The organism is Shewanella sp. Isolate11 (assembly GCF_022398315.1).
Taxonomy (GTDB): domain Bacteria; phylum Pseudomonadota; class Gammaproteobacteria; order Enterobacterales; family Shewanellaceae; genus Shewanella.
In genome coordinates this window covers 173,015-230,685 of sequence record NZ_JAKEVF010000005.1, presented here as the reverse complement: position 1 = coordinate 230,685, position 57,671 = coordinate 173,015, and the positions used below count along the sequence as shown (strand labels likewise).

The window sequence follows — 57,671 nt, the reverse complement described above, 5'->3', positions numbered from 1 at the left end:
AACCGGGATCGACAGTGGATTGTTAAACGGTATGCTCATGTACACCTCTAAATTTAGTGGGCAATTGCCTCAGATAGCTGTTGTTTTTGTTCTGGGGTATTAACGTTGACGAAGGCATTTGGCTGGTCAGAAAATTCACATACCACACAATGATGTTTGGCATACCAAAAGTCGATTTTTCGCTCGCCAGCATCTAAAAAGGCCTTCATCGATGCACGTAATTCTGGCTTCATCAATAACACCACGGGTTGTTCGCGTTGACCATCACTTGCGACTGCCATTTCGGCATTATTTTGCTTGATTGCCTCTAGCATTCGAGTGACCAAGTCCAGTGGTAGCAAGGGGCAGTCACAAGGTACGACTAACAGATAATCAGCTAGGGTATGACCCATTGCGGTGATCATGCCAGCCAGTGGCCCGAGATAACCCGAATCTTCATCGCTTAATACTTTAAAGCCAAGCTCAGCATAATGGTTTTGATTACGATTTGCGTTGATCAGGATCTCCTTAACTTGAGGTTGTATCCTGTCAATGGCGTGTTGGATCATAGGTTTGCCATTAAGCTCGACTAAACCTTTATCGTTACCACCCATGCGCCTTGCCATTCCTCCGGCGAGGATCACCGCATCAACTTGCTGAGACATAATTTAATTCCTGTTGAGTTTGACCCACGACGGAGAGAGACTCTGTGGCTGAGTCAAAATGATCGATACCTTGGGCGTGAATCAGCCAAACCTGATCACACAGGCTGGTGAGCGAGCAGCTTTGGTGGCTACTGATCAGCATTCCCGTTCCTTGATCTTTTAAATTACTGATCATATTTAGCACCAGTTGTTGCGAGTATTTATCCATATTGGAAGTGGGTTCGTCCAGCATCAGTAGCTTAGGTTGCATTATCCAGGCTCTGGCAATGGCTAAGCGCTGGCGTTCACCACCAGAAAGGTCGGCACTTTGCTGTGACATTAACGAACCCAGCTGTGCCATCTCAATGGCGATTTGTGTACGCTGGTGGATCTCTTGATTAGAGAGCTGACAAAATGGCTGCACATAACCTAGGTTGTAGGCCACTGAACCATCAAATAGATAAGGATGTTGGTGTAAATAAACGGCTTTACCTAGTAGCGGATTTCGTCGCCACCAGTTATCAGCGCCAAAGCCTTCGGCCTTAATATTGCCTAGGCTAGGTTGCTGCAGACCGGCAAACAGCTTCATCAAGGTGGTTTTGCCTGAGCCATTATCGCCTTGAAGATGGATCGTTTGCTGCTGCGATAGGCACAGTTTATCGAAGCGATACAACAAGCGATCGCCGAAACGCATCTCTATCTGGTTGGCCGTCACTTTGACCATATGCTAGTGGCTCCTCGGCTCGGCTTTGCCTCTTAACGTACCCAAGGTAAAGTTAAGTATTAATGAGAGGATGAGTAATACAAGACCCAAGGCAATCGCTTGGGCAAAATCGCCTTTGCTGGTTTCCAATGCAATAGCGGTCGGAATATTACGGGTAACATCGGCTATGTTACCACCAATCATCATAGAGCAACCGACTTCGGTAACAATTCGACTAAATGCCGCCACAATCGCCATCAAAAGTGGCACCTTCAGTTCACGGCAGACAACCCAAATCGATCTTAACCAAGAGGCTCCGAGAGTACGCGAGGTTTCCCAGGCGCGTTTGTCGACGCTCGTAAATGCGGCTTGGCTCATGGCGACTAAGACGGGGGCACAGATCATCATCTGACCCAGTATCATGCCTTTTTGAGTAAATAACCATTTAAGATCGCCTAGCGGGCCCATGCGAGTAAGTAGCAGGTAACCTAATAAGCCGATGACAACGGTGGGAATAGATTGCAAAGTTTGTACTAAGTTAGTGACAAACCAACGGCCGGGAAAGCGGGCAAATGCCAGCATGAAACCCAGGATCAGCGATGGCAGCAAAGTGATAGCCAATGCTGCAAATGACACAAAAAAAGAAACGCTTACGATAGACCATACATCAGGGTCTAAAGAAAACAGCAGGCGCAATGCCTGCTGTATCAGGGCTAACCAGCCTTCACTCATTCTTTATAAGTTGCCTTAAATAGTTGCTCACCTTGAACGGTGTAGCTGTTAATCATGTTTTGTGCTTCATCACTGATTAACCAATCACTCAATGCTTTAGCACCTTTGTGGTTAAGATCAGGATATTTTTCTGGGTTGATTAGCATGATTTGGTATGGATTAGCTAATGCTGCGCCGCCATCATAATCTACTGCTAAATCTAACTTGGCTTTATAGGCTACAAAAGTACCACGATCAGATAGGGTATAGGCTTGCAGTTCGTTTGCCATTAACAGTGTTTTACCCATACCTTGACCTACGGAACGGTAACCACTGAAGCTTGGTTCTGTTTTCGCCGCTTTCCAAATAATCAATTCTTTCATGTTGGTGCCAGAGTTGTCACCACGAGAAACAAACCCTGAGCCTGAGCTGGCTATTTTAGCAAAGGCTTCTTCTGCTGTCTTACTACTACGGATCTTAGCTGGGTCATTTTTAGGGCCCAAGATCACAAAATCGTTCTCCATAATACCGCGAGGAGTCGTGCCATAACCTTCTGCAACAAACTTAGCTTCGGCGGCTGGAGCGTGAGTCATCACTACATCAACGTCACCTTGGCGTGCAAGTTTTAGCGCCTTACCTGTACCGGTAGCGATTACTTGAACGCTGTAGCCACTTTCGGCTTCAAACTTAGGTAACAGGTGCTTGAGTAGGCCCGAGTTTTCAGTGCTGGTGGTCGTCGCAAGTTTGATCACTTCCTGCGCTTGTGCTGAAAGACTTATTGCGCCAGCGATTAACGCTACGCTAAAAATGGTTTTAAGGTTTAACATTGTTGCTCCTTGGCATGATTAAGATAACGCGATTTGCCATATTCACGTCGGCTGGATTATTAATTGCAGCTTAAAAACAGCAAAAACAGTGCCAATAGACAATTCCACCTAAAAGCATCACAGCTTGATATCAAAATGTGAACTAGATCCCAAGCTAGGTAAAATTAGCCCAGACATAATGTCCCAGACTCTGATTCCTATGGTTCAGCATGACCAATTTGCTGAGCTTTGATGCTAGAATCAAACCAATATGAGTCAAAATGTCCAAACGAGACAATATGAGCCAATCGAATAAAGAGATGAAGCCGCTTCCTTCTGCCGTATCGGTATTGATCGTCGATGACGAACCAGGCATGCGCAGTTTTTTGAAGAAAGCCCTGTCGAAAAAGTTTGCCTTAGTCGAAACCGCTGGCAGCGTCGAAGACGCGGAACAATTGCGCAGCCGTTGTCACTTCGACTTGTTGATCGTCGATATTCGCCTGCCGGGACGCTCGGGGATCGAATGGGATGAGGCGCTTAATGATCAAGAGCGGCGCTCCGATATTATCTTTATGACTGGCTATGCCGATATGGATGTGGCGATTAAGGCATTAAGAGCCGGTGCCTCTGACTTTATTATGAAGCCATTCCATCTCGAGCAGATGATGAAGGCGGTAGATCGTTGTATCGAACGACGTCTGCTGAAGCGAGAAAACTTAATGCTGCGCCGCGAGATGTCCATTGGCCACTCTTCGACGATTATTGGCAGCAGTGATGCGATGACAGAAGTTAAGCAGGTTATCGAGCGCGTGGCTCCAACCAATGCGGTGATTTTAATCGAAGGTGAGTCTGGCACTGGTAAAGAGTTGGTGGCGCGCCAGCTACATTTATTAAGTGGCCGTCAGGGGCCATTTGTTCCTGTTAACTGTGGCGCTATTGCTCCTGAATTATTGGAGAGTGAACTGTTTGGTCATGCGGCGGGGTCATTTACTGGCGCTAAGAGTAATCGTGAAGGTTTATTCAGTTTTGCCTCTGGCGGCACCATTTTCCTCGATGAAATTGGTGAGATGCCGCTGAAGATGCAAACCGCACTACTGCGAGTGTTAGAGCAGCGCACGATTCGTCCTGTGGGCAGTGAGAAAGAGACTAACATCGATGTGCGTGTGTTAGCGGCAACTAACCGTAAGCTTGCCGATGAAGTGGAGGCGGGTAATTTCAGGCGCGACCTCTTCTATCGCCTCAATGTGTTGGATATTGTCATTCCACCGTTAAGGGAGCGCCCCGAAGATGTCGTAGAGTTAACTCATCACTTTACCCGCCAGTTGGCTTCTGAGTTGGGAGTGAAGGAAGTGGTGTGGAGCCATGAAGACATGCTTAAGCTGCAGCAACACGAGTGGCCGGGCAATATTCGTGAACTGCGAAATATGATTGAGCGCTGTATCTTGTTGGGTAAACCCCCTGCCGAATATTGGAAGCAGCAGCCTAAAGCCGATGCAATGACCGAGTCGGGCTACCCCTTAGATTGGCCTCTAAAAGAAGTTGAGAAACATCATGTTACTGCGGTGGTTGATCTGCATCAGGGCAATAAATCGGCAGCAGCGAGAGATTTAGGGGTGTCACGGAAAACCTTAGATCGTAAATATAAAGAGTGGTTTGACGTTCAACATAGCGAGGACGACTAAGTTGTCACTGTTCTCTGGACTATTTGGGCTAAGTTGGCAGCAGTTACAGGCGAAGGTGCGTTATCGCATTCTGATCCTTACTCTGTTGCCTATCTTACTGACTCTAGTCAGTTTAGTGTTTATCACCATTTATTGGAACATTAGCTACACAGGTAAGCAGCTGTTTATGAAAGTAAAAGCTGACCTTACTGTGGCGAGCAATACCTTGATTGCGGTGCAAGAAAGGCAGGAAAACCAGCTTGAATTAGTCATGGGTTCTTGGGAGTTTCAAAATCAGTTTCGCAATATTGATAGTGATACTGAGACCAGCCGAAAGCAGATTGAAAACTTACTGGAACAGAAAAAAGCCAAGCTAAATCTAGACTTTTTACGATTGATCAGCATTGCCGATGCCGCGGCCGACCCTGATTTGCGAGTGATGTTGCCTAAAATCGAAAATAAAGGCGCAGTCTCAGGATTAATGGTGTTACAACCACAACGTCTGAGCAGACTCTCTGCTGAATTAGAAAGCAAAGCGATTATCAAACTGGTGGACACGCCAAGATCGCAAAAGCCTGCCAAAGAGGTAGAGAAGCGTGGCATGTTAAGCCGTAGCCTGTTGCCTATCTACGGTGCCGATGGCAGTTTAGGCTGGTATCTTGATGGCGGTATTTTATTGAATCGCGACATGCGGATTGTCGATCATATTCGTGATCTGGTTTATGACAAAGGTACTCTGCCTGAACGCTCGATTGGCGCGGTAACCATCTTCCTCGATAACACTCGCATTAGTACCAATGTTCCCTTGAACCAATTTCCTCAAGGCACTGAAGCTCAAGGGCGTGCCTTAGGTAGCTTGGTGTCGGAAGAGGTCAGACAAAAGGTGTTGATCCAAGGTTTGCTATGGGTTGACAGAGCGTTTGTGTATAACGATTGGTTTATCTCGGCTTATGCGCCGCTAAAAGATATCCGTGGTGAGCGGATCGGTATGATTTATACCGGCTTCTCAGAGTCGCCTTTTATTCACAATTATCTGCTAAATATTATCGAGCTCGGCACGATTCTGATGCTGGTCTTACTGGTTTCTGGTTTGTTGGTTTACCGTGGCGCTTATAGTCTGCTGCAACCGATTGAACGGATCCATCATGTGGTCAAAGCAGTACAGTCGGGGCGTAATCTGCGTATCGGTTCGCTGGGGCTAGAGCAAGACAATGAGTTATCCAATCTGGCGGAACAATTCGACCGTATGTTGGATCTGTTGCAGAGACGCAATACTCAGATCCAGGCTGCGGCTGAGCAGCTTGAAGTCAAAGTGGAAGAGCGTACTCGCAGTCTGCAAGAAAAAACCGATGAACTGCAGCGTAATGTGGCCTTGCTGAATGAAACACGTCAGCAGTTGGTGACCAATGAAAAGTTAACCGCATTGGGTGAGCTCACTGCGGGTATAGCCCACGAAATCAATAATCCTACCGCAGTGATTCTGGGCAATATGGAGCTGCTGAAATTCGAGCTGGGTGACAAGGCAGAAGATGTCGAAGAGGAGATCGATATTGTTATTCAGCAGGTTGGCCGCATTAGCACCATTATTCGCAGCTTGTTGCAATACAGCCGGCCCGGTGAATTTAATGCCCCGTTGGAGATGCATCAACTGACTCCGATTATCGAAGAGATGCTGCTGTTAGTGCGCCATTCGGTACAGAAACAAGAAGTGATCCTTAATAAGCAACTCAATGCTAGTTACCCCATCGAAGTTAATCGACCTCAATTACTGCAAGTGTTGATCAATTTGGTGGTCAATGCGGCACATGCGATGGATGGTAAGGGACAAATTTGGATCCGCACCTATGATTGGCTACAAAGAGGTGAGCCCATTGGCGTTAAAATTGAGGTAGAAGATGAAGGTAAGGGGATACCGGAAGAGCAACTTGGGCGTATTTTCGATCCCTTCTATACCACTCGTAAAGATGGTACTGGCCTCGGACTTTCGCTGAGTTACGGCATTATCAAACGAATTGGCGGCACAATAGAAGTCAGCTCGACCGTGGGTAAAGGCACCTTGTTTACTGTGGGTCTGTATCACAAGGCCAAAGATGATCAGTTTAACCCCCCTTATGAAGGCCTGCATTTTTCCAGCGGGATAGATAAGAAGTCTTAATAGCCAATAACTAATTAATAAAAAACGAAAAAAAAGCCGGAATATTTCTATTCCGGCCACAAAGAGTGTGTGAGCAATGTTGTGCTTGCGAACTCAAGGAATTAAGCAGAGATGAAGTGCTTAATGAACTGAGCTTTGGAACGCATCTAAATAGTAATCATTATCATTCGCGTTGGCAAGTTATTAATCGATAAATATGTAAATATTTACTAGTTAATTTAAAACTTTGTTTAAAAACAACTTGTTATCATTAATTGTTTCACCCTCTTTTTGTAATCCTGCAATCTTATATCCCTGCTGAATCAACATCTGTAGCATGGCGGCGAAGCGGTTATAGGTCTTAACTTGCATTTGATTAAAGCCATTGGCTTTGGCCCAAGCTTCCTGATCGGCAAGGAGTTGGGTGGCTAATCCCAGCTGTCTAAACTCAGGTAAGACTGCGCCTAACCAGCTATAAAATTGACCTTGCTGTTCGCTGTAGCCAACCTTAAATCCCACTAACTCACCCTCAACACGGATAAATTGCAGCAGCATGGGCCTATCTTGTAGGCGCTGTTGGATATCTTCTACTTGGTAACGGTTTTCGAACTCAGGAATTTGCTTAGCGAGTTCAATGATGGTTTGTAACAGGCTATTGTCGAGTTGAGTGTGGCGTTCGATAGCTATGGTGTACATCTGATTTCTCCAAATAACGACGCCATCAAGGCGGCACTTGGCTAATTAAAAGTGCCGCGATGATAGTCTAAAACAACTGGTCAGGCCAGTGTGTTGTCGCGATTTGTTGAACTGACTCGCAGTAGTCTATCTTGCAATACGCGCAGTAAAACGCCGTAGGCTGGTAGGAATAGGCACAAACTCACCAGTAGCTTGAACCCGTAGTCAACAGTGGCTATTTCTGGCCAGTGGCTTGCCATAAAGGGATCGGTCGAAGCGTAAAAGGCGACACTGAAAAACACTAAGGTATCGACAAGATTACCAATTACCGTCGAGGCCGCTGGGGCAATCCACCAGGCTCTGGCACTTCTGAGTTTGGCGAATACTTTAATATCCATGAGTTGGCCGACCAGATAAGCGGCAAAGCTGGCAAAGGCGATACGAAATACAAAGTTGTTAAATTCGGCCAGTGATTGAGCGCCTTGAAAACCGCCTTGATGGAACAGTACGCCAATTAAGTAAGAGATCACCAGTGCGGGTAACATGGCTTTGAGGATGATTTTACGTGCGTTTTGCTGGCCAAATACTCTAACAGTGAGGTCGGTTGCCAAATAGACAAATGGAAAGCTAAATGCGCCCCAAGTGGTATGAAAACCAAACAGTTGAAAAGGAAGCTGAACTAAATAATTACTGGCTGAAATAATCAGAATATGAAAGCTGACTAATAGCCATAGTGCGCGCTGTATTTGCGCTTGAGATAACATTAACATCTTGTGGCCTTTTTGGTGGTTAATGCGGGGTGAGGGAACCCGCTAAAGTGAATCGTGACTATCGAGCCGTTTTTAGTATTAGTAAGCTTAGCCGTTTGGCGATGCTTTATGTCCGATAGCGATAATTAATTTGGGCGGCAGATTATAGAGAATTAGTTGAAATGAGCAAGGTATATTCGGCCAATTTTTGTATTAATCGATAAATAAACGGTCAAAGCTCGGGTAAGGCCTAGACTTCGGTCAGGATCGACATGATGGTGGTAAGCTTGTTTTCCAACTCATTCCACTCGGCATCGGCTTCAGAGCCAGAGACAATGCCCGCGCCTGCAAACAAGTTTATTCTACCTGGTTCAATCAAGGCACTACGAATGGCAACGGCGAATTCACTTTCATATTTATTAAAATAGCCACAGGCGCCAGCGTACCAACCTCGGGTATAACCTTCACGTTGGCGAATAAAGTTGATGGCGGCCTCTTTAGGTAAGCCCCCTACTGCCGGAGTGGGATGTAACGCTTGCAGGATTTGAAAATCGCTCACACCGGGTTTGAGTTCGGCGCGAATAGAGCGGTGTAGATGTTGAATATGACTAAGCTTGAAAATTTTAGCTAACTCATCGGCACCGACATAGTTACTTAAAGGCGTCAGTGCATCGACAATGTGTTGTCTAACAAGCTGGTTTTCATGGCTATTTTTACTATCGTCCAACAGTTGCTGCGCTAATAGAGCATCTTCATGCTCATTTAAACCGCGAGTCGTTGTTCCAGCCAAGGCCTCGGTAAACACTTCTCGCTGACAGCGACGGTAGAGTCGTTCTGGTGTGCAGGAGATAAAGGCACTATCGGCATTAAACTGGAAGCCAAATTGAAAGCTGTTGTGATTACGTCCTTGCCAGCTGGCCAGCAGCATCCAAGGATCGACTTTTTCGTTGATCTCTAATTGAGTTAAGCGTGACAACACCACTTTTGGGGTTTGCTTAATAAATTTCTCTTGAGTGATCTGCTCAATCAACTCACGCCAGCGATGATGGTCGGGGCGATCGCTTCGGCTTAACAGATTAATTTTATTCGGCGGAGATAATGGCGCCGGTGGTGCCAGTTGTTCTAGGGCATCGACAGCCAGTTGGCGTTCATGCTCAATCTCACTCATCTCAATATTTAAATTAACCAACAGCTTGTATTCATTACCACTTCTGCGGAGTTCTATTCGCGGTAGAATGAAGTGAGCTCGGCCATATTCAGGCCAACAATCTGTATGTCGATCGAAGGCGACACCGCCGTAGTAACGGATCTCTTGGTTAGTGGATAAGCTACGTTGCTGCTGATAAATGGCACTCAGCTGATTATCGTCGACGGCATCTTCGAAAATAAAATGTTTACATGAGCCGATGGCTGCCACTTCCTCTTGGGTATCACGGCCACTCCAATAGACTCTTGGATAACTGGGTTGACTGGCTAACCAAGCGATAGACGGCAAGGGGCATACAGGCTCGGATAGCTGTATGATCGGCTCTCCATGCTGGTGGATGTCCAGTTTTTTAAGCTTGCTGATTAAGGTTTGTATAGCCTGATGCAGCGAGGGAACGCTCAAATAAAACTCCAACGTTATCGACAATTTCGTGTTTTGATGGCGAGTAAGCTTATAGCTCTCAACACTGAGACTTATTCATATTGGTATTAAGAATCTTTAGCACAAACTAATGTGCCAGCAAAAATGTGTCAAGTTACAGCCTAATAAGGTGTGAGCTTGGCCAACAATTCTGCTTTATCACCACTTTTCAATTCTGCCTAAAATTGAGTTATTTTGTCCGACACTTTGTCATTGATGGACAAATTGTCCACCTTGCCAGTCCACTTATTCTGACGAACGCTAAATTAGTCGATCTAAGTCATTTTTTGTTTTTCCTTTACTTGTCGTGTGATCGTTATCGCTGAACAATGACGTGTATCCGGTCATTAATAAGTAGAAAAAATGAAGATAGATCAGAAAGTAATCAAATTATCTTTAGTGGCATTGGCGGTAGGTACCAGCACAGGGGCTTTCGCTGATGATGTGGAAAGATCGCCGATTTTAGACGTATCTGAAGTGATAGTCGTGACAGGTCAGAAGCCGACAACAATCCAGCAAACGACAACCACTTGGAGTATCAGCGAAGATGAAATCGCGGCGCTCGGAGCACAAACCTTAGATCAAGTTTTGAAGAATGTGCCAGGCGTATTTGTTCGTGTGGGTGGACAAGGTACGCCTCGAGTTGATATTCGTGGTTTTAAATCTCGTCATGTTATCTATCTGATCAATGGTGTGCCAGCCAATGGCGCCGAAGATGGTCAATTCGATCCCAGTGTTATTCCTGCTAGCCAAATTGCATCTGTGACCGTCTCTGTCGGTCCTTCGTCTGTTTTATATGGTCCAGGCGGCGCCGGTGGTGTTATCAATATTCGCACCAAAAATGGTGATAACGCACCGATGCTCTCAGGCCGTTTAGAAGGGGCTGAAAATGATACCTTCAATGGTGATATCACTGCCGCGGGTTCAGGTGATAAGTGGCAGGGATTAATCTCTGTTTCTCGTCAACAAACCGATGGGTGGGCGGTATCAGATGATCAAGTTGATACTAGCCTACAATACGGTGACACGCGCTTGAACTCTGATAAGGAAGTGACTTCCGTATTCGCCCAAGGCGGATATTGGTTATCCGACCGCACACAATTAATGGCGAATCTGAGCTATCGTGAAGGTGAATGGGGTAAGCCTGCGGTTGATGGTGTGATGAGCACCAAGGCTAAATATGATCGTGTTGATGATTATGACTCTCACACGATTCAGTTAGGCATGGCGCATCAGTTCAATGATTTACTCACACTGCGTGGTTTTATCTATGAAAACCAAGATGATGTGTTAGATAACCGTTATGTTGATGAACAGTTCGATACTTTAGAGCAGAGCCAAGAGGGTCGCTCGATTGTTCGAGGTGGTAATTTTCAGTTGATTGCCGATTTTAGCGAAGGTCAATTACTCACTGGCTCGGTGATTGCCGAGCGTCAAAGCTGGGAGTCAATCAATAAAGATGTGACTGCGAGTTCTGGTTCAGGCAGTGGCTCAGGTTCAGGCGGTGGTTCTGGCTCGGGCGGTGGCTCAGGTTCAGGTGGCGGTTCTGGCTCGGGTGGTGGCTCAGGATCGGGTAGCGGTACTGGCGGTGGCAGCGGTGAAGAGTTCGATGATGCTTCTTGGTTGTACACGGTCGCGGCCGAGTATCAACATGAGTATGACACTGTCGGTTACACCTTGGGCGCAGCGTTACATCAGCAAGATCGCGTAGTCGATGATGAGTCTGATTATTCGGCTCAAGCCGCGACTTATTGGCAGGCATTAGAGCAGACACGAGTCAATTTAGGTGTGGCACGTAAGGTACGTTTCCCCTCGATGCGAAACCTGTATTCCTTGTCTTCGGGTAATGAAGATTTACAAGCGGAAACCTCTAAACATGTTGAACTGAGTTTAGATCAAGGCATAGGTGCTAACACAGATTTGAATATTGCCGGTTATTACACTGATGCCGAAAACTATATCGCTAAAGATAGCCTTGGCTATTACCAAAACATGGGGCGTTATAAGTTTAAAGGGGTGGATGTTGCCTTGCAAAATCGTAGCATCGACGACCTTAAGCTGACCTTTGCTTATAGCTTCCTCGATACCGAAGATGAAGATGCAGCTCCTGGGCTCGATACCCTCGAATACCGTCCTCGTCATCAATTGCGTTTCCAAGCCGATTATGAGTTCAGCTTCCAGACACGTATTAATCTGAATGTTGAGCACATCATGGGACAGGTTTATCAGCAAACCCAGAAAGTGAGCGGCCAAAATATGTTAGTCGAGCAAGAGTTGGATGATTACACCTTGGTTGATATCAATGTCAGTCAGCCGATTTTAGGTGACAACCTAGCGGTTTATGTACGAGCCACTAACTTGCTTGATGAAAACTACTATCAGAGCGAGAGTCTGCCACAAGCGGGTAGACAAGTGTTTATGGGTATTACCTGGCAGTTATAACTAAATCACTATGCAGTTATTAGCCTTAAAGGATATCAGTTTCAATTATCGAATGGCGGCAACTCCGCTGTTCGATGAGCTGCAGCTGACGATTAATCGAGGCGACTGCCAGTTGATTTATGGCCCAACGGGCTCGGGTAAATCGAGCCTGTTAAAGCTGATGCTAGGGATTTTAGAACAGCCATTTAGTGGTGAGCGCTGTAGCAGCGAAGGACTCACGCTTGGGGTGGTGATGCAAGATCCTAATGTGCAGCTGTTAAGGCAAAATATTGGTGCCGAAGTGGCTTTCGCCTTAGAAAATCTAGGTGTTGCTGCTGACTTGATGCGCGCCGAAGTGACTAAGGCATTACGCCAGGTTGGCTTATATATCAGTCTAGATACACCCGTTCAACACCTGTCATTAGGTCAGCGATATCGATTGATGATTGCCGCCCAATTAGTACTTAAACCCGATATTTTGTTACTCGACGAGCCTTGGGCACAACTTGATGATCAAGGTGTACAAGAACTCTCGCAACTGATCCAAAAACTGCAATCTCAAGCTATGGCGATCGTGATCGTTGAGCATCAAAAGTCGGCATTTTTGACCTGTTCAACCCATAGATGGCAACTGCAAGCGGGTCAATTGATCCCCTATATTAACCAGCAGCCAGTGAATCAAGTGCTTGATATTAGAGCATTACATAGCCCTTCACAAATTGCAGAACAAGTGCTTGTGAGTCCAGGTTTTGCGGTACGTTTTAGCGATAACACCTGCTTGCTGGAAAGTGAACAAATCAGCCTCAATTCGGGAGAGATAGTCGCTCTGACTGGTGAGAATGGAACCGGCAAGAGCACCTTGCTCAAGTGCTTATCAGGCATTCAAGCCGATGTGGACAGTTGCAATATTAAATTGCTGGGCAAAAAGCCCAAGTTAGGTATTTACGGCGCCGAGCTGGCACTGTTACATCAGAGACCGAGTCGGCAGTTATTTGAAACTCGTGTGATAGATGAGATGCAATTTAGTCTCAAACGCTATGGTCTACCCCTTGAGCGTGCGGCCGAGTTATTGGCGGATTTAGAGCTTATGCATCTCATGTCATTATCGCCACATACCTTATCTTATGGTCAACAGCATCTGGTGGCTTTGGCTTCATTGGCGTGTTTGCAGCCCAAGGTGTTACTGCTTGACGATCCTTTTGCGGGCTTAGATGACAGCAGCTTTTTACTGGTGGCTAAGTTATTGCTGAAGCTTAGCGAGCAGGGCTGTGCCATAGTGATCGCCAGCCATAGACCGATAGCCCATCTGCCTATCGATAAAGTTTGGCACATTAGCGATAAACGTTTGCATACCTATAGCCCTAATGAATTTGCCCAGCATCAAGTTGCTAAGCAAGCATTATCAACAAGAGCGATGGGATATGCTTGTGTGGGCTAAACAGCGTAAGCAATATGCCGATCTCAATGCCAGTGCTAGCGTGGATTCCTGCCGATTTTGGGTGAATAGTCCCTCTTTGTGTGCCTTGTGCATTGTTTTTTGTTTAAGCCTTTCTAGTTGTGCCTTTTTTCTACCAAATTCGCAGCTGCCAATATTGGCGCTGATTAATTTTATTTTGCTGATCCAAGGTTATTTTCTCGGAGGCAAATTAAAAGGACTGATTGTCCTATTTAGTACTCAACTGACGATTACGCTACTGCTGTATATGTTGTTTCATGACAGTGAGCGAATTAATGAAGGTGTACTTGCGGTTGTGCGTATCTTGCTAGCGATTATTCCCGGCTGGTGGTTATCTATCACTTGTTCACCTCACCGAATTGGTGAGGTGCTGAGTTGGTGTTTACCCCATAAATGGGCGTTTGTTTTGGCGGCGTGTTTTAGTTTGTTGCCACGGTTAACTTTAGAAGTGAAAGAGATTTATCAGATGCAGGTCATGCGGGGGGCACAGATTCAGCCCAAGGATTTAAGTCGCCCCAAAAATTGGAGTGAACTGGCTTATTGTGTGTTGTATCCGCTATTGATTCAGTTATTGAAACTGTCGAAACAGATGGCATTAGCGGCGCAATTACGCAGCTTTGGTCAACATAAAAAGCCGACACATTGGCCTGAATAATGAGTGTGACCATAGAGAATAATAAGATGACAAATAAAGGCTTTAGTTTACAAGATGCGTTATTCATTGGCTTTTGCGCCACCTTGCTGGTGGCGCTGAAAGGTATGCTCAGGCTTAAACTTGGGTTAACGGGTCATTCGATGTTTCTGATGAGTTTCTTCTACTTAATTTGCTACGGTGCTGTAGGAAAAAAAGGCGCGATCACCGTCTGCGGTTTGTTAGCGGGATTGATTGCCATGATGCTCAGCGTAGGTAAAGGCGGCCCCTTTATTTTGGTGAAGTTTGCCTTACCAGCGGTCGCTATGGATCTGTGTTTATTTGTGCTTCCCACTGTTTTGGCGCTGAAATGGCGCTGCATCATTTTAGCGGTAGTCGCGACTTTCGCTTGGGCAAGCAAAGGATTTATTGAAGATTTACTCGTGGGTTTAAGTATTCAAGTGGCGTTATTCCAGCTCGGTAAAAGTGTGCTATTTGGCAGTGGTTTTGCCATTTTAGGCGCCCTGTTGGTGCCGCCAGTGTTGGGTCGTCTTCGCAGCCACGATTTGATTGATAATAAGGAAAGATAATGAAAAGCTCCCAAGGGTTGAAGTCTTGGCTGGTGTGTATCGATGATACCGATGATATAGGTACTAAAGGCACTGGTGAAATAGCCGAAGAGATCGCGGTTTTATTGTCGAATGATCAGCAGTTAAGTCGTTGTAGCTTTGTCACTCGGCATCAACTCTATGTTCATCCTGATATTCCTTATACTTCTCATAACAGCGCTATGTGCTTTCAGGTGAGAACCTCCTTGGTTGAAGAAGAGATCCTCAGTATTGCCGTGGCCCACCTAGTCAGAGAGAGCGCTAAGGCTGCCGACCCAGGAATTGCACTGTTAGATCTATACGCCGATGTCGATCATCAGGCATTAATTGAGTTTGGTTTGCAGACAAAGCAGGAAGTGAAAACCAAAGCCGATGCCTATCAATTAGCCGCGCAATTGGGGATCCATCTGTCTGAGCATGGCGGCACTGGACAAGGAGTGATCGGTGCACTGGCCGGATTAGGATTGCGACTGCATGGCAACGATGGTCGTATTAAAGGCCAGTTTAAGATCAAAGGCATTGCCGATGGTGAAGTTAACCTAAGCGTCGCCGAAGTGATTGAACAAACTGGTGTCGACAGAGTGCTTAGCGATACGGGAGAGTCATTGTGCATCAAAACCCCACTGGTGTTGTCGGGTAAATTAAAAGCTGTCTATCGCGATCATCAAGTGTCCTTGTTGGTGTATCAGCAAGAGGGAGTGTGGCGCAATGCGATTAAGCAGCAACTTAAACATTATTAGGGTAAACCTAGCTTAGAGAACCCAGATGCAGACTCAATTTCAACTTAAGCAACAAAGATGGTTACTGACGATTGTCGCCGAAGATTATCGAGCGAGTCGCAGTATTGCGGCCAATTGTCCACATTTTGTCGGTGACGATGAAGATGAGCAGGTAGATGATGTCACTCGCTCTTGTGTCAATTGTGCTTATCGCCGCTGGTTAACCGATGGCATTGAGTGCACCGCTTTAGCAACTTAAAGTCTTATTTATTATTGATAAATTGCCGAGTTCGTCGGCAATTTGCCTTTGTGAGTGTTGACACTTTTTAAATTGAGATGTCCATTTTGTTAAAATTTCTGGTGATCTCTGAACTCTAGACATACTATATCACCATTCGAAAGTATGATTTTTGTCGATGAATACCATCGGCAGTTTTTCATGCTTTATTTTTTCATCTTGTAGGTATCGATATTTTTTATCGATATGGATGGCAAAGTGGGCGATACCAACATAATAAAATTGGCCGTGCCAAAGCTGCGCTTAGGTATGTTTATTACCGCGATAGATAAAGCGGGAAAATTAAACATCAGCAAGCCGGGGCAGATAAAGAGCCATGATGATATAAAAAAGCTAGCGACCAGTGGCATTAATCATGTTTGGGTTGACGCTGCGCGCTCGACTGACAATTGTGGATTGATTAAATCCACTTCACTTCGGGCAATTAAGCCCAAGAAACCTACCCGAGAGCAAGGACAAGAGAAAGCCAAACGCCTGATGGCCGAAGCCAAAGGCTTAGTGCAAAAAGTCCTGTCAGAAACCTTTGAAGGCAAGGCAATTGAAGTTGCACCATTTGAAGATCTTGCCGACAACATGATTGAGTCGGTGATGCTCGATGCTGATGCCTTCAAATGTATTTCGGCGCTGCGATCCAAAGATGCTTACTTATTAGAACACTCGATTAATGTCGCCTTCCTATTAGTGACCTTTGGTAAATATCTGAACCTGCAACGGGAAGAATTGAAGCAATTAGCCGTGGGCGGCATATTGCATGATATCGGTAAGATTAAAGTCGATAACAAGGTGTTACATAAGCCGGGTAAGTTAACCCCGGAAGAGTTTGAGCATATGAAGCTGCATCAGGTGTATGCTCAACAGATCCTGGCTGAGACTTCAGGGTTGTCGAAAATCAGCCGAGATGTGTGCCTTATGCATCACGAGAAGCTCGATGGTAAAGGCTATCCGAATGGACTTGAAGGTGATGAACTTACCCTTTATGGCCGCATGAGTTGTATTGTCGATATTTTCGATGCGTTAACTGCCACTCGTTGTTATAAAGAGGCCATGAGTCCAGCCGCCGCGTTTAAAATTTTACTGAGTCTGACGCCATTTCATCTTGATCAAAAGCTGGTTTATGAGTTTATTCGCTGTGTTGGCATCTATCCCGTGGGCTCTTTGGTGCAGTTGTCTGACGGGCGGATCGGTATTGTGTGGGATGCCAAAGGTCGAGATGCATTACACCCGATCCTGAAATGTTTTTACTCGGTGAAACATAAGCGCTATACCGAAGTGACCATGATCGACTTGCTCAAGAGTGATCTCAATATTGAGCGCGGTATTTCTCCAAGTAGCCTCGAAGTCGACCCGACACCTTTCTATTAGCATTACCCGTTTTGTGCAGATCATCTGCTGTGTTAAATGCGCAGGGATAGGCTGCGCGCATCATAATACCAATCAAAGTAAATTAGTGATCAGATAATTACTGCGATTGGTATAAAAATGCTCACAAATCGTCGCCTTATCAGATTGCGCTATTTGATAGTGAAAACGGGTATTTGTCGATTTTGTGCTGCAGATAAATAATAGTCATCTATTTTTTTGCCCAAAGAAGAAGGAGGCGAAATGAAAAAATGGCTGATTGTTTTGTGCTGTAGCGCCTCTGTTGTGGCATCGATGCTGACTAGCGGTATGGCCCGCTCGTTTATCGACCTTATCGCATTTATCTCTATTTTAGCTTTAGCTTGGGAGCTGCACGACTCAACTAAAGTTAAGGATAAACACTAGCGATCCTGCACCAATAGCCCCCCAGAGTAGCAAACCTAATATCATAGGTTTTGCTCCAGCCTGCCTCATCTTGCTGACGGTGATTCCCGCCCCAATCAAGAATAAACACACCACTAAGGTTCGCTTAGCAATGGCGAAAATCAGTTCATAGGCCGCATCTCCTTGTGGCAGAAAATGGCCAATAGCAATCGCAACGCAGTAGAACAAAATAAAGTAGGGAATAGCAATTTCACGGCGATTACCACCAAATATCATGGCGCTGATCAATGCCAGAGGAATAATCCACAAGGCTCTGGCCAGTTTTACTGTGGTAGCTACCGTTAAGGCTTCATCACCATAAGCCGCCGCCGCACCCACCACCGAGGAGGTATCATGAATCGCGATGGCGCTCCAGATCCCAAAATGATATTGGCTCATTTCAAGCAGATGCCCTAAGGCAGGAAACAGAAATAGCGCGATAGAGTTGAGTACAAAGACTGTGGCTAACGCAATAGCCGTCTGCTGACTATCCGCCTTAATTGCCGGAGATACGGCGGCAATAGCACTACCACCACAGATGGCGGTTCCAGAGGAGATCATGTGGCCGAGTTTGACATCCAGTTGTAGCAACTTGGTCAATATGCCGCCCAATATTAGCGTAAATATGATCGAGCCTAATATTAGGGTTAAGTTATCGGCGCTGGCCTGCAATGCGCTATCGAGTTGGATGCCAAACCCAAGACCAACAATCGAATAGGCTAACAACTTTTTAGTGAGCCGATTAAGGTCAAAAGAGTGAGGCACTAACCCTAGGCTTGCGAGAGTAAAGCCTAATACTAAGGCGATGGGAGAGGATATTTGCGGCAATAAACAGATGAGACCACACACAATAAAGATGAGCTTAGAGGGCTCATCGATAAATGATTTAACAACAGATCTCATCAATACAGGGTCGCGTGTTACTGGCTAGCTTGGCAGTATACCCTCGGCACAGATTTGAATAAACTCATCAACCGAGTTATGACGATTAATTTTTTCGAATTTGGTCAACCGCTTTATCGATTTACGGCAGAAGCAACAAACTGCCTAAGCCGAGGAAGATAAAAAAGCCGACCACATCGGTCACAGTGGTGAGGATAACCGACCCCGCCACCGCAGGATCTATCTTCATCTGCTTTAGTACAAAAGGAATGACTGTGCCTGACGATGCCGCAGCCAGACTGTTAAATACAATCGCCACGAAGATGATGCCGCCGAGCGCCATCGACTCAAACCAATAACTCACCACCACACCAATCAACGCGCCGAGCACAATACCGTTAAAGGCGGCAATTTTAAGTTCTTTATCAAGTAATAGCCTTAAGTTGCTGCGTTTTAAGTGGTTTAGCGCGATACCACGCAAAGCTACCGCTAAGGTTTGGCTGCCGGCAATGCCACCCATGCTAGCCACTACTGGCATTAAGATGGCCAGCGCGACCACTTGTTGCAGGGCATCACCAAATAAACCGATCACCCAAGAGGCTAAAAAGGCGGTGAGTAGGTTGGTTGTCAGCCAAATGGCTCGCATTCTGGCAGCGACGGTGACTGGGGTGAATAGATCTTCCTCATCCTGGGCTGTTTCAGAGGCCAGCACTTCTAAGCTTCGCTCTTTAAGGCGTTGCATCAAGGTCGACACGGCTACTGCACCGATGATTTTGCCCTCTTTCTGCACTGGATACCAAGCGAAACCAGCCACCGGATTCAGGTGTTGAGCCGCCTTAGTAATGTCCTGTTCATCGCCGACAGTTTCCAGTTCGGTGAGGACCTCGCTCAGTGGCGTATTACCATCCACATGATATAGCTGCTCTAAGGTACAGGCACCATGATATTCGCCTTGGGCGTCGACGGCATATACGGCAACAAATTCACGTTCGGAGTGTTTGGCTAGTCGTTCGAGCACGCGACTGACTTTCGCCGTTGGCCGCGAACGTAAAATATTACTGTTGAGATAACGGCCCACTTCTTCATCTTGATAGCTCAGTGCCTGTAGCATCTGCTCTGTGGTGAGCTGCGCTTGCTGATCGAGATAATCATCGACAAAATCGCTAGGTAAGATCTCGGCGAAGGTAAGGATGTCTATTTCGCTGATGCGCTTGAGCAAGCCTTGTAGCTGCTCAGGTGACAGCATATCTAATACGTGGCGCGCCGTTTCATAATGCAACAGGTGCATGATGGGCCAGCCGCGATCTACGGGGATTTTGCGACACACTCTCGAACGATATTGTGCCGGAATCGACTCTAATAGATGGGCAAGGTCGTTGTCGCTGTATTCGCTAATAAAGCTGAGTGAGGGGACCTCCTGTTGTTCAGGATGGCTGACAATATCAATGACCCGAGCGAGTAGATCGTCGCGATGGTTCTGTTCGATCAGTGGCTCCTGCTCGGGTATTGTCATAGGTCTTTCCTTTATTTAAACAACTAATTCTTAAATATCATGCAATAGCGAGCAAGGTTTTGACAACTACTCTGCTGTAGGATCGTTAACCAAAAAACTTTCTGCAGGATTGACCAACACACGGTTACCCATGCCTTCACGGCCAAGCAGCATCAAGTAGGTCATATCTTGACGATTACTCAGAGTGAGTTCGATAGGCCATTGATTGTCACCAAGCTGTAGGGTGGTTTGGATCACGCAGCGCTGCTCGACTTCACCATTAGAAGATTTAATTCGACGTGAATCAAATACCGGCGCCTGACAGTGGACGATTTGTTCTAAGTTGTAGATATCAGGATGTAAATCGAATGACACATAGGGGCGGCCTTTTACCTTGATGCGCTTAAGGTTATCCACATGCAAGGAAGAGGTTTTGGCGCCAGTGTCGATACGTACGTGAAGATCGCTGATACCTAAGTCAGGTAGATTACAAGACTCGAGGTTGCCAATGATAATTTTGTTCATTTATTTACCTTAATTAGATCACTGGGGTCGCAATGGGCATGATCTGCTCGTTCATAATTTCAATATGCTCAACCACTTCATCGGCGGCACTGCCAAAATAGGCGATATGGAACATGGCGTCGCCTTCCAAAACCAAGGGAATATTTTGTTTACCAATAACGATACCGGCACGGTTTGAGGTCACCTGTTGTATCAACTCGCCCAAGGGGCTATTGATCTCGGCGAGCACCTCGCCTTTTTCTACATAGGCGCCGAGCTTGGCAAACTCACACACAAAACCACTGGCGGCAGCGCGAGTCCAATCGCTGCGGTTAGCCACAAACGGCTCCACTTTGCGCTTGAGTCGGCGCTTGCGGATCATGGTCAGTGTCGATAACACATTAAGAATGCCGCGCACGCCGGTTTGAATTGATAATTCATCGAATCGCAGCGCTTGCCCCGCCTCATATAACAACACTCGCGCGCCATTGTTGACCGCTGATTCCCTGAGAGAGCCATCACGTACATTGGCATTTAATAACACCGGCACACCAAAAGCTTGCGCTAAGGTTAGGGTTTCGGCGTCATCTAAATTGGCGCGAACCTGCGGCAAATTAGAGCGATGAATAGCCCCGGTATGCAGATCGATACCGTAATCACAGTGGCGCACAATACTATGCAAAAAGGTATGTGCAACCCGTCCGGCTAATGAGCCTTTAGGCGAACCGGGAAAGCAACGGTTTAGGTCGCGTCGGTCGGGCATGTAACGGCTTTGATTCAGCACGCCATAAACATTTACCATAGGCACTAAAATCAAGGTGCCTTTGGTGAGCTTGATTTGCTGCTGGATCAAACGGCGAATAATCTCGATGCCGTTGAGCTCGTCACCATGCACTGCCGCGCTAATGAATACCCGAGGGCCGGGTTTCTTAGCGCGGATAACATGCACAGGGATCGAGACTTGGGTATCGGTATATAAACTGGCCACAGGCAGTTCTAGCTGACGCTGCTCACCAGGAAAAATATCAATTCCAGCAATGTTTAATGGCGTTTCCATTTAGCCTTTTCCACGAGTTTTATTGGCATTAGGTTTGGCGTTTTTCTCAATAAAGTCAAACACCATAGCGGCGACATCTTTACCTGTCGCTAGCTCAATACCTTCTAAGCCAGGAGAGGAGTTAACTTCCATTACTACTGGGCCGTGGTTCGATTGTAAGATATCGACACCACATAGGTTAAGTCCCATAGCTTTGGCGGCATTAATTGCAGTGGCGCGCTCTTCTTTAGTGAGTTTTACCAACTGTGCAATACCACCGCGATGAAGGTTCGAGCGGAATTCGCCTTCCGCCGCTTGACGTTTCATTGCTGCAACCACTTTACCGCCGACCACGAAGCAGCGAATATCGGCGCCGCCTGCTTCTTTAATAAACTCTTGCACCAAGATGTTGGCTTTGAGTCCCATAAAGGCTTCGATAACACTTTCTGCTGCTTTATTGGTTTCGGCTAAAACCACGCCAATACCTTGAGTTCCTTCAAGTAACTTGATCACCAGCGGAGCGCCGCCGACGTTCTTGATCAAATCTTGAATTTTATCGGGCTTGCTGGCAAAACCGGTGCGAGGCAAGCCAATACCTTTACGTGATAACAACTGCAGTGAGCGTAATTTGTCGCGCGAACGACTGATCGCCACCGATTCGTTAACACAGAAGGTGCCCATCATCTCAAATTGACGCACTACCGCGGTACCATAGAAGGTGATCGATGAGCCAATACGGGGGATCACCGCATCATATTTAGGTAATACTTTACCCATATAGCGCACCGTAGGGTTGCTGCTGGTAATATCCATATAGCAGTGCAGCGTGTCGATAATATCAACTGTGTGGCCTAGGGCCTCGCCAGCCTCTTTAAGACGACGGGTCGAATATAGGTTTTCGTTACGAGACAAAATTGCGATACGCATGTCTAACGCCTTTAAATTCTGTTAAGGGTATAAATACACTACTTTTTCAGTAGGTAATAAAAAATTAATCGGCCAGGCAGAACCGCCTTAAGCCTTGATTTGTTGCTTTAACGGGGTGATGACTCCGCAGCTGTAACTATAGTCATAAATAGTGACTCTAGTGAGCAAACCCCATTTTGGCCTTTGATTTCATTCGATTGTTATGGCTTCGACTTTCATCAAAATTAGGACGCGACCATAGGGCTTAAGCAGAGGGATTTAAAGCAAATAATTTTTGTCGTCACAATAACTAAAATTGCTTGAAGAAAGATCCATTAACACTAATAAAAAAGGTGATATCCCTGCTGGGATATCACCTTTAAAAAATTAACTTGAGAGGCTGATCTCAGTATTGAATTTATCTCATGGTAACGAATTCTTCGGCGCCAGTGGGGTGGATAGCCACAACCGCGTCGAAGTCAGCTTTGGTGGCGCCCATCTTCATAGCGACACCGAAACCTTGCAAAATTTCATCCATGCCATAACCGATACCGTGAATACCGACGACGGTTTCGTTTTCACCTGCACAAACCAGTTTCATCTTGCACGCTTGACGGTGAGCTGTCACAGCAGTGTACATAGAGGTAAAGCCTGAACTGTAGACTTTAATTTGGTCTTGGCCGTATTGTGCCACTGCTTCCGGTTCAGTCAGTCCCATGGTGCCAATGGCTGGGTGGCTAAAGACCACGGTTGGGATCAGTTTGTAGTCCATCTTGGCATCATGCATGCCATTGAATAAGCGCTCCGATAGTAGACGACCCGCCTTAACTGCAACCGGAGTCAGTTCGACGCCGCCAGCCATAATGTCACCAACACAGTAGATGCCTTTGGCGCTGGTGTTTTGCTGTTCATCGACGATGACATAACCTTGCTCATTAAGGGCGACATCGGTGTTCTCCAGACCGATCTTGTCGGTTGAAGGTTTACGGCCAATCGCCCAAATTAGCGTATCCACTTCATATTGTTCACCGCTTTCTAAGGTGAGTGTCAGACTGCCGTCGGCATTCTTGCTGACCGACTGAGGCACGCTATTGGTGTGCAGGCTTAAACCGTCTGTTGCCATGCTTTCCATCAAGGCTTCGCTTAGCATGGGGTCGAAACTACGTAGCGGTGCATGTTTACGCACAAACAGATGCGTCTCGCTTCCGAGCGCATGAAGTACGCCAGCCACTTCTACGGCAATGTAGCCTGCGCCGATCACGGCAACACGCTTAGGTTGCTCATTGAGGGCGAAGAAACCATCAGAATCTATGCCATATTCCGCACCGGGAATATTTGGGATGGTAGGAGAACCGCCCGTGGCAATTAAGATGTTGTCGGCGGTATATTGCACGCCATCGACGTCGATAGTGTGGTTATTGACGAAGCGGCCATAGCCTCGCACTAAAGTCACACCGTTACTTTCCAGACCGCGATCATAAGCCCCGTGAATTCGTTCGATATAAGCTTCGCGGCTTTCGACTAACTTGCTCCAGTCAAATTGGTTAACGCTGACATCGAAGCCGTAATCTTTGGCATAAAGGTGCATCGCTTCAGCAACTTGGGCACCGTACCACATTACTTTTTTAGGTACGCAGCCAACGTTAACACAAGTGCCGCCTAAGGCTTTAGCTTCGATTAGTAGCACTTTAGCGCCGCGCATGGCTGCGCGGTTTGCTGAGGCAATACCGCCGCTGCCTGCGCCTAAACAGATATAGTCAAAATGTTGGGACATCATCATCTCCGAATTCGAATGATTGCATATTGCGGTCATTGTAGGGGGAAACGGCATGTCAAACCAGTGCAGTTTAGTTCAACCGAAACTTGCCGAAAAAAGAGTAACGGGCAAGGGGGAGTTTTAGCGCCGGTGTTGGCAGCTGGCATGGTCATTAACTTGTGGGCCTTCGGCGCCACATTTCATGCAAATCCACTCTTGCTTTCTTATGCTCAGCTCATCGCTGTGAAAGCCATAATTGGGCTTGGTTTGTTGTTTTATTTTGTGCTCCAGTTGTTGCATTCGCTTGTTGAGCCAGCGACAACTGGGGTCGTTAGCTACGTGGAGACGACTGGCCAGTTGTTGTTTTCGACTCAATGGCTTCGACTTGCTTTTGTGTTTGCGCCTTGGTGGCTCGGAATCCTTGAGGCTGATTGCAATGGTTGCAGCTTCGCTGGCTTGGTAATGGATGGCGCTTTGAGCTTGCTTGGGGATATGCAGTGGTTTGCCGTCACTGTCTAGAGCGCTGTCTTGTGGAATAATAATCTGAGTTTGATTGCTCAACTTGTTATTACTGGGCTTAATTTCATCTGATTGGGGCTGAGGTGTTTCAGCCAAAGTTTGATGTCCATATAAAGCTAGAGTGCTAATAAACAGCAGGCAGAGAGTCGGGCGAGTAAAATAAGACATTCCGTGTCCTTAAGTTCAGGCAAGTGGTCGGCGTTCCATGCCGCGAGTCAATTAAAGCTAGTTCAACCTTGGTCATCTTTCAACGACTCTATAGCGATTGAGATAAAGCGGTTAAAACTCCCAAGTCAGGTGGAAGCCGAAGTAGGTTTGGTCTAAATCCCTGTTGTTATAGCCTGCTTCTTGCTCGATATCTTGTTGAGCGAAGGTTTGACTAACGTGTCCAGAAACGACAAGTTGAGGCTGTAGTTGGTACTCGGCTTCTAGCCCTAGCTGTAGGTGGTTAGCGCCATCATGTTCCTCGGTGACATATTGAAAATCAAAGGTTTGTGTGACGTATGGTGTCAGGGTTAGCTGCGCTGTGATTGGCCAACTGCTGTGTACGCTGGCTTCGATAAAATAGCCTGCCGCTTCTGTGGAATAGGTATAGGCCAGCGAAGGCGTTAGCCATTCAAATGGGCTGTAACTTAGAGAAGCAAACAGCTCGTTGTCACGACAATCGCTGTCGCCATAACCTTGAATGCGTTGATATCCTACGGCAGCCTCAAGATTCTCAGTCAGCTCAAAGCCATATTCTAGGCCAAGATCCCACTCGATATAGTTATTGCTGTCACCGCGACCTAAGCTGGCATAAACCGTGAGGCTGTCATATTGATAGGCGCCAGTCGCCCAATAAATCCCGCTATTGTCGAGGTTATTTCGCCCCTCGGAAATGTATTTTGAATCCCAGCCTAAATCGATAATCCAAGCCGTCTCTGTGCTATCAATTCGACTAATAACATTAGTAATGTGACCATCATCCATTGCGGTTGCCATCGAGGCATCATCGGCAAACACATAAGTACTGCACAGCAATAAACTGGAGGTTAAGGTGAGGCGAGCTAAAGTCTTCATAGGCGAAATATCATCTGATCTTGGTCTGCTCTTGCATCATAGATCCCGACCTTCTTGATACAAATGATAATTAGTTGTATTTGCGATCAGCTCGGCAATATTGAATTCGTAAATCTTGTGTAAAGATATTGTTTGCGATAGATCAAAGTAATTGGCTCACAAGCCTGCTAACTGGGCATTTATTCGCCAATTTAGGCTTGGCGCTAGGGACAGGCCTTGAATCAAGCCTTCAATGCCCATATTAAGTAAGCTATAAGTGAGAAGAACTAAACGATTTTTAAGGAAGGTAAAATGAGTAATCCTTTGCTTAGCGGCAGTGAGCTACCGCTTTTTTCGCAAATTAAACCAGAGCATATTCAGCCAGCTGTCGAGCAGGGGATTGAAAATTGTCGCCGCAAAATTGATGAAGTCTTAGCCTCAGGCGGGCCTTACACTTGGGATAATTTTATCGAGCCATTGGAGCAAGTGGACGATGAATTGAGCCAGATTTGGTCGCCAGTTTCGCACATGAACTCAGTGCTCAGCACTGATGAATGGCGCGCTGCCCACGATGCTTGCTTACCTATTTTATCTGAATATGGCACCTATGTTGGTCAACATCAGGGCTTATATGAAGCCTACAAAGCGCTAAAAGAAAGCGATGAATTTAGTCAGCTAACTCAGGCGCAGCAAACCAGTATCGAACATAGTTTGCGTGACTTCGAGCTGTCAGGCATAGGTTTAAGCGATGCAGACAAAAAGCAGTACGGCGAGTTAGTAAAACGCCTGTCGGAATTGACCAGTAACTTCTCTAATCAACTATTAGATGCGACTCAGGCTTGGACCAAATTAATCACCGAAGAGTCGGGTCTTGCAGGATTACCTGAGTCAGCAGTGGCGGCGGCGAAAGCCATGGCCGAAGCCAAAGAGTTAGACGGCTGGTTATTTACCTTAGATTTCCCTTCATATCTTCCGGTGATGACCTATAGCGACAACCGTGAACTGAGACAGGAATGTTACACCGCTTTCGTTACCCGCGCATCGGATCAGGGGCCTAATGCAGGTGAGTTTGACAATGGTCCATTAATGGATGAGATCCTTGCGCTGCGCCACGAACTGGCTAATCTATTGGGCTTTGACAGTTACGCCGATAAGTCTCTGGCGACTAAGATGGCGCAATCGCCACAGCAAGTGCTGGATTTCTTAAATGAGCTGGCGACCCGCTCTAAGACTCAGGGCGAAACTGAGCTGGCAGAGCTAACCGAATTTGCTGCCGAACATTGTGGTGTGAGCCAACTTGAGCCATGGGATCTCAGCTATTATGCCGAAAAGCTTAAGCATCATAGATATGAGATCTCTCAAGAAGAATTAAGACCTTACTTCCCTGAAGACCGCGTCTTGTCAGGCTTGTTCTACACGGTTTCACGCCTATTTGGCTTGAGTATCGAAGAGCAAAAGCAGTTCGATACTTGGCATAAAGATGTTCGCTTTTTCAAGATTAAAGACGCTAATGGCGACCACAGAGGCAGTTTCTATCTCGACTTGTATGCCCGTGAAGGTAAGCGTGGTGGTGCTTGGATGGATGACTGCCGAGTGCGCCGCCATACAGCTGCCGGGATCCAACATCCGGTTGCCTATTTGACCTGTAACTTTAATGCCCCTGTGGGCGGCAAACCTGCGCTATTTACCCATGATGAAGTGACCACACTGTTTCACGAATTTGGTCACGGTATTCATCATATGCTCACGAAAATCGATGTCGCAGGCGTATCGGGAATCAATGGTGTGCCTTGGGATGCGGTAGAGTTGCCGAGTCAGTTTATGGAAAACTGGTGTTATGAAGAGGAAGCGCTCGCGCAGATCTCAGGTCATTTCGAGACAGGTGAGCCGTTACCTAAGGCGATGTTGGATAAAATGCTGGCCGCGAAAAACTTTCAGTCGGGCATGATGATGTTACGTCAATTGGAGTTTTCACTGTTTGATTTCCGTTTGCATCACGAATATGACCCCGCAACGGGCGCGGCGATTCAGGCGAAACTGGATGAAGTGAGAAGCTTGGTTGCTGTCGTAAAACCGGCCGAATTTAACCGCTTCCAACATAGCTTTGCTCATATCTTTGCTGGTGGTTATGCCGCCGGTTATTACAGCTATAAATGGGCCGAAGTCTTGTCTGCTGACGCCTTCTCTCGCTTCGAAGAGGAAGGGATTTTCAATGCCGATACTGGCCGCAGTTTCTTAGAAAACATCTTAGAAATGGGCGGAAGTTTAGAGCCGATGACACTGTTCAAACGCTTTATGGGACGTGAGCCGAAAATCGATGCGCTACTGAGACATTCGGGCATTCAGGCTTAATCATTTAGCTAATATCGTAAAAAGGCCAATCCGAAGGGATTGGCCTTTTTTCATGCACTTACAGCGAGGATTACGGAGTGTAGTAAGTGGCGGCACCTGGGCCGACAGGCAGGCCAAAACCAAATACCCAGATAAAGAAGAAGCAGGTCCAACCGATAAAGAACACAATCGAATAAGGCAGCATGGTTGCCACTAAAGTGCCAATACCCAAGTTCTTCTTATATTGCGATGCCACTGCCAGAATCAGCCCGAAGTAGCTCATCATCGGCGTGATCAAGTTAGTCACAGAATCACCAATTCGATAAGCCGCCTGAATGGTTTCTGGGGCGTAGCCCACCAACATCAGCATGGGGACAAAAATCGGTGCGGTAACCGCCCATTGCGCCGAGGCGCTGCCCAGCATCAAGTTAATAAAGCCGCACATCATAATAAACAACAGGAAGACTATGGGGCCGGTTAAGCCAATGGCGTTTAAGGCATCGGCACCAGTCACCGCCAAAACGGCACCTAGGTTAGTCCACTTGAAGAAAGCGACAAATTGCGAGGCAAAAAACACCAATACGATATACATGCCCATGGTGCTCATGCTGTGAGACATGGCATCAATAACGTCTTTATCGCGCTTCATGGTGCCAACTACTTTACCGTACACCAGACCCGGGATGGCAAAACAGATAAAGATGAATGCCACTATGCCTTTCAGAAAGGGTGAGCCTGCGACTAAGCCCGTTTCTGGGTGACGTAGAGGTCCATTTTCGGGAACAACGGTTAAGGCTAAGATAGCGCCGAGTATCAGTACCGATAACCCAGCAGCCTTAAGGCCGCGCTTTTCAATATCGGTAACGCCATCCATTTTTTGCTCACCGAGATCGATACTGGCCTCACTGGCATCGTATTTGCCTAGTTTTGGCTCGACAATCTTCTCGGTAACCAGTGCGCCAAGTAGGGTGATCACGAAGGTAGAAACAAACATGAAATACCAGTTAACCTCGGGGCCAACCAAGTATTCAGGATCGATCATTTGCGCTGCCGCTTCGGTAATGCCCGACAATAAAGGATCGACCGTTCCTAGCAATAGGTTGGCGCTGTAACCACCAGAAACCCCAGCGAATGCCGCAGCTAAACCTGCTAATGGGTGGCGTCCCAATGAGTGAAAAATCAGTGCCGCCATGGGAATTAACACCACATAACCCAACTCGGCGGCGGTGTTAGAAACGATACCGGCAAATACGATGGTAAGGGTGACTAGGCGTTTTGAGGCGCCCATGACTAAGGTGCGCATTGCTGCCGATAATAGCCCTGAGCGTTCTGCAATTCCAACGCCCAGAAGCGCCACTAATACGGTACCCAAAGGCGTAAACCCGGTGAAGTTGGTCACGAGGTTGGAGACAATCATCCGCAGACCTTCAGCATTCATCAGGCTGACTACGTGGATAAGGCCGTCGGCGCTGCGACCGGGGGAACCAAGGGGACGAGGATCTTGCACCGTTAATTCAAAATAGCCGGCGATACCACTCATGAGGATCACGGCTAAACAGAATAGGGCGAACAAGGTAATAGGATGGGGAAGTAAGTTACCTAGACGTTCGACAACATTTAAGAAACGGACAAATAGGCCACTTTGTCCCTGTGGTGAGATTGTCGAACCTGATGCGAGTTCTCGATCACTTTGCTGATTAACACTCATGGTTTTTCCTTCGATATAAGCCTCTTCGGGCCCTAAATTTGCGAGAACAAAGCTTGTTCAAGTAAACCCGGCATGATGCCGTATCAGCTTTAACTGAAGCTTAAATTGCTTTTTTAAGGGGGGATAACAGCAGATGTTGTGGTCGAAATAATCTGCTGCAGATAAAAAAATGCCTCTCAATCTAGGGGAGATTAAGAGGCTAAAAGTGGTAGGTCGTACTTCTCAACAAAAGGATCTACCTTGTGAATTAACTATAACCTTTTTAGCTGTATACAAGCTGAACCGCCAAAAGAAGAGTTATCTGTTATTAATCTCGGTATCAGCAATGGATTTTTAGCTTGCTGCTGTTTATGTATAAAATATTTAGCTATTTTGTTAAAAAAATGAAGCTTTAAATTTATTGTTTATATATGTTAGATGTTTATCTTGCTGTATTTAATGCAATTAAATTATTTTATTGCTTTTTATTGGGTTAAATTGTCGTTTGGCCTTCAATTTGGTTAGAAGCGAAATTAATTATAAGTTTAGTCCACTATAAAAGCGCTTTTGTCGTGCCACTTTCTGAAATGTGTGCAATTTGTCACCGTTAGCCTTTCGGTTCGGGTACTGATAAATAGCTGGAAAAATGCAGTAAAATCAGAGAAGGTGTGGGGCGAAAATGGCGCTGTGCAAGAAATTAACAAGGATTTAGGATGCAAGGTTTACTATTGGGTTTAGGAATAGTGGTGATTATTGCTTACCTTTGGTATGTCAGCTTAATCAAAAAGCGTAATACCGGGCGCGAAGCATTATCGGGTATCGATGTGCAACTGAAAAAGCGCGCCGACCTAGTGCCGAATATCCTTAAAATTGCCAAAAAATTCATGGAACATGAAAAGTCGCTGCTGACCGAAATTACAGCATTGCGAGCTCAAGTGGCCGCAGGCTATGACCAGAGCGACAGCGAAGCGATTAAGTCGCACCTTGCCGCTGCCGAAAAGCTAAATAGCAAAATGGGCCAGCTAATGGTCAATGTGGAAAACTATCCTGAGCTTAAATCTGACATCACCATGCTACAGGCGATGCAAACCTATAACGAGGTGGAGGAACATATCTCCGCTGCTCGTCGTTTCTATAACTCGGCCGTGTCTGAGCTAAATACCGCCGTTGAAATCTTCCCTGGTTCGATTATCGCTTCTATGGCTAAAGTGAAAGTGATGCCATTTTATGAGGCAGATGAAGCGGCAAAAGAGAGCGTTGACGCCGCCGATTATTTATAGCGACTTCAGAGTCACTCTGTGAATATCATTAATTTTCTATTGGGCGCCTCGCTGAAAAAGGCAGGCCGACGTCCTAGCTTAACCGCATCTCCACATGAACTTGAGCAATTTAAGGCGCATTATGAGCAACATATTGCGCCGCTGAGCCGTTTATTTGAAAAAGATAGAATCACCTGTTTAACCACCCTACGTAAACGGATCTACATCAGTCTAGTGATCGTTGCTGTTATGTTGTTAGCCAGTTTATTTTTCGGCGCTAAAGGCAATCTTGATCTGCCCTGGCCGTTGCTTTTATTGCCTGTGCTCGTGCTGAGTTGGTGGTGTAGTCGTCCAGTGAAAGACTATAAATTCAATGTAAAGCATATTGTTTTTCCACATATTTTTAGCTATTTCGGTGAAGACTTTAGTTTTAGTCCGCGTCAGGGTATGAGTCTGGCACACCTGAAACTGTCTAAATTATTGCCCGATTATGATGATGCCCATTTTGATGATTTTGTTCAGGGCAGCCATAAAGGGGTAGCTATCACGATTAACGAGCTGAAGCTAACTAAAGAGGTTCGCCGAGATAAACGCACCGAAACCCAAACTCAGTTTCAGGGGGTGATGGTGCATTTGGGCAGCCACAAGGACTTTAAAGGTCATACCGTGGTGATCAAAAATCGCGGCGGCTTAGTTAATTTTTTCTCTGGCAGTTTTAGGGGATTGAGTCGGGTTAAGCTAGAAGATCCCCGTTTTGAAAAGCAGTTTGATGTGTTTTCTACCGATCAAATTGAAGCCAGATATCTGCTGACGGTTAGTTTTATGGAGCGCTTACAGCAGCTGGCTAAACTATTTAATAATAAGATCCAATGTGCTTTCTATGCCGATAGCCTGCTTATAATGCTCGCCAGTCGGGAGAATCGCTTCGAATTAGGTTCCATTTTCAATCCGGCGACATTTGAGTATGAATTCAGTCAAATAAACCGCGAGATGAAACAACTGTTTGCTATTATTGAAGTACTCAAACTCGACGTTAATATCGGATTGTAATGAAATTTGTGCGGCGCTCACTGTCATTGTTACTTCAATTCAGCCTGCTGTCGCTGCTGCTTTTCAATGCATGGACAATGGCATGGGCTCAGCAACCCAGCAAAGAAAAACCTCGCTATAAAGCCAGCTATTCAAAGCACGGTATCTTGAATAACAGTGATGCCCCTGTGGCTGTTAACAATACCACCGACGATCTCAAAGTGAAGGTTTACCAATACACCCAAAACAATGGTGTGATGGCGTTTTCTGACCATGCTCCTAACGCCAAAGATTTTACCGTATTGATGTATGACTGTTATGCCTGTCAGGTGGATTCCAAACTCGATTGGCAAAAAATCCCGCTGTTTAGCGCCGATTATGATGAATTAATCGGTCGTGCAGCGAAAAATCATCAACTTGATCCCGCATTGATCCGCGCCGTGATCCACGCCGAGTCGGCCTTTAATGTATTTGCCCTTTCGCGCACTGGTGCTATGGGATTGATGCAGTTGATGCCAGAAACGGCCAAGGCGATGGGAGTGAAAGACCCCTATCGTCCAGATCAAAATATTGAAGGGGGAGCGCGCTATCTTGCAAAATTGCTTGCGCGCTTCGATGGTGATCTCGACTTGGCTTGTGCCGCCTATAATGCTGGGCCAACAAGAGTCGCCCAGTATCAAGGTATTCCGCCTTATCCTGAAACCCAAGCCTATGTTAAGCGGGTTAAAATTCTCTTAAAGCGTTATCAGCAAGCCGGTTAGGCTATTCGCCCACTTCCCAAGTGACTTGAGTATGGCCGCCACCTTGATTTAATAGCGGCTGAAGATAATCTAGAGTGGTTTGTGCAAGCTCATCTAATTGCCAAGGTGGGTTAATTACCCAAAGTCCTGCAGCCGTCATACCAAATTCATCACTATCGGCTTTTATGCCTTGTTCTATACGCAGTTGGCGGCGAATCCCACTTTGTTTTAGGAGATCAAACATCGCCTCTGTTTGCGCACGGTTAACCACTGGATACCAGATCATATACACTCCAGTGGCAAAACGTTTATGCGCTTTGATCACGGCTTTAGCGACCTCTTGATAATCGCTTTTCATCTCGTAGCTAGGGTCGATTAATACGACGGCGCGGCGCTCCAAAGGCGGAACGGCGGCGATTAAGCCTTTAAGGCCATCGCCTTTAATTACCTTAATTTTTTTATCGCTACCCAGTTGCTCATCCAGCAGCAGATGATCGGCACTGTGCAGCTCATGCAGCACCATGCGGTCATCTTGACGCAGATTCATATCGACAAATGCCGGAGAGCCGGGATAAAGCTCAAGCGAGCCTGTCGCATTAAAATGTTTTACATCGGCAATATAGTCGCTCAGTGGCGCAGGCAGATCGGTTTTATCCCATAACTTTGCCACCCCTTGTAAGTATTCCCCAGTTTTTTGGGCAAACTCATCTTCTAAGCTGTAGCCGCCAGCCCCCGCATGGGTATCTATGTACACCATGGGCTTGTTCTTCTTGTGCATTAGTTTAAGGGTTTGCAGCAATAAGGTGTGCTTGAGTACGTCGGCATAATTGCCAGCATGATAACCGTGGCGGTAACTTAACATGAATATTCCAAAGGGTGGGCGATTGCCATAAAGGCTGATTATAGGCGCAATTATAAGAGTTTAGTCTGGTCAGGTAAAACGAAAGCCCAAATGGCTAGTGAGTCTACGCCATAAATCCGATGTTCAGCGTCGGTTGCTTTTGGCATAATAGGATGGCGATTTCCTAAAACCAGAGCGAACGTGAACTCAACATCCCATCCTCAGCCCACCACAGGCATCTTTTTTAATCGACAATTTCCCACATTAGAAGCCATTTGTGCCCGTTGGGGATTAAGCTTCGATGCCGACTCCCAATTTGAGTTGGTCTTCGAGCATGACACCTTAGTTCTCAATAAGCGTGATGAGCCAAAATTAAAGGGGATTTCGGTTGATTTTGTCTCTGGTGCGGTAGCGCATCGCCGCAAATTTGGTGGTGGCCGAGGTCAGGCAATAGCGAAAGCGGTGGGTTTAAAACAAGGGATTAATCCTACGGTCGTTGATGGCACGGCAGGACTGGGACGTGATGCCTTTGTACTGGCGAGTCTTGGCTGCAAAGTCACTTTAGTCGAGCGTAATCCTGTGGTGGCAGCGTTGCTTGAGGATGGTCTACGCCGCGCCTATCTCGATGCCGATATTGGTAGTTGGATGCAGCAACGAATGACCTTGGTTCATGGCTCTAGTTTGACTACCTTAGCCGAGTTAGGACAGTTGGTGGATGTGGTCTATCTCGACCCTATGTATCCTCATCGTGAAAAGTCGGCGCTAGTGAAAAAAGAGATGCGAGTATTCCAATCTTTGGTCGGTGCCGATCTCGACGCCGATGGTCTACTGGCGCCTGCGATGGCATTGGCCAGCAAACGAGTGGTAGTAAAACGTCCTGATTACGCCGAAGATCTTGATGGGGTTAAACCCGGTACCCGTATTGAAACTAAGAAAAACCGCTTCGATGTCTATGTCAAAGCGGCCATGGTGTAAGTCTTGTGACCTGCTGAATAGGCGGCTTAATAAAAACAATCGTTTCGATGTTTAAGTTAATGCAACAATCTGCCGAGTAGGCAGTAAAAACCTCTTTTCATTTCACTTGGGAAGGGGGGTTGAAAGTGTGCCTTCAATCGGGGTTAATTGCTTGTAGCAGGCTTATGTGCAGATACTTCTGCTCAACGCCGTAAATCCATCCCTGGAGGCTCGACGATGGCATCTGATGTGAAGGGATTCACAAATGCCGTGATGACATGGATGTCAAGGAACGGCCATGCCATCAACGTCCGCAGTTGTATCTACACAGGGTTATTTCATCTCTTCGATGTTACTTCATTTGGTGCGAGTCACTAATTCAAAAGCTAACTTGGTTTTGCCCCTTTCCGTGTTGAGACCACATACGGACCTCATATGATAGTTATCATTTTGACTAAATTATTCTCATGTATACACGAAGACAAAACCGTCCTTAAAGACGGCAACGTTTACAATGTGGTAGCCTAAATCCTTCATAGTTTTCTTCTACTGCTAGTGAGCAAGGTTATGAGTACTTCAATCATCTCAACGTTTCCGAGTCTTATCCGAGTTGGACATGTTCATCATTTTAAAAAGAAAGAGACGTTGCTTAACGATGGCGATATCTGCGATTCGGTCTTTATTATCGAGAAGGGCTGCGTGAGGTCTTGGTTTAATGGTGATGGTCATGATGTGACTTTTCAGTTCTTCTTTGAAGGGGATGTAGTCACTTCTTTTGAAAGCCTTAAGCGCAATCTTCCTGCTTTGTACAATATTGAAACTATTACAGAGGCTCGTTTACGCGTTATATCTAAGAATGAGCTAGTTCAATTACTAGATAGAGATAACAGCATAAAACAGGCGGTTGATGACTACATTGCAGAGCGTTTGTACCACTACCAAGCGCTGTTCATTTCTCGGATAAAGAATAATCCACAGCAAAGATATGAAGAGCTACTCAACCTTCAACCTGATATTTTTGATAAAGTTCCGCATCACTACATAGCGACATACTTAGGTATGACACCTGTGTCGTTAAGTCGAATCAAAGCAAAAAATAAGTGATCCGTTAACAATTGTTAAGGCTGTAAATCTGTCTATCGATAAAGTGTTCCTAGCTTATGACAATAAAAGGTGAACACAACATGAATACAAAAAATCTGAAAGTAGGTTTTATCGGTCTTGGTAAAATGGGATCGGGTATCTGTGAAAATATTCAAAAAGCGGGATACCAATTAACGGTTTACAACAGAACGATATCGAAAACTCAACCGTTTCAGGCGCGGGGTGCAACGGTCGCTAACAGTATCAGGGAACTCGTTGAACAATCCGATATCATTTTTACCAGCTTGTTAGATGACAATTCCATTATTGAGTTATCTCTTGCTAAAGATGGCATTCTTGATTCGATGACAACGGGGAAAATCCATGTTGGATTAACGACAATTCAACCCTCAACAGCAGACCATCTAAAATCAGAGCATGAAAAACGTGGTTGCCAATATATAGCAGCCCCTGTTGTTGGGCGTCCTGATGCAGCAGCGGCGGGTAAGCTTATTACCTTCCTTGCAGGAGAGTTGTCAGCTATAGAAGTCGCTCAACCGATAATAGAGTCGTATACAGTGAAACAAGTACCTGTTGGCAATACCGCTAGCTCAGCTAATGGAATGAAAATATGTGTTAATTACATGGCTATGGCGCAACTGGCAATGCTGGGTGAAGTATTTACATTTGCAGAGAAAAGTCTGCTAGATAAAAGACAAGTATTGGCTGTTGCTCAGATGTTTTTTGCAGGAAATGAAGCCATGAGTTCCTATGCAGAAAAAATAGCAGCGCGAGATTTTGATACGGTTGGCTTCGATCTTACAGCGGGTTTAAAAGACGCTCTAATATTCGAAACCGCGTTCACCGCTTGTGGTGTAAAACCGTCAGCAATTCTGGGGGCTAAAGATAACTTAGTCGCAGCAAATGCAAACGGACTTGGGCAAAAAGACTGGAGTGCATTAACTGAGGTATCTCGACAACTCGCGGGACTAACTGACTAATGTGTTTATCTTAACTACGTTAGACGGACATCGCTAACGTAGTTATGCCCCATTGCGAGTTGCAACCTAACATAGCCCAAGCTATCTAGTTCGCTCATGTTGACCAAATTTTAGTAATGCTAAAAAGTGACGGCTATGTTAGCGTTTATCTTTTTTGAGTTGTTGAATTACGGGAGATAACCATAGGATTAAAGCCGTGATAAACAGCCGAAAAATTAGCTATTGTTGTTAATTCTGCGGAGGCAAAATCCAAAGCAAGATTTGCAGCTAACTGCGCCATCTCCTGAATCGGATATTCCATACTCGTTAAAGCAGGGCGGCTGTATCGCGCCATCATAGTGTTATCAAAACCAATAATGGATATATCATTCGGTATGTCGATTCCCACATCCTGTAGCTTTGCCATGGCACCACAGGCCACGGCATCGTTGTATGCCAAAATAGCGCTGAACTCAGTACCTTTTCTTAATAGTTGTGTGATGGCTTGTTCACCACCATCAAAGTTCGGATTAATCGATAAAATGTGTGTTTCAGGCAATTCAACCCCAGCTTTATTAAGTGCCATCATAATCCCTTTTTGGCGATCTGTTGCATCTGAAATAGTCTGATTGCTGTTTAGTAACAGTAGTTTATGGTGTTCTAGTGCTAACAGATGCTCCGCCATTAACTGACCACCTAAGATGTTGTCTAACCAGACGCAGCGATCTGCAAGTACTGGAATATAGCGATTAATAAACACCATCGGCGCTTCACGACTTAATGCGATGAGTTCTTTATCAGACAGAAACTTACTATGCACTACTAATGCTTTGCATTGCTGCTCTAGTAACAACTCGATAGCTGCTCGTTCGGTTTCAGCTTGCAACGCACCGGTACTCACCAACAATGACGCATTACGTTCACGCGCCACCTGTTCCACACCACAAGCAAGACTTGAAAAAAAAGGCCCATGCCAATCAGCTATCACTAAGCCTAGTGATTGAGGCTGACGCTTGACCAAGGCTCGTGCATTTGAATTCGGCCGGTAGCCCAAATCGCTAATCACTTTAAGCACACGATTGCGAGTAGTATCTGTTACTGCTCCATTGTTATTGACTACGCGAGAGACAGTAGCTATCGATACGTTAGCTGCTTTAGCGATATCTTTAATAGTGACCATTATTATTATCCAACCTAAGGACGCCGCGGGAGAATTCCGCCCTCGCATTAAGTAAATAGACTAATGTGGTGCGCATACTGGTAATGCTTCTCTTATCGGCACGCCAACTTGCGGCCAGCCGTCGGCTCGCCAATGTAAGTGGTTTATCCCTAGCCGTGGTGTGCTATCTGGGTAATAGTGGTAACTAAAATAATCACTTCCACACGCATCATAAATACCGATATGCCCAGGGCCATGGCGTCCAGCCTTTGTTGCAAAGAACAGACGATCTCCTGTAAACGGTCCAGTAATATCCTTTGAACGTGCGACGTAAACCGTGTAATCACTGTCAGTACCAAAGCAGCAACCGCCTTCATTCCAAAACAGATAGTAATAGCCATCCCGATAATGTAGATAGGCGCCTTCTTTGATGCCTTGTTTCAACGGATAACCTTGCTGTTCAGGCGGTTGATAACCAGCATCCGATATCAATGGCAAGCCAGTTTGGTTCTCTAGCCGCGTAACGAAAATCTGATCACGACTTGGGTCTTTACCGTAGCCACTGCCCCACAACAACCACAGATTGCCATCGGCATCCACTATAGGTGCCGGGTCAATCGCCGAAAACTGAATAGTGGCCGAATTACGGGTATTGTTAGCCACCAGACCACGGTCTTGCCATTGATAATTATCCGCACTTGGGTCAAGCGTTTTGTTGGTGCTCAAGCCAATGGCGCAGGGGGCTCCAGCGCCTTTACCGCATAGCGAATAGTAATACAGGTACTGACCACCGTAATGGATAATATCGGGTGCCCACAAGCCCTGGTTCTCACCGTGGATCACTGTGTTGACCCACCCCGGAAATCCATCCTTTAGCGGTGCGGGTTCATTACGCCAATGAATACCATCTACGGATGATTTGGCATATTCGTAACGGGTGCTATACACATATAAACGTCCATCTGAGACAATGAGTCGTGATGGGTCATGCGACACAGTATCGCCTTCAGTGATTGCCTGCCAATCCTCAGTTTCAGCCAAAAACATCGGGTCTACGTTGGTTATCGGCGCAGCTTGATTACGAGTCGCTGCTAGTTGTCGAGCGCTACGGTCAAATATTGGGCCAATACTAAAACTAAACTGATAATGTTTTGGCGGCAGCAAATATGGCGCATGAGCTTTAGCGCCCCAACTATCGTCACCACCAACACCACTTTGGCGATAATCGATATAGACCTCTGTTAACGGGCGTTTTTTGATATCAGTGTAATGACGCTGCGCTTTGTGTATCCCAGCATCAAAATCGGCAATGGTTTGGTGTCGTGCCGTAAAATCAAAGGTTTGATAGCCTGTAAATTTAAGCCCTTCGCCAAGTTGATCTGTTATGGCGCTCCAACGTACATCACTGCGGTTGCCATTTTCTTGTGGCCGAATATAGGCAAAACCTAAGTCATCCACCAAACCTTGGTATAAACCGACAAAGGCCGCGGACTTGCGATCCTGATAATTCTCAAATGGGCCTCGTCCGTAATAACTGACTTGGTCAAACTGTGCAGGCATTTGCAAACTGGTACCGATACGCGGCAATTCACTGAGTTGCTGAGCCTGTTGGGTGAGCGGCAAATCAAGCTGCAACAACAATTCGCCTGCCGAATTAATATGGTAGGTAACGTTCACCGTGCTATTTACCGTTGCCAGTTTTATCTGCTGTGTCAGCACAATTTCATTGGCAGCTTGTTTGCTGAGTTTTATACCTAACCCTTGCTGCTCACGCGTTGCTTGTTGCCACATTTGAGCTCGTTGTTGGAAGCTGCTACCAAAGTCATTGTCAGTCGGTGCTCGCCAAAAATTTAATTTAAGCGGTTGCATCAACATCTCTTTACCATGCACAGCGTAACGACTTAAAAAACCTTGCGCATTAAATTGTAACTCCACTGGTCCCGCTTGAACGGTGATACTATGACTCTCGTGTTGTTGCAACGTCAGTTTGCCGTTGTTAGCGGTCAGCCACTGCGGATTCGAACCTTGCTGCAATAGAATTTGCTCTTTTGCCGATAAAGTTCCAGCCTTAAGTAATCCATCATCAGCCTTATTACTGGCGTAAAACTCGATGAAATATTCCCTTCCTGTTGTGAGTTCTCCCACTTCTTTAGCTAGGCTAAACTGCACTCGCTGTTGCGGCTCGGCCTCTAGTGTTAACTCGCCTTTTTTGGTTGTCACACCATCAGCTACTAATCGCCATTGCAGTTGGTAACTACTTAAATCCCTGAAGAAATTTTCATTATAAAGTTCAAATGTCATGTCTTTGATTTGACGAAAATGCAGATTTTGATACACCTTTTTGACTTCAGCTAACGCAGGATGCGGCGTTCTGTCGGGGTTCACCAAACCATTGAGGCAAAAGTTATCATCGTTATGCACACCTTGCGGCTCAAAGTCACCACCATAGGCCCAAAACGATTTTCCATCAGCATCTTGTTTCATCAATCCTTGATCGACCCAATCCCAAATAAAACCGCCTTGGAACTGCGGTTCTTTGCGTACCATTTGCCAATCTTCTACTAAGTTACCGGAGCTGTTACCCATTGCATGCGCATATTCAATCCAGATAAACGGTCGGTTGGGTTTACTGTCGAGATACTGTTGAATATCGGCCAGCGGTGCATACATCCAACTGTAAATGTCAGTATGTGGCTGATGAAAATCGGTTGGATGACGTTCTGCGCGTTCATATTGCACTAAGCGCGAATCATCTCTTCTTTTAGTCCACTGATAACCTTTAATAAATGCAGGGCCATCACCAGCTTCATTACCCAGTGACCAGAAAATCACTGATGGATGGTTTTTATCTCGCTCGACCATACGCTCAATGCGATCGAGATGCATCGCTTCAAACTCTGGTTTGTTGGCTGGCGTTTTATCCGAATCATATCCGAAACCGTGAGTTTCGATATTGGCTTCGTCAATCACATATAAGCCGTACTTATCGGCTAACTGATATAAATACGGGTCATTAGGATAATGAGAAGTGCGTACGGCATTGATGTTGTTTTGTTTGAACAACAGAACGTCTTGCAGCATAGACGCTTTGCTGACGACATGAGCTTCATGTTGATCATGTTCGTGACGATTAACGCCCTTAAACAGTACAGGTTGGCCATTAACCAGTACTTGTCCATCTTTCAGTTCTACACGGCGAAATCCAATTTTACTGCCGACAAACTGCGGTGATGACTGCTGAGCAGATACGGTTTTGCTGCTGTCAATAATACTTAGCACCAACTGATACAGATTAGGCGTTTCAGCTGTCCATGGCTTAATACCATGCAGGGTTAACTTCTGCTGTAATTCCTTACGGCTATTGGCTTCAATAGAAAATGGCCATTGCCGTTGGTAAACCACTTGGCCGTTACTATCGAGTAACTTCGCCATGAGTGTATGATGCTGGCGGGCTTGGTTACTGTGGTTGCTCAATGTGACGGACAAATTTAAAACGCCTTGCTTATAGTCATCCGTTAAACTGGTTTTCGCAAAATAATCGGCAACATGCAGTGGTGTTTGTTGGTAAATATAGACATCTCGTTCAATCCCGCTGACACGCCAAAAATCTTGGTCCTCCAAGTAACTACCATCGCTGTAGCGCAATACTTTTACTGCCAACTGGTTATTCCCAGATGTTAACGCCTTGCTGATATCAAACTCTGCCGGTGTTTTGCTGCCTTCGCTGTAACCAAGGTAATGACCGTTGAGCCACACATAGAACGCCGAGTTCACCCCGCCGAAATGCAAAATTTGTTGCATATTCTGCTGTGGATTATCCACATTGAAATTGGTGACATACGCACCGGTTGGATTCTGTTCTGCTGGTACATAAGGCGGGTTAATTGGAAATGGGTATTCCATATTGGTGTAAATTGGATAATCAGTACTGTGCATCTGCCAGTCGGCAGGCACTGGTATCGTAGTCCATTCACGACTGTGGCGCCAAAACTCAGCGGGCACACTTTGTGGGTTAGCAAATAACTTAAACAGCCACTGACCATTAAGCAGTTGATAATAAGGTGATTGTGTGGGCTGATCAGTGCTCAGTTGTGTCTCATTCGCATAGGGAATAAAGCTCGCCTTGGCGGGTAAGGTATTTACTCGAAACACGCTTAAATCTTGCCACTCTGGAGACGTTGACGACTGAGATAAAGCCATTGCGTGATGCTCCTTCCCACTAATCATCCCATTCTGACACCCCATAAACAAAGCGGACGCTATAACGCTAAACACTAACGTGAGATGTTGCACTATGCGTTTATTGATGACTGCTAACACTCGTTTTCCCCGTTTATATTATGGAAATACTGGACCACATTGCTTGTCATTAAGCTGTTTCATTACCTTAGGTGACGCCCAAGTTTGCCAATCCGGTTTGAGTAAACCGTAGGCTTCCACTTCACCTTCTGTACGTTTATACCCGGCCATTTGAGTTCCATTGAGTGGCCAATAGGCCCAACTCACCGGCGCATCATTGCCAAGAGAACAGAGATAAGTCTTAAAGGCTTCAACAAACTGATAGCGGTCTTTTGGGCAAGGCTTACCTTCTGCCCCGAGTTGAGTACATCCGCCCCATTCACTTAAATACAGTGGTGCGGTGTATGGCTTATTTGGCTCTAAAACAAAGCCCCAACGTTTGTATGCGGTAGCAGCAAATAATTGAGGATTGGAGAGGTTTTCTGGAGGATGATTCCAAACATAATCGTGTGCTACATAAACAAGCTTATGGGGAGTATCGAGCTTAACAGGCTTGGTTTTCACCTCTGTTAAATCAACTTGCCAACGTAATCCACCAATCATGATCAGCAAATTGGGATTCTGTTTCAGAATAAGGTTACCCGCTTTCGTTGCTGCCGCTTTCCAATCTGTTTTAGCATCGCCACTGCCCCAAGTCGGTTCAAGCCCCATGGTCGGATCGGGACGGATCTCGTTACGCAGTTCTGCTGCAACAACAAACGGGCGGTCTTGATAGCGTTTCACCATAAAAAGCCAGTGTTCGAAATAACTTTCTGGTGAATATTCCTGGGAGTACCACAAGCCATCCCCATGGTCAGCGTCGCAGCACCAATCGCCGCGACTCCGGTGATTATCCAACACCACCATCAACCCCGCATTACCGAGCGCATCAATGATGTCATCAAATACTACGAGTGCTTTTTTGCCCTGCAACTGCGGATTCGCTTTGAGTAATCTACGTTCAACAACAGGATTTTTGGCCACCATTTCATTCGCCCATGGCAAGCGCACCGAGTTAAAACCACCGTCTTTGATGAGTTTGATAATCTTGGCGAGCGGTTGTTTATCTAGCCCACCTGGTGTTAATGCAGCAGCCTCACCACCAAACCAGTTCACGCTTTTAAGCAAAACCTTACAGCCTGCCGCATCAACAATATATTGCTGCTGCGTGGACAGAGGATAACTCACTTGGCTGCAATCCTTGGCCCATACGGTTGAGCACGCCAATGTAGCAACGGTTAGCAAGCTGCACTTCAATAAAAATTTCACAAACATAGTCATTCCCTACTTAATCGGTTCCATTTACTTGTTCAGGTGTACTGGGATTGCTGGTGCAATACCCGTGAGTGATGGTTTAACTTCTTGAACGCTGCCATCTGCGTTAAAGCGCAGCGCGTCGATACACACTTCTCGGTGATAACCCGCTGCTTTACCCATGGTGATACCGTGTGGACGACTGAAGCGGTGGTAAACTATGAACCAGTTATTGGTCCCCGGTTGTTGGATGACTGCGTTATGGCCTGTAGCAAAGATCCCCTGCGTAGCATCCTGCTCGATCACTAAGTTATTTTGTGGGACTGTTAATGGGCCAAGCGGCGATTTAGCGGTAGCGTATCGGACACGATAACTTGGATCGCGGGTGTCGTTTTCCGACCACATAAAGTAGTAAGTACCGTTGCGATAAAACACTTCGGTACCTTCGCGATATGTTGCGTCTGGGGTTAGCAATTTGGTGGTGCCAGGTTTGAGGCTAAGCATGTCGTCACTCAGTTCTGCGACAGCCATATAACCGTTACCCCAATACAAATAATGTTTACCGCTAACTGGGTCGGTGAAAACATCGGGATCAATTTGCTGACCGCCAGCGACACCTTGAGGTAGTTGGTCAATCAGCGGTTTGCCTGAGTCAACAAACGGACCTTGCGGATTATCACTGCTCGCCACCCCAATTTTTTGTCCTGCTGAGAAATAGTAATAATAGCGATATCCTTGTGCTTGCTTTACTTCAACGGCCGTCGGTGCCCACGCGCGACTGTCCGCCCAACTGACATCTTTGCTTAACTGCAGAATTTTGCCTTCGTTATGCCAATGGACTAAGTCATTGCTGGAGAACGTTTCAAAGTAACTACCTGACCACCCGGTGAAGCCGTCACTAGTGGGATAGAGAAAATACTTCTGCAATTTATGCGAATAGATAACTTCAGGATCAGCGTAGTAGCCGCCGATAATCGGATTATGCACAACAGCAGCCGTTACCTTATATTCACGTTGCTGGCCGTTGACGCTGACTTGGTAAGTTACAGCCCCGAGGCTAAAATTCTGTGGGCCTAAAGGTGCAATCTTTGCGCCTGGCGACATTAAAAATTTAGGATCGAATGCGGCCAAATCAGCACTATCTTTCAGCGGTAAATACACCGTGCGCGCCGCATCATCTACCACGATATTCATCTTATTGACCAAAGGTGACGTTGATGATGCAATAGCGCCATCAAAGCTGCCCCATTTATTCACCAAGGCATCAATTTCAGCTTGCGTTACCGGAATAACACTGCCATGGCGCGGATGAAAATTCATACTGACATCGTTATCAACCACAGAGAAATGTTTGAGATCGCGACTGGTGGTGAATTGATATTGGCCGCGAGTGTAAACGTCATACATCAGCATATATTCATCACGGTCTATCAATTTGAAAGTGCCACTGCCTTCTACTGGATTGGTTTCACGGTCAACACGGTCACTACTGAGTAATTGGTAACCTTTGGTAAGCTGATGAGACACCGCCAGCTTAATCCCCGGTTGACCATCTTCAGATTTATGGAACAGATAGAATTTGCCGTCTTTTTTAACAATGTCACCATCAATTGAGGCTTTGCTCTGCGCCCACTTAGGCGGGAAATACAGCTGTTTAGGTGCACTGATTAATCCTGAAAAATCATCATTTGCATAGGCATAATAGATAATGTCAGAATCGTTATCTTGGCGCATACTGAAATACACCATATAACGCTTGGCTTGTTCGTCGTATATGGTTTGCGGTGCCCAGACACGATTCACATCGCCAAACTGCTGCGGAAAAGTCTCTGGAATATCCACCACACTGTGGTGCCAATGAATCAAATCTTTCGATGTTAACATCACCATCGCGGTGTTCTGCCAGCCCATTGTTGGTACGTGTAGGTCAGTCAGCACCATATAAAAACGACCATCTTCACCACGTAACAAATGCGGATCGCGCACACCGCCCGAGCGACTAATAACAGCAGAATCCAGCACAGCTTGATTATGATTTAATGCTCGAAAGTTAAATCCATCTGCGCTAAGGGCAAAATGTACCTGCTCTTCTCCTTCCCCATTGCCACTGAAGTAGCTAAACAGGTAACCAGCGTAAACCGGCTGAGCGTGATTATTGGCACAGCTTGTTAGCACTAACAGCAACGGAATAAACAAACTCAAGCACAGCGAAGAACGTTTCATCAGCAAATACTCATAACAATAAATGGAAGATTTGGCTTATTAAGCCGCAACATCTCAAATGGTTAGACGGCAACATCAACCAAACACCTTTTGTATGATATATTGATGTAAACGTTTACATGCAAGCGGAGATTACGATTCGAAAGTACATATTTGAAATCTGTCTAAGTATGTTATAACCACAATATTTGTATTGACGGGTCACATTTGTTCGCAACGCACTAATACCTATAGAGAAATATTAATTTGAAGCTCACAATGGCTTTGTTTCCTAAATCGATTCAGCGAACAAAGCCCGTTTTCTACGAACGGCATCGTGACAGGGTCTCGTGTCGTAAGATCCATCACCTGAAATACTGCGGATTTTTCGATGGGTTTGCTTGAGCAAATTCGGCATCACTTCAGCGTCAGTCACACTGGATAAACTCAGTTCTGCGGCAATAATTTCGTGGCTATGTGTATCAACGGCAATATGCAGTTTATGTCACACTCGGCGCTTACCATCTGTACCATGTTTCTTTACTTTCCACTCACTTTCGCCATAAACCTTTAAGCCTGTTGAGTCGATAGCCAAGTGCTCAATGGTGTCACGAGTCTTGGTTTTAAAAGCAATCTTGACGGTTTTAGCTCGTTTGCTGATGCAAGTGTAATGTGGGCACGAAAGCGGAATATCAGCCAGTTTAAACACCGAGTTGATAAAGCCTTGTAACGCTCGAAGTGGCATAGAGAAAACACGTTTAACCATCAGCGCGGTGGTAATGGCTAAGTCGCTAAATACGGGTGGGCGACCTTTCCTTGGTTGCTCGGCCTTGGCTTTCCACTGGGCGATAGCATCCTCGTCAATCCAGAAGGTCAATGAACCACGGTTAATCAAGGCTTGATTGTAATGTTTCCAGTTGGTTGTCTTATAGCGAGGCTTTGGCACGGTTGATTAGTGGACTGTGAATGATGCCGATCTGATCACTCGTTACAGATTTAGTTCCATCGATTTAGGAAACAAAGCCGCTGCTAGCACGTCTTTGCCCCAAAGTTTGTTAACGTAATTATTTTAAGGATGGCTTTGAGCGAGTAACGGACACTTACCCTCTACCTAATCTTGGTTGTGCTTTTCTAATGCCTGCAAGAATGTTGCTCCAGCCAATACGCTTTTTCCAAAGCTTGCCATCGACTATTACTCTGTAGCAGTCAATACGATTGGTTTTATATAACTCTAACGTGTGCGTAGTCGGTAAACCATTGTCGTAATCGGTAATTTCAATCACTCTACGAAGCTCAGGAATGCGTTGCACAGATACATCGTGCTGTTCGTATTGTGCTGAAGCAGCATTTACTTTACTGTATGATTTACGATAATTTTTTTGAGTCTTACTAGTGTGTCTATACATGCTTGGCCTCCTATCTTACAAGGTAGCGTACCTTGCAAGGTCTCACTAATAAGCTGTTATGCGTCATTTGGAGATTGGGTTATTTCTAAATTTACAGAGATTATTGAAAAAGAACGACTCATTGGTTTGATGAATAATACTAAATGGAATGCTCTCTTTAGTGAACTAAACCTAATTGAGGAGATGATCCAATATAAGGCGCATTACATTGATGGTTCAATGTTCCCTGACCATGAGACTAGCTATGAATTCACACCTGAATTACAGCAAATTTGGGGTAACTTTATAGCCATTGAATATGTCGATGTAATTACAATAATTAAACGTGATATTGGTAAGTTACTAGAACCCGAAATAGTGGATGTAACTAAGGCAATATTAGAAATTTGCAATGAGCATAATGTTAAAGTGTCAGTAATAAACTCAGGAGTAAGGGTTTGGGGCTATCATAGACACGGCGAAATTCTAGAGTTGCTATAAACGCATAACAAGGCTTTAAAAAAGGACGCAATTAAAGCTGGCTTTGCTCCTTCGTCGCTTGTTTTAGCCAGCTTTAATTGTGCCTTTTAAAACGGCGTTAGCCCATAGAAATATTATTCTGAAACTCACATCTATAGAGCTAAAGTTCTAACTCACAAATGTCCAAAAGTGATTTAACATCAGATATCTTTAAATGTCAGCTTATGGCAACCAGACTAATTCTGGCAGCGCGGTGAGATCCAGCGTGTCGCCACGTTCGGCAATGACCACATGTGGCGCCGGTGATTGCTCCTGAGTGAGTTTCGACAACAGTATCTTCTGTGCTTCAATTTCCCCATGAACCAAAATAAGCGGCGGCGCCGATTTAAATTGGCGGTACCAATGCAGCAGCTCTTGCTGATCGGCGTGTGCCGACAGGCCGCCCACGGTATGAATACGAGCGGCGACGTTAATTGAGTTACCGTGTATCGTCAGTGACTCGGCGCCATCGACCAGTAACCTTCCGGGCGTACCGAGCGCTTGGAAACCACAGATAATTACATCGGATTGTGGATTCGCCAGATTATGTTCAAGATGGCTGCGGATCCGACCTCCATTACACATGCCACTGCCCGCAATGATGATTAAGCCTTGATGAATGGCATTGAGTTCCATCGACTCTTGAGTGGTATCGATAAAATCGACATTAGAAAGTAGTGGGTGTTTACCCGGCGACATGCGGGTAAAGCGTTTAAAGTCTTCATCCATCAGTTGATAATTAGCCACATAAATCTGGGTAGCCTTTATCGCCATTGGGCTGTCGAGGCAGATCCGCCATTTGGACAGCTCCCACTCTTTTGCATAAAGGTGAAACAGATAGAGCAGCTCTTGAGCGCGTCCCACTGAAAAGGCGGGCAATAAAATATTGCCGCGGCTGGACCGAATGGTGGTAGAGAAGATGGCTTTTAATTCTTCTAAGGTGGCTTGCCAACTGCGGTGTAATCGGTCGCCGTATGTGCTTTCCATGAGCACAAGGTCTGCCTCAGATATCAAGCTGGGATCATCGAGGATCGGCATTCCCGCTCGGCCTAAATCACCACTGAATACCAGTTTTTTACGCTCGTCAGCTTCACCCATCCATAATTCGACAATGGCCGAGCCTAGGATATGTCCAGCGTCAGAAAGGCAGGCGGTGAGGGATGGGACGATTTGTTGATGTTGACCGTATTCCAATGGTACAAATTGCTGTATGACTTGATCAACATCGGTTTCGTCAAACAAGGGTTCTAGAGGTTCTAAGTGATTTTTTAGGCGTTTCTTATTTAATCGCTCCACATCTCTGACTTGCAGCATAGCGGCGTCTTTCAGCATGACCTCACACAGTTCGACAGTTGCCTTATGGGTATAGATGGGGCCGCTAAAACCGGATTTGACCAGTAATGGCAAGCGGCCAGAATGATCGATATGGGCGTGGCTTAGCACTACGGCATGGATAGCCTTGGGGTCGAAGGCGAAAGGTTCGTGATTACGTAAAGCATCAGACTTTCCCCCTTGGATCATGCCGCAATCGAGTAACACCTCGCGACCTTGAATATTGAGTAGATGGCAAGAGCCTGTCACCTCTTGCGCTGCACCGAGAAAAGAGAGGGTCATCTGCATAGGGCACATCCTTGAGTCAGCCTCTTTGGATAAGGAATAGCAGCGGCTCACCAAGGTGAGCGCGAAAATTAAACAGAGGTTGATGTTTAAAAGATAGTCTTTTTAATGGTTTCTAACCAGCTAACAATCGGAGAATTTAACTCTCTGATTGTATTGCTGTTAGATAGTTAAAGATTGAGGTTGAGATATCCTGCTGTGGCTCAGAAGATATCTGCATCGAGAATCTGACAGAGGATTTTGAGGCGTGTCGAGTTGTTATGGATTAAAGTCGGTTATTCACTATCTGCTGCAGGGCTTGAATAGGAGATAGCGTTAATATACCAAGTCTGTTTTCCGACAGGGGTCGCGACTACAGCTTCATCATCGACCTCTTTTTTCAGCAGCGCCCGCGCCATGGGGGCGTCGATAGAGATATAGTCATTTCTGCCATAAATTTCATCGGGACCAACGATACGAAAACGTTTGGTGTCACCATTATCGTTTTCTATTTCAACCCAAGCGCCAAAGAAGACTTTGCCATCTTGCTCTGGTGAATATTCGATAACTTTAATCGCCTCGATACGCTTTCTGAGAAACCGTACACGTGAATCTATTTGTCTTAATAAGCGCTTGTTTTCCTTGTAATCTGCATTCTCTGAACGGTCGCCCAGACTGGCAGCCCAGGTCACTTTTTTGGTGATTTCTGGTCTATATTCCCGCCAAAGGTAATTAAGCTCTTTATTGAGTTTTTCAAACCCTTCACGGGTGATGAGATTGGTTTTCAACTTTGGTTTTCCGCTGGTTATTGGCGAACATGGCCTAGATGTTTCACTAAATATACGTTTAATTAAGCTAACAGCCAATATCGGGACATTGAATCTGAGTATGTAAGCCGTTGGTTACGACATTTATTTTCTTAATCTTCTGAATTTAAAGATTATTGTTTTTATCTGTGTTCGCTGTAACGATAGTTTTTCATTTGTGGTCGAGAGGCTAATTTCTGCTTAATGATCTCGATCAAAGTCCGCTGAAATGACTCACTTTAGGCTAGTTGTACTTTTTGTTATTTGAGAGCCTAACGTGTCAGTTTCTATTGAATCAAATTTTGGTGCCGAGTATAGCGCGCAGCTGCCCCTGCTGGGAGACAGTATTAGTGAGTTATTGTGTTTTTTTGGGGTAAAGCGTGTCTACGGTGTGGGCGGCGACTTTGTTGCTAATCTGATTAATGCTCTTGATAAACGGCTGGCGGTATTGCCATCGAGTAATGAAATGCACGCGGGGTTCAGTGCCTGTGCTCAGGCCGAGTTAAATGCACTCGGTGTGTGTATGACGACTTATACCGTGGGCAGTTTACCCTGCACATCGGCGGCGGCTTTGGCCAGAACCGAATGTTTGCCTGTGGTGTTTATATCGGGAGCGCCGGGAGAAGCCGAAATTAACAGTCAGGCATTGCATCATTCTGTGCATCCTCATACGGCTTGGCATACGGATCTTGATGCAGCCCTGAATGCCTTTAAAGCCTTAGGCGTTCGCGCCGAGCGTTTACAAGGGCAACGACACAGCGGGCAGCCTAATATTGCCGCCGAGCAGTTTTTGCAGTTATTGACCCATGCGTTTGTGAATCGCCAGCCTGTTTATATTGAAATTCCACGGGACCTTATCGGCCAGCCAACTCAGGCATTGCGTTTACCCCGTTGCCCCAATGAGCTTAAACCGCAGACGCTTAATCTGTGCGGCGCAGAAGCTATTGCGCTGCAAATTCGCGCTAAGTTGGCTTCAGCTAAAGCGCCATTGGTTTTTCTGGGCGAGAAGCTTAGGTTAAATCCGTCGCTGCTGGATAAAATTGTCCATTTCTGTCAGCAACACCATTTGCCTTATGCCACAACTTGGTTCGGTAAGGGCATGCTCGATGAAGCCGATCCGCTTTGTCTTGGCAGTTATAACGGCGTATTTAGTCAGCTTGCTCATCAGGATTATATCGAAGCAAGCGCCGATTATGTGCTTGAACTCGGCACGGCAATTTTCCCTTCGGATACCAATAATGCCTTTGGCAGCCAGACTCATGCTATTGATAACCATGAAAACAAGACCATGCTCAAGGGTACGGCTCAGTGGGAAACCGATATTGAGGCCGTGATGGATTTGCTGCTTGCTGAGCCTATTTCGCTAGCCCAGTTTCAGCCTTTACCCCAATCGTCTAAGGTTTTAGTTGAGGAGGGCGAGCTGGGTTATCGTCAACTTGCCGCATGTATTAATCAGGCACAGCAAGCTAGTGGCCGAAATTTTGTATTTGTTCCTGAGGTAGGTAATTCCCTGTTCGCCAGTTTTGAATTAACCACCTTCGCCAGTGATATTGGCCGTAGTTATCTGGCTAATCCTTGGTATGCGGCCATGGGGACAAGTTTGCCCTATGCCCGCGCGGTTGCCGACCAACTGGCAGAACTGGGTAGCGAGCAAACGATTGTGGTGTTGACCGGTGATGGTGGTTTCAATTTTCAGGCTAATGAGTTGATCAATCTGCAAAAGCAGGCGGCAAATCTGGTGATCGTTTATATGCGTAATAACATTTTCCATCTAGGGAAAGCGGGTGACGCGCCTATCTATGCCTGTAATCATCAAGCTTTCGATCCTAAACTCTTAGTCCAGGCTTATGGTGGTCAAGGGCATTTATGTGAAACGACCAATCAATTTGTCGATATCTTAGCTAGCTGTGCCGTGCAGGGGGGCTTACATCTTATCGAGGTGCCAGCGAGTCTCGAATCTGCGGCCCAGAGTGATGTTACCCAAAAGCTCAATTGTTATATTGGTTATCGTAATGGTGATCCTTTGGCAACGGAACAATGGCGAACATTGTGTGGTGAAGATTAACATTTGAGAGTGGGTCGTCATTTCTAGCCAAGTGCCTAGTTGTACGGCATATAGACCGTACAACTTAGGCTGTTGCTGTGGTATCTTTGGCGACAATAAATCTTTCTATGTAGGCACAATACAATTTATGCAAAATATTGCGCAAATCATCGCTCAAGAGCTCAATGTACGAGAGCAGCAAGTCACCGCAACAATCACCTTATTAGATGAAGGCGCAACGGTTCCGTTTGTTGCCCGTTACCGTAAAGAGGTGACCGGAGGTTTAGACGACACTCAGCTGCGTACCCTGTTCAGCCGCTTGGGTTATTTGCGTGATCTTAGCGATAGACGCAAGGTGATCTTGTCGAGTATCGATGCTCAAGGCAAGTTAACGCCTGCCTTACAGGCTGCAATCGATGCCGCCGACAGCAAGACACGATTAGAAGATCTGTATCTGCCCTTTAAGCCTAAGCGTCGCACGAAAGGCCAAATTGCGATTGAAGCGGGTATTGAGCCATTAGTCGACCAGTTACTCCAAGACCGACAGGCGAATATCGAAGCCGCCGCCAGCAAATTTATTAATGCCGAAGCGGGCTTTAATGATGTCAAAGAGGTGCTCGATGGGGCTCGCTTTATCTTGATGGAGCGTTTTGCCGAAGATGCCGAACTATTGCAAAAAGTGCGTCGCCATTTGAGCCAAAATGCCCAGCTTGAAAGCCGCATGGTCAAAGGCAAAGAAAAGGAAGGCGCTAAGTTTAGGGATTATTTCGAGCACAACGAGAAACTCATGCAGATCCCATCTCATCGCGCTTTGGCCATGTTACGCGGTCGCAATGAAGGTGTGCTTAGCCTTAACATGAATGCCGATCCAGATAGCGAAGCCAAGTCAGGTAGCTATTGTGAAGTGATCATCAGCGATCACTTTAATCTTAAATTGACTGATAGCGACGTCGACCAGTGGCTTAAGCAGGTGGTGACGTCCACTTGGCGCATTAAAGTCGCTTTGCAGATGGAAACCGAGTTTATCGCCAAGCTGCGTGAGCGTGCCGAAACCGAAGCGATTAATGTGTTTGCCCGTAACTTAGGCGACCTGTTAATGGCGGCACCCGCTGGAGCCAAGTGTACTCTGGGGCTGGATCCCGGCCTGCGTACTGGTGTGAAGGTGGCAATTGTGAATAATACCGGCAAGCTGGTGGCGCACTCGACCATCTTCCCACATGCTCCACAAAATCAGTGGGAAAAGTCGCTGCGTACTCTGTCAAACTTGATCAAAATGCATAAGGTTGAGTTAATTGCCATAGGCAATGGCACCGCCTCTCGCGAAACCGATAAGTTAGCCGCCGAGCTGATAGGCGCCATGAAGTCAGAGCTCCCCTCGCTTACTAAGATCATGGTCAGCGAAGCGGGCGCTTCGGTGTATTCTGCATCAGAATTAGCGGCCGAAGAGTTTCCAGATTTAGATGTTTCTATTCGCGGTGCAGTATCTATTGCGCGCCGCCTACAAGATCCTCTGGCCGAGCTGGTGAAGATTGAGCCAAAGTCTATTGGTGTCGGGCAATATCAACACGATGTAAGCCAGAGCCAGTTGTCACAGTCACTGGAAGCGGTTGTTGAAGATTGCGTAAACGGTGTGGGCGTCGATTTGAATATGGCTTCGATGCCGCTATTGGCTCAGGTAGCAGGTTTGAACAAAACCTTGGCCCGCAATATCGTTGACTATCGTGATCAAAATGGCCAGTTTACCAGCCGTAAGCAGCTGTTGAAGGTGGCGCGACTTGGGCCTAAAGCCTTCGAGCAGGCGGCCGGTTTCTTGCGGATCTCTGATGGTGAAAATCCACTGGATGCCAGTTCGGTGCATCCTGAAGCTTATACTGTGGTTGAGGCAATTGCCGAGGCTCAGCAGCAACCTTTAGCTAGCATGATAGGCAACCCTGAGCTGCTCAAGCAGGTAGATGCACAGCGTTTTGTGACCGAAACATTTGGTTTACCGACTATCACAGATATTTTGAGCGAATTGGAAAAACCAGGACGCGATCCTCGTGGTGAGTTTAAGACCGCGGTATTCAAAGAGGGCGTCAACGAGATTAAAGATCTTAAGACAGAAATGGTGCTTGAAGGTGTGGTCACCAATGTGACTAACTTCGGTGCATTTGTCGATGTGGGAGTACATCAAGACGGCTTAGTGCATATCTCTTCATTAACCGACAAGTTTGTTAGCGATCCTCATACAGTGGTGAAAGCGGGCGATGTGGTTAAGGTGAAAGTGTTAGAGGTGGACGCTGAGCGCAAACGTATCAGTTTAACTATGCGTTTGGATGAAAAAGCGGCCGATAAAGCCAGTCAAGGCCCGGCGGTGAATAAATCCCAGCATGCTAATAAGTCGTCTAAAGGCAAGTCATCATACGCGGGTAATAAGGCTGCCAAAGCACCTGCCAATGCCGCTATGGGTAACGCCTTTGCCGATGCATTCGCTAAATTGAAAAAGTAATACCAATCAAAGTAAATGAGTGATCAGCCCGTTTGTAACAGAAAAGGGCGCAGGAAAAATTGTCGAGAACAAGGCGTAAATTGCAGTAACTAGTTATTAATAATTACTAAATTTACAAAATGGTTATCGGCGATTTTAACTAGCAAGAATGATCATATAATTACTGCAATTGGTATAGTCAGATAAATAGAGTAATTAAAAGCCGAAGCTTGTGCTTCGGCTTTTTTGTGTTCAGCTTACTGGGAGGGCTAGCGCTACACTAAGGTTGAGAAGGCTGGCTCACCTTTAGGTAAACTTTGATTTTGGTAAAAGTGGTTAATGTGCTCCGACACTTTTTGATAAAAATTGTTAGAGGCGGTTTTTGTGGTTGAGCTTTTAGCTTTGGTTTCAGCGCATGGATAGTTTGTCCCTTGAGGTAGGCTAACATCTCGGCGCTGCAGCGCTGGCTTGTATCGCTGCGCTTGCATGCTGGTGATCGCCGCTTTACGACTCTGCTCTTTTTGTTGTTGGCTCTGCTGCTGACTGTCGCCTTGCTGCTTTTTTTGCACTTTTTCGTGCAGCTTAGCTTGAGTGTGAATATCGTCGGCGACCCGTTCATGTTGCGGGTTAAATGCGCGTTCTTCGTGGTTCTTGGCTAGCTGAGGAGCCGGAATGATAGGGGGGCGTTGCTGGCTGTCTACCCGAGCGCTGTCCGTCGCGGCATTAGTTGTCGCTATGGGGACTTGAGGGTAGTTGGTCACCACTAACATGCTATTCACTCCTTGATGGCTGTTTAAATACTAAACAAAAATTAGGATGATGAAAAGCGCTAGTTTATCGACTTTTAGCTAGGCGATTGCCTTTACGCCACTTGTTTGAGCCAAGCTAAAACTGCTTCAGAAAATGCCTGTCGATGGGAAAAGAATGGCGCATGTGAAGCCTTAGTTAGGGTGACATCATTGATTAAGTCATTTGGCTTGGGCATCAAAGGGGGGACTCGGCGAGAAACCAGCCCATCTAAGCGTCCCCAGACTCTTAACCAAGGCAGCATTAATTGGTCTAACTGTGGACGTAAATCCACCTCAGCCAACATTTGTAATCCCTGTTTCAATGCTATTGCATCGGGTAAGGGCTTAGCGAGCACCAGATCTCGAAGCTGCTTAATATCTTGCTTGGCCGTTTCGCTGCCCATGGCCTGAATAGCGAGGAAGCGTTCTACCATCTTGGCTAAGTCTTGATCTAATTGTTGTCCAAATTGAGCTAAGACTTGTGGGGCGATACCCGGCCAGCCTTCCGCTTCTCGCGCCATAAAACAAGGTGATGACGCTATGGTTAGCAGGGCTTTGACTCGTTGTGGGTGGCGTATTGCCGCGCGAGTCGCCACTAATCCGCCTAATGACCAACCTGCCCAAATAGCCTTTTCAGGCACCTGTGCCATGATGCTATCAACCCAAGTATCGATATCACCTTCAACGGTTTTGCTGTCGCCAAAACCAGGCAGGTCAACATAGTGAACTTGGTAATCGGCAAGGTCTGCGTGCAGAGGATTAAATACCGCACTGTTTACCCCCCAGCCATGAAGCATGACTATGGGATGACCTTGGCCTATAGTTTCAATATGCAAGGATTGCTGGCTCACAAAATGCCCTTAAATAAACAGTGGAAGTTCACGCCGAGTTTGCCGCGGCGAATATTGTCGGTGACCGATTTAGGCTCACAGATTCATCGTGCTGTATTACAGCTGATCGACGCTAGTCTACCTAATCGTTGTTTGATGTGCCATCAGGGTATCGAACTCGGTTCGGGTATCTGCCCTTCCTGTCTCAATGCCGTGTTGTATCAAACGCCTAGTTGCTTGGGTTGTGGACGCAGCTTAGTGGTTCAAACCGCTTATTGTGGTGCTTGTATGAAACAGCAGCCGCTAAAGGTAGTGGCTCCCGCTAGTTATCACCACGGTATTGGTGAGCAGGTGGCTGCAATAAAATATCAGGCACAGCTTGCTGGGCTTGAAGCTATGACTGCGGCCTTGGTTAGGCGAGTGTTGGCATTGGAGCAATTGCACTTGATTCAAAGGCCTCAGGCTTTAGTTATAGTGCCTTTGCATCCTAATAGATTAAGGCAGCGTGGCTTTAATCAAGCCTGGTTGATTGCCGAGTCGCTGAGTCGTCAGCTCGATATTCCACTGATCGAGGATGCATTGGTGCGCATTGTCGATACCCGTCCACAGGAGGGATTAACAGGTAAGCAGCGGCGCAGAAACTTAGCTGATGCATTTAGGCTTAAGGCTGATTTTGGCTATCAAAGAGTAGCGATTGTCGATGATGTGGTGACTACGGGAACCACGGCACAGACGATAGCTAAGCTATTTGAGGTGGATTACATTCAGGTACAGGTTTGGTGTCTTGCCAGAGCTGAAGCACCGGGGTTATTGGAACCATAGCGACAAAAATGCGCAGACGCGATTAACGACCTGCGCTGATTGTTAGTCTGAAACAGCGGTTATTCTTTCACAGGCTGATCGGCGTATTTATCCATGATCAGGGCACATGCGGCATCGCCAGTAATATTAAGCGAGGTTCTGATCATGTCAAAAACCCTATCTAAGGCGAACAAGAGTGGCAGGCCGTCGATGGGAATACCAGCTGCTAGCAGCACTGCAACCACCAAGAATGAAGGCCCTGGAACCCCTGCTTGGCCGATAGCACCTAATGTTGAGGTAAAGATGATTGCAGCGTAGGTGGCCAAGGTCAGATCGATGCCATACATCTGCGCGAAAAATATTGCCACTAAACCGTAGTAGATGGCATTTCCGCTCATGTTGATGGTCGCCCCTAGAGGCAGAACGAATGACGCGGTGGCTTTAGAGACTTTGAGTTCTTCTTCACAGGTTTCCATAGTCACAGGTAGCGTTGCCATAGAGGAGGCGGTAGACAGTGCCATGACCTGAGGTTTCTTCATCTTGCTGATAAACTCTTTGGCACTTACTCGTGAGAAAAGTTGAACCAGTGCGGGGAAGAACACAAAGCCGAAGATCAAAATAGCTACCACAAATAAAATAAATAGCTTAAATACCACTTCTAATGCTTCGAAACCGAAGGTCCCGACAGATTCAGCCATTAAGCCAAAGACACCGATTGGGGCGATGATCATGACGTAATTAATCATCCATACGAACGCATCGATAAGGGCATTGAGTGCAGTAATAATGGGCTTGGCACCTTCGGGTTTCACCTTGGTTAAGGCGATACCGAGGAAGATACTGAAAAACAGGATCTGCAATATGTTGCCAGTGGTCAGGGATTCAAACACATTGGTTGGGA

Annotated in this window: 49 protein-coding genes and 1 pseudogene (2 of these 50 running past the window's edge); 21 read left to right on the top strand and 29 right to left on the bottom strand. The window is 46.2% G+C overall.

Annotated elements, in window-relative coordinates; translation table 11 throughout:
* The 5 genes in view from L1D21_RS13555 to L1D21_RS13535 are tightly spaced (at most 14 nt apart) and all read right to left on the bottom strand, a layout consistent with a single transcriptional unit that may run on beyond the window.
* A protein-coding gene (locus L1D21_RS13555; RefSeq protein WP_239845801.1) for a bifunctional molybdopterin-guanine dinucleotide biosynthesis adaptor protein MobB/molybdopterin molybdotransferase MoeA crosses the window boundary here: on the bottom strand, positions 1-39 show its 5' end (the start). The gene continues 1,767 nt to the left of window position 1, outside the view; only the first 39 of its 1,806 coding nucleotides appear in the window; the start codon lies at positions 37-39; its stop codon lies off the left edge, out of view.
* A gap of 14 nt (positions 40-53) precedes the next feature.
* Complete coding sequence (gene mobA / locus L1D21_RS13550) at positions 54-644, bottom strand: molybdenum cofactor guanylyltransferase MobA (protein ID WP_239845800.1); 591 nt, start codon at positions 642-644, stop codon at positions 54-56.
* On the bottom strand, positions 628-1,347 hold the full coding sequence (locus L1D21_RS13545) for an ABC transporter ATP-binding protein (protein WP_239845799.1): 720 nt from the start codon (positions 1,345-1,347) through the stop codon (positions 628-630). The genes mobA and L1D21_RS13545 overlap by 17 nt, the downstream gene beginning before the upstream one ends.
* 3 nt (positions 1,348-1,350) lie before the next feature.
* A complete protein-coding gene (locus tag L1D21_RS13540) occupies positions 1,351-2,058 on the bottom strand; it encodes an ABC transporter permease (RefSeq protein WP_239845798.1) in 708 nt (235 codons plus the stop codon).
* Positions 2,055-2,864: a substrate-binding domain-containing protein gene (locus L1D21_RS13535; RefSeq protein WP_239845797.1), complete on the bottom strand. Its 810-nt coding sequence runs from the start codon at positions 2,862-2,864 to the stop codon at positions 2,055-2,057. Before L1D21_RS13535 ends, L1D21_RS13540 begins: the two co-directional genes overlap by 4 nt.
* 278 nt (positions 2,865-3,142) lie before the next feature.
* Between L1D21_RS13535 and L1D21_RS13530 the strand changes: the two genes are divergently transcribed.
* Together L1D21_RS13530 and L1D21_RS13525 are read left to right on the top strand one after the other, a co-directional pair.
* Complete coding sequence (locus L1D21_RS13530) at positions 3,143-4,525, top strand: sigma-54 dependent transcriptional regulator (RefSeq protein WP_239845796.1); 1,383 nt, start codon at positions 3,143-3,145, stop codon at positions 4,523-4,525.
* 1 nt (position 4,526) lies between these two features.
* The gene (locus L1D21_RS13525) at positions 4,527-6,659 is read left to right on the top strand and encodes a HAMP domain-containing sensor histidine kinase (protein WP_239845795.1); all 2,133 of its coding nucleotides are present in this window, start codon (positions 4,527-4,529) and stop codon (positions 6,657-6,659) included.
* Positions 6,660-6,872: 213 nt separating this feature from the next.
* On the opposite strand, the gene L1D21_RS13520 is transcribed toward L1D21_RS13525, so the two are convergent.
* From L1D21_RS13520 to L1D21_RS13510, 3 genes are all read right to left on the bottom strand, one after another.
* Entirely contained in the window at positions 6,873-7,334 is a 462-nt protein-coding gene (locus L1D21_RS13520) for a GNAT family N-acetyltransferase (protein ID WP_239845794.1), read from the bottom strand.
* Between the two features lie 80 nt (positions 7,335-7,414).
* The gene (locus L1D21_RS13515; RefSeq protein ID WP_239845793.1) at positions 7,415-8,083 is read right to left on the bottom strand and encodes a 7-cyano-7-deazaguanine/7-aminomethyl-7-deazaguanine transporter; all 669 of its coding nucleotides are present in this window, start codon (positions 8,081-8,083) and stop codon (positions 7,415-7,417) included.
* Between the two features lie 229 nt (positions 8,084-8,312).
* Entirely contained in the window at positions 8,313-9,671 is a 1,359-nt protein-coding gene (locus L1D21_RS13510; protein WP_239845792.1) for an isochorismate synthase, read from the bottom strand.
* Between the two features lie 381 nt (positions 9,672-10,052).
* Between L1D21_RS13510 and L1D21_RS13505 the strand changes: the two genes are divergently transcribed.
* The 8 genes from L1D21_RS13505 to L1D21_RS13470 all read left to right on the top strand — a co-directional run bounded on the left by L1D21_RS13505 (position 10,053) and on the right by L1D21_RS13470 (position 17,586).
* Positions 10,053-12,131, top strand: a complete 2,079-nt coding sequence (locus tag L1D21_RS13505) for a TonB-dependent receptor (RefSeq protein WP_239845791.1) — start codon at positions 10,053-10,055, stop codon at positions 12,129-12,131.
* 10 nt (positions 12,132-12,141) lie between these two features.
* On the top strand, positions 12,142-13,548 hold the full coding sequence (locus tag L1D21_RS13500) for an ATP-binding cassette domain-containing protein (RefSeq protein ID WP_239845790.1): 1,407 nt from the start codon (positions 12,142-12,144) through the stop codon (positions 13,546-13,548).
* Positions 13,538-14,221, top strand: coding sequence for an energy-coupling factor transporter transmembrane component T (locus L1D21_RS13495; RefSeq protein ID WP_239845789.1), 684 nt, complete (start codon positions 13,538-13,540; stop codon positions 14,219-14,221). Before L1D21_RS13500 ends, L1D21_RS13495 begins: the two co-directional genes overlap by 11 nt.
* Positions 14,222-14,247: 26 nt before the next feature.
* Entirely contained in the window at positions 14,248-14,787 is a 540-nt protein-coding gene (locus L1D21_RS13490) for a core component of ECF transporter (protein ID WP_239845788.1), read from the top strand.
* Between the two features lie 17 nt (positions 14,788-14,804).
* Positions 14,805-15,545, top strand: a complete 741-nt coding sequence (locus L1D21_RS13485) for a DNA-binding protein (protein WP_239845843.1) — start codon at positions 14,805-14,807, stop codon at positions 15,543-15,545.
* A gap of 25 nt (positions 15,546-15,570) precedes the next feature.
* The gene (locus L1D21_RS13480) at positions 15,571-15,783 is read left to right on the top strand and encodes a hypothetical protein (RefSeq protein ID WP_239845787.1); all 213 of its coding nucleotides are present in this window, start codon (positions 15,571-15,573) and stop codon (positions 15,781-15,783) included.
* 225 nt (positions 15,784-16,008) lie between these two features.
* Positions 16,009-17,184, top strand: a complete 1,176-nt coding sequence (locus L1D21_RS13475) for an HD-GYP domain-containing protein (protein WP_239845786.1) — start codon at positions 16,009-16,011, stop codon at positions 17,182-17,184.
* 240 nt (positions 17,185-17,424) lie between these two features.
* Positions 17,425-17,586 (top strand): hypothetical protein, encoded by a 162-nt coding sequence (locus tag L1D21_RS13470; RefSeq protein ID WP_239845785.1) that lies wholly within the window; start codon positions 17,425-17,427, stop codon positions 17,584-17,586.
* Here the strand turns inward: L1D21_RS13470 and L1D21_RS13465 are convergent.
* From L1D21_RS13465 to L1D21_RS13430, 8 genes are all read right to left on the bottom strand, one after another.
* Complete coding sequence (locus L1D21_RS13465) at positions 17,560-18,510, bottom strand: putative sulfate exporter family transporter (protein ID WP_239845784.1); 951 nt, start codon at positions 18,508-18,510, stop codon at positions 17,560-17,562. The two genes, L1D21_RS13470 and L1D21_RS13465, sit on opposite strands and share 27 nt — an antisense overlap.
* A 118-nt stretch (positions 18,511-18,628) precedes the next feature.
* Positions 18,629-19,999 (bottom strand): magnesium transporter, encoded by a 1,371-nt coding sequence (locus tag L1D21_RS13460; RefSeq protein WP_239845783.1) that lies wholly within the window; start codon positions 19,997-19,999, stop codon positions 18,629-18,631.
* A gap of 66 nt (positions 20,000-20,065) precedes the next feature.
* Positions 20,066-20,503, bottom strand: a complete 438-nt coding sequence (locus tag L1D21_RS13455; protein WP_239845782.1) for a RimK/LysX family protein — start codon at positions 20,501-20,503, stop codon at positions 20,066-20,068.
* 13 nt (positions 20,504-20,516) lie between these two features.
* The gene (locus L1D21_RS13450) at positions 20,517-21,539 is read right to left on the bottom strand and encodes a succinylglutamate desuccinylase/aspartoacylase family protein (RefSeq protein WP_239845781.1); all 1,023 of its coding nucleotides are present in this window, start codon (positions 21,537-21,539) and stop codon (positions 20,517-20,519) included.
* Positions 21,540-22,445: a 30S ribosomal protein S6--L-glutamate ligase gene (rimK, locus tag L1D21_RS13445; protein WP_239845780.1), complete on the bottom strand. Its 906-nt coding sequence runs from the start codon at positions 22,443-22,445 to the stop codon at positions 21,540-21,542.
* Positions 22,446-22,842: 397 nt separating this feature from the next.
* Positions 22,843-24,198, bottom strand: coding sequence for a glutathione-disulfide reductase (gene gorA, locus L1D21_RS13440; RefSeq protein ID WP_239845779.1), 1,356 nt, complete (start codon positions 24,196-24,198; stop codon positions 22,843-22,845).
* 123 nt (positions 24,199-24,321) lie between these two features.
* Positions 24,322-24,867 carry a hypothetical protein gene (locus tag L1D21_RS13435; protein WP_239845778.1) on the bottom strand — a complete coding sequence of 182 codons (546 nt, stop codon included), beginning with the start codon at positions 24,865-24,867 and terminating at the stop codon, positions 24,322-24,324.
* 111 nt (positions 24,868-24,978) lie between these two features.
* A complete protein-coding gene (locus L1D21_RS13430) occupies positions 24,979-25,758 on the bottom strand; it encodes a porin (protein ID WP_239845777.1) in 780 nt (259 codons plus the stop codon).
* 291 nt (positions 25,759-26,049) lie between these two features.
* Between L1D21_RS13430 and prlC the strand changes: the two genes are divergently transcribed.
* Positions 26,050-28,089, top strand: a complete 2,040-nt coding sequence (prlC, locus tag L1D21_RS13425) for an oligopeptidase A (RefSeq protein ID WP_239845776.1) — start codon at positions 26,050-26,052, stop codon at positions 28,087-28,089.
* A gap of 70 nt (positions 28,090-28,159) precedes the next feature.
* Here the strand turns inward: prlC and L1D21_RS13420 are convergent, their stop codons facing one another.
* Positions 28,160-29,776: an AbgT family transporter gene (locus L1D21_RS13420; RefSeq protein WP_239845775.1), complete on the bottom strand. Its 1,617-nt coding sequence runs from the start codon at positions 29,774-29,776 to the stop codon at positions 28,160-28,162.
* 692 nt (positions 29,777-30,468) lie between these two features.
* On the opposite strand from L1D21_RS13420, the gene L1D21_RS13415 reads away from it, so the two are divergent.
* From L1D21_RS13415 to L1D21_RS13405, 3 genes are all read left to right on the top strand, one after another.
* Entirely contained in the window at positions 30,469-31,035 is a 567-nt protein-coding gene (locus L1D21_RS13415; protein ID WP_239845774.1) for a LemA family protein, read from the top strand.
* Between the two features lie 18 nt (positions 31,036-31,053).
* Positions 31,054-32,064 (top strand): DUF3137 domain-containing protein, encoded by a 1,011-nt coding sequence (locus L1D21_RS13410; protein ID WP_239845773.1) that lies wholly within the window; start codon positions 31,054-31,056, stop codon positions 32,062-32,064.
* Positions 32,065-32,141: 77 nt separating this feature from the next.
* Positions 32,142-32,804, top strand: a complete 663-nt coding sequence (locus L1D21_RS13405) for a lytic transglycosylase domain-containing protein (RefSeq protein WP_239845842.1) — start codon at positions 32,142-32,144, stop codon at positions 32,802-32,804.
* 1 nt (position 32,805) lies between these two features.
* On the opposite strand, the gene rlmJ is transcribed toward L1D21_RS13405, so the two are convergent.
* Positions 32,806-33,645, bottom strand: a complete 840-nt coding sequence (gene rlmJ, locus L1D21_RS13400) for a 23S rRNA (adenine(2030)-N(6))-methyltransferase RlmJ (protein WP_239845772.1) — start codon at positions 33,643-33,645, stop codon at positions 32,806-32,808.
* 180 nt (positions 33,646-33,825) lie between these two features.
* On the opposite strand from rlmJ, the gene L1D21_RS13395 reads away from it, so the two are divergent.
* The 3 genes from L1D21_RS13395 (at position 33,826) to L1D21_RS13385 (ending at position 36,662) form a co-directional block, all read left to right on the top strand.
* Positions 33,826-34,599 (top strand): class I SAM-dependent methyltransferase, encoded by a 774-nt coding sequence (locus tag L1D21_RS13395; RefSeq protein ID WP_239845771.1) that lies wholly within the window; start codon positions 33,826-33,828, stop codon positions 34,597-34,599.
* Between the two features lie 546 nt (positions 34,600-35,145).
* The gene (locus tag L1D21_RS13390; protein ID WP_239845770.1) at positions 35,146-35,682 is read left to right on the top strand and encodes a Crp/Fnr family transcriptional regulator; all 537 of its coding nucleotides are present in this window, start codon (positions 35,146-35,148) and stop codon (positions 35,680-35,682) included.
* An 80-nt stretch (positions 35,683-35,762) separates the two neighbouring features.
* Complete coding sequence (locus L1D21_RS13385) at positions 35,763-36,662, top strand: NAD(P)-dependent oxidoreductase (RefSeq protein ID WP_239845769.1); 900 nt, start codon at positions 35,763-35,765, stop codon at positions 36,660-36,662.
* A gap of 145 nt (positions 36,663-36,807) precedes the next feature.
* On the opposite strand, the gene L1D21_RS13380 is transcribed toward L1D21_RS13385, so the two are convergent.
* The 6 genes and pseudogenes from L1D21_RS13380 to L1D21_RS13355 all read right to left on the bottom strand — a co-directional run bounded on the left by L1D21_RS13380 (position 36,808) and on the right by L1D21_RS13355 (position 46,940).
* Positions 36,808-37,821 (bottom strand): LacI family DNA-binding transcriptional regulator, encoded by a 1,014-nt coding sequence (locus tag L1D21_RS13380; RefSeq protein ID WP_239845768.1) that lies wholly within the window; start codon positions 37,819-37,821, stop codon positions 36,808-36,810.
* A 60-nt stretch (positions 37,822-37,881) separates the two neighbouring features.
* Positions 37,882-42,000 (bottom strand): glycoside hydrolase family 2 TIM barrel-domain containing protein, encoded by a 4,119-nt coding sequence (locus tag L1D21_RS13375; RefSeq protein ID WP_239845767.1) that lies wholly within the window; start codon positions 41,998-42,000, stop codon positions 37,882-37,884.
* A gap of 138 nt (positions 42,001-42,138) precedes the next feature.
* The gene (locus tag L1D21_RS13370; protein ID WP_239845766.1) at positions 42,139-43,353 is read right to left on the bottom strand and encodes a cellulase family glycosylhydrolase; all 1,215 of its coding nucleotides are present in this window, start codon (positions 43,351-43,353) and stop codon (positions 42,139-42,141) included.
* Positions 43,354-43,380: 27 nt separating this feature from the next.
* Positions 43,381-45,555: a family 43 glycosylhydrolase gene (locus tag L1D21_RS13365; RefSeq protein WP_239845765.1), complete on the bottom strand. Its 2,175-nt coding sequence runs from the start codon at positions 45,553-45,555 to the stop codon at positions 43,381-43,383.
* 289 nt (positions 45,556-45,844) lie between these two features.
* Positions 45,845-46,480, bottom strand: a pseudogene (locus tag L1D21_RS13360) (IS5 family transposase); the annotation flags it as partial.
* Positions 46,481-46,634: 154 nt separating this feature from the next.
* A complete protein-coding gene (locus tag L1D21_RS13355) occupies positions 46,635-46,940 on the bottom strand; it encodes a hypothetical protein (RefSeq protein WP_239845764.1) in 306 nt (101 codons plus the stop codon).
* On the opposite strand from L1D21_RS13355, the gene L1D21_RS13350 reads away from it, so the two are divergent.
* Entirely contained in the window at positions 46,929-47,420 is a 492-nt protein-coding gene (locus tag L1D21_RS13350) for a DUF6678 family protein (RefSeq protein ID WP_239845763.1), read from the top strand. The genes L1D21_RS13355 and L1D21_RS13350 overlap by 12 nt on opposite strands.
* A gap of 201 nt (positions 47,421-47,621) precedes the next feature.
* On the opposite strand, the gene L1D21_RS13345 is transcribed toward L1D21_RS13350, so the two are convergent.
* Positions 47,622-49,058, bottom strand: coding sequence for an MBL fold metallo-hydrolase (locus L1D21_RS13345; RefSeq protein WP_239845762.1), 1,437 nt, complete (start codon positions 49,056-49,058; stop codon positions 47,622-47,624).
* A gap of 272 nt (positions 49,059-49,330) precedes the next feature.
* Positions 49,331-49,822: a transcription elongation factor GreB gene (gene greB / locus L1D21_RS13340; RefSeq protein ID WP_239845761.1), complete on the bottom strand. Its 492-nt coding sequence runs from the start codon at positions 49,820-49,822 to the stop codon at positions 49,331-49,333.
* A gap of 295 nt (positions 49,823-50,117) precedes the next feature.
* Between greB and L1D21_RS13335 the strand changes: the two genes are divergently transcribed.
* Together L1D21_RS13335 and L1D21_RS13330 are read left to right on the top strand one after the other, a co-directional pair.
* Positions 50,118-51,905, top strand: coding sequence for a thiamine pyrophosphate-dependent enzyme (locus tag L1D21_RS13335; RefSeq protein WP_239845760.1), 1,788 nt, complete (start codon positions 50,118-50,120; stop codon positions 51,903-51,905).
* Positions 51,906-52,032: 127 nt separating this feature from the next.
* Positions 52,033-54,372, top strand: coding sequence for a Tex family protein (locus tag L1D21_RS13330; RefSeq protein WP_239845759.1), 2,340 nt, complete (start codon positions 52,033-52,035; stop codon positions 54,370-54,372).
* A 254-nt stretch (positions 54,373-54,626) separates the two neighbouring features.
* On the opposite strand, the gene L1D21_RS13325 is transcribed toward L1D21_RS13330, so the two are convergent.
* Together L1D21_RS13325 and bioH are read right to left on the bottom strand one after the other, a co-directional pair.
* Positions 54,627-55,121: a hypothetical protein gene (locus tag L1D21_RS13325; protein WP_239845758.1), complete on the bottom strand. Its 495-nt coding sequence runs from the start codon at positions 55,119-55,121 to the stop codon at positions 54,627-54,629.
* 92 nt (positions 55,122-55,213) lie between these two features.
* Positions 55,214-55,990 (bottom strand): pimeloyl-ACP methyl ester esterase BioH, encoded by a 777-nt coding sequence (bioH, locus tag L1D21_RS13320; RefSeq protein ID WP_345773521.1) that lies wholly within the window; start codon positions 55,988-55,990, stop codon positions 55,214-55,216.
* A 3-nt stretch (positions 55,991-55,993) separates the two neighbouring features.
* Between bioH and L1D21_RS13315 the strand changes: the two genes are divergently transcribed.
* Complete coding sequence (locus L1D21_RS13315; RefSeq protein ID WP_239845757.1) at positions 55,994-56,791, top strand: ComF family protein; 798 nt, start codon at positions 55,994-55,996, stop codon at positions 56,789-56,791.
* A 59-nt stretch (positions 56,792-56,850) separates the two neighbouring features.
* Here the strand turns inward: L1D21_RS13315 and L1D21_RS13310 are convergent, their stop codons facing one another.
* A protein-coding gene (locus L1D21_RS13310; RefSeq protein ID WP_239845840.1) for a dicarboxylate/amino acid:cation symporter crosses the window boundary here: on the bottom strand, positions 56,851-57,671 show its 3' portion. 391 nt of this gene lie beyond the right edge of the window; the window shows 821 of its 1,212 coding nt (coding positions 392-1,212); its start codon lies beyond the right edge, outside the window; its stop codon occupies positions 56,851-56,853.

Bases quoted from the DNA above. Each gene is read 5' to 3' on its own strand.
- L1D21_RS13330 (WP_239845759.1), top strand. From the start codon at position 52,033: ATGCAAAATATTGCGCAAATCATCGCTCAAGAGCTCAATGTACGAGAG.
- gorA (WP_239845779.1), bottom strand. From the start codon at position 24,198: ATGTCCCAACATTTTGACTATATCTGTTTAGGCGCAGGCAGCGGCGGT.
- L1D21_RS13405 (WP_239845842.1), top strand. From the start codon at position 32,142: ATGGCATGGGCTCAGCAACCCAGCAAAGAAAAACCTCGCTATAAAGCC.
- rlmJ (WP_239845772.1), bottom strand. From the start codon at position 33,645: ATGTTAAGTTACCGCCACGGTTATCATGCTGGCAATTATGCCGACGTA.
- L1D21_RS13450 (WP_239845781.1), bottom strand. From the start codon at position 21,539: ATGGAAACGCCATTAAACATTGCTGGAATTGATATTTTTCCTGGTGAG.
- L1D21_RS13435 (WP_239845778.1), bottom strand. From the start codon at position 24,867: ATGTCTTATTTTACTCGCCCGACTCTCTGCCTGCTGTTTATTAGCACT.
- L1D21_RS13420 (WP_239845775.1), bottom strand. From the start codon at position 29,776: ATGAGTGTTAATCAGCAAAGTGATCGAGAACTCGCATCAGGTTCGACA.
- L1D21_RS13430 (WP_239845777.1), bottom strand. From the start codon at position 25,758: ATGAAGACTTTAGCTCGCCTCACCTTAACCTCCAGTTTATTGCTGTGC.
- L1D21_RS13515 (WP_239845793.1), bottom strand. From the start codon at position 8,083: ATGTTAATGTTATCTCAAGCGCAAATACAGCGCGCACTATGGCTATTA.
- L1D21_RS13415 (WP_239845774.1), top strand. From the start codon at position 30,469: ATGCAAGGTTTACTATTGGGTTTAGGAATAGTGGTGATTATTGCTTAC.
- L1D21_RS13345 (WP_239845762.1), bottom strand. From the start codon at position 49,058: ATGCAGATGACCCTCTCTTTTCTCGGTGCAGCGCAAGAGGTGACAGGC.
- L1D21_RS13530 (WP_239845796.1), top strand. From the start codon at position 3,143: ATGAGCCAATCGAATAAAGAGATGAAGCCGCTTCCTTCTGCCGTATCG.
- L1D21_RS13315 (WP_239845757.1), top strand. From the start codon at position 55,994: ATGCCCTTAAATAAACAGTGGAAGTTCACGCCGAGTTTGCCGCGGCGA.
- rimK (WP_239845780.1), bottom strand. From the start codon at position 22,445: ATGCGTATCGCAATTTTGTCTCGTAACGAAAACCTATATTCGACCCGT.
- L1D21_RS13355 (WP_239845764.1), bottom strand. From the start codon at position 46,940: ATGTATAGACACACTAGTAAGACTCAAAAAAATTATCGTAAATCATAC.
- L1D21_RS13505 (WP_239845791.1), top strand. From the start codon at position 10,053: ATGAAGATAGATCAGAAAGTAATCAAATTATCTTTAGTGGCATTGGCG.
- mobA (WP_239845800.1), bottom strand. From the start codon at position 644: ATGTCTCAGCAAGTTGATGCGGTGATCCTCGCCGGAGGAATGGCAAGG.
- L1D21_RS13455 (WP_239845782.1), bottom strand. From the start codon at position 20,503: ATGAACAAAATTATCATTGGCAACCTCGAGTCTTGTAATCTACCTGAC.
- L1D21_RS13500 (WP_239845790.1), top strand. From the start codon at position 12,142: ATGCAGTTATTAGCCTTAAAGGATATCAGTTTCAATTATCGAATGGCG.
- L1D21_RS13540 (WP_239845798.1), bottom strand. From the start codon at position 2,058: ATGAGTGAAGGCTGGTTAGCCCTGATACAGCAGGCATTGCGCCTGCTG.
- L1D21_RS13460 (WP_239845783.1), bottom strand. From the start codon at position 19,999: ATGACAATACCCGAGCAGGAGCCACTGATCGAACAGAACCATCGCGAC.
- L1D21_RS13520 (WP_239845794.1), bottom strand. From the start codon at position 7,334: ATGTACACCATAGCTATCGAACGCCACACTCAACTCGACAATAGCCTG.
- L1D21_RS13370 (WP_239845766.1), bottom strand. From the start codon at position 43,353: ATGTTTGTGAAATTTTTATTGAAGTGCAGCTTGCTAACCGTTGCTACA.
- prlC (WP_239845776.1), top strand. From the start codon at position 26,050: ATGAGTAATCCTTTGCTTAGCGGCAGTGAGCTACCGCTTTTTTCGCAA.
- L1D21_RS13470 (WP_239845785.1), top strand. From the start codon at position 17,425: ATGAAAAAATGGCTGATTGTTTTGTGCTGTAGCGCCTCTGTTGTGGCA.
- L1D21_RS13475 (WP_239845786.1), top strand. From the start codon at position 16,009: ATGGATGGCAAAGTGGGCGATACCAACATAATAAAATTGGCCGTGCCA.
- L1D21_RS13535 (WP_239845797.1), bottom strand. From the start codon at position 2,864: ATGTTAAACCTTAAAACCATTTTTAGCGTAGCGTTAATCGCTGGCGCA.
- L1D21_RS13380 (WP_239845768.1), bottom strand. From the start codon at position 37,821: ATGGTCACTATTAAAGATATCGCTAAAGCAGCTAACGTATCGATAGCT.
- L1D21_RS13325 (WP_239845758.1), bottom strand. From the start codon at position 55,121: ATGTTAGTGGTGACCAACTACCCTCAAGTCCCCATAGCGACAACTAAT.
- L1D21_RS13385 (WP_239845769.1), top strand. From the start codon at position 35,763: ATGAATACAAAAAATCTGAAAGTAGGTTTTATCGGTCTTGGTAAAATG.
- L1D21_RS13490 (WP_239845788.1), top strand. From the start codon at position 14,248: ATGACAAATAAAGGCTTTAGTTTACAAGATGCGTTATTCATTGGCTTT.
- L1D21_RS13365 (WP_239845765.1), bottom strand. From the start codon at position 45,555: ATGAAACGTTCTTCGCTGTGCTTGAGTTTGTTTATTCCGTTGCTGTTA.
- L1D21_RS13480 (WP_239845787.1), top strand. From the start codon at position 15,571: ATGCAGACTCAATTTCAACTTAAGCAACAAAGATGGTTACTGACGATT.
- L1D21_RS13375 (WP_239845767.1), bottom strand. From the start codon at position 42,000: ATGGCTTTATCTCAGTCGTCAACGTCTCCAGAGTGGCAAGATTTAAGC.
- L1D21_RS13390 (WP_239845770.1), top strand. From the start codon at position 35,146: ATGAGTACTTCAATCATCTCAACGTTTCCGAGTCTTATCCGAGTTGGA.
- L1D21_RS13545 (WP_239845799.1), bottom strand. From the start codon at position 1,347: ATGGTCAAAGTGACGGCCAACCAGATAGAGATGCGTTTCGGCGATCGC.